Raw genomic sequence first — 57671 nt, forward strand, 5'->3', positions numbered from 1 at the left:
GAAAATAGCGATATGGAATGTAAAAAAAACGTTTCTTAAAAGTTCATTAAATCAATAGTGGAAATGTGCCGAAATTCCTGTTACAAAATGTGACGAATACAAAATTAAATGCTTCACAACATAAATATAAAATATGCAGGATGTAACATGAATCAATCACAACCGTTTTTAGCCCGAGTTGCAAATGGTAGCCTCGTGATACAGATACTCATTGGTATTATCGCTGGTGTCTTCCTTGCAATCTTTTCACCCGCTTCAGCCATCAAAGTCGGCTTCCTTGGCAGTCTTTTTGTTGGCGCACTGAAAGCGGTCGCACCTATCCTCGTCTTTATCTTGGTAGCTTCTTCTATCGCCAACCAGAAAAAAGGCACTCATACCAACATGAAACCCATTATTGTGCTGTATCTGTTTGGTACATTAATGGCATCTTTCACTGCGGTAACAATGAGTTTTCTTTTTCCAACCACTTTAACTCTTGTGACTGGCGCGACCAATGCAACACCACCGGAAGGGATCAGCGAGGTGCTTAACACCTTGCTATTCCAAATCGTGGACAACCCTGTTCATGCATTAATGAACGGTAACTTCATCGGTATTTTGGCATGGGCTATCGCATTGGGTTTTGCGCTACACCAAGCCAGTGATGCAACGAAGCAAGTGTTCCATGACATGTCGAACGGTATCACGCTGATCGTGCGTTTTGTCATTCGTTTAGCGCCTATCGGTATCTTCGGTCTGGTGTCACACACCTTTGCTGAAACCGGTTTTGATGCCCTGCTTGGTTACCTGCACCTTCTAGGGGTACTGTTGGGTTCAATGGCCATTATCGCGTTCATCGTTAACCCGATCATCGTGTATGTGAAGACGAAAGAAAATCCTTACCCATTGGTACTACGCTGTATTCGTGAAAGTGGCATTACAGCTTTCTTCACACGCAGTTCAGCGGCTAACATTCCGGTCAACATGCAGCTATGTAAAGATCTCGACTTGCATGAAGATACTTACTCGGTTTCTATCCCACTGGGCGCAACCATCAACATGGCGGGTGCCGCAATTACCATCACAGTGCTGACACTGGCGGCGGTACACACTATGGGAATCGAAGTCGATATGGCAACCGCCGTTCTGCTAAGTGTGGTTGCCGCAGTCTCTGCATGTGGTGCATCCGGTGTGGCGGGTGGCTCACTGTTGTTGATTCCATTGGCCTCTAGCCTATTCGGGATCCCGAATGAAGTGGCGATGCAGGTTGTTGCTGTTGGCTTTATTATCGGTGTGATTCAGGATTCTGCTGAAACTGCACTGAACAGTTCAACCGATGTTATCTTTACGGCTGCAGCTTGTAAGGCCGCAGAGGCAAAGATGCCAGCGGCAGAGAAAGCCGCTAACACTGACGTCGAGGCACGCACTGCGTAATCCAATACGGTAACGGCACAAAACACCAACCGTACAAAACAAAAATCCAGCACCGAGGTGCTGGATTTTTTTATATCTCTTGTTCACATCAATGAACGGATTGATCACTCATTGCGATCAGTATTGTGTCACTTCAAAGCTAGGCACAAACACTTCTACACGACGGTTTTGCGCGCGGCCTTGATCGGTATCATTCGATGCAACAGGCTCAAGTTCACCACGCCCCTGCGCAACAATACGATCTCTTGAAATACCCACTTGCTCTGCCACATAACCCGCAACAACGGCTGCGCGTTCTTCAGACAACTTCTGGTTATACTCGACCGAACCACGACCATCTGTGTGACCAACGACATACAGTTTCGTGTCAGGATATGCCACTAACTGTTTCGCCACAGGTTGCAACAAGGCAATGTCTTCCTGCGTTAGCTTATCGCTATCAAAACCAAACGGCAGAATCGCCCCAACCGCTTCAATAGTGATGACTTCCACTTGCGGTTCTGGCTCTGGCATTGGTTCTGGCTCAGGTTCTACCACGGCAATCGGTGCCGGAGCGCCCCAGTGATACACCAAGCTCAAACCATAGAAGTGCACATCACTTTCACCTGGCAGCTGTGTGTCGCCGACTTGGTTGTAGTATTGATATTCAACACGGGCAGACAAGTCATCATTAAAGAAGTATTCAGCACCGACACCCGCTGTGGCGGCAAGGCCAGAATCATCATCATTCACGACACTGTTATCTGCGTCGTAGACAAAGCCACCGGCTTTTGCGTAGAGATCAAACGAGTTAGACACCTCGTAAGTAAATTTACCCAGTAAGTCGATACCCTGTACTTCAAAGCCATCATTAAGATAGTCGGCTTGTCCTAGATACGTGTAACCCGCTTCAAGACCAAACCATGGGGTCACGTTATAACCGATGAACAGGCCGCCCCCCCAGTCGTCTTTATCCAGATCTTGACCTTTCAATGCCCCATCGACGTTATCGAATGTGGTTCCCCCGACGCGAGCACCTACGTACCACGGATTTTCAGTTCCAGCCTGTACAGCACCCGAGATTAACAGTGCAAGAGGAAGAATTTTGAAGAGTTTTGTCATATTAGTATGTCCCTACTTTTTATTTACCACTACCCATTCATTTGTAGAACACCTTGGTAATTCCGTGTCTTTTTTTTCAACAACAATGACACAAATCACACATTTTACACATAATACACGACAAAAAAGTGATATCAACCAAAACCAATAGCAACATATTGCATATAATATGCATTAGAAATACATCAGAATAATAATCTGCATAGCGCTAGCTTGCTCACAGAAAAACACCATAAAAAGGCAACATAAAAAAAGCCTGCTGAGTCAGCAGGCTTTTTTATCGGGAGGATTGATTGAAGTGACTGTCTGTCACCTCGCCTTCACATTTAATGACGTATAGCTAGCGCTTCCGCAGAAGCATCTTCAATCGCCAAAAACAAGTAATCAACCTGCCCTCTGGGTGAGGTCATCGGGTTAAGAGTAATATTTTGGTACATGAATGGCGCTTGCTGTGTGATCGGCCTGACATTGCGGCACTTAAACAAGTAAGGGCGTTGACGCCATGTGACAAAGCCACGGCAGCCTAAATCAAACACCGGCTTCACTTTTACGGCAAACCATTCCTGAGGAATTTCAGGGAAGAGTTCAAACAGGTTTTTGCCTATCGCTTCATGAGCTTGTTTACCGCTGTGGTGCGTCATGAACCCATTCCACACGTGCACGGTGTAGTCACGATCAATCACCACTAACCCAAGATCAACGTGTTGCACCATGTCCACCATCCAGTGAAACTGCTCAAATTCTGCAGGTAACGACAACATGCAACTACTCCTCATCCATCAAATATGACAACTTGTTATCCAGCAAAGGGAAAGATTCATCCACAAACATCAGTAACAGCTCACACTTAATATTTGAATTTTCAATACCATAGCTCACTTCAAACGTCATAGTTCGACGCCAGTTACTTTCGGTTTTGTCAATCATGTTATCGATGGACATATGTTGCCCTAGCACCACGGGATAACTCTGGAAAAACTTCACTTCCGCTTGCTGCCCTAGCCCTTTAAGAAAAGAGCCCACCAGAATGTTACTCACGTCCATCAACAGCTCAAGTTCGGTATCCACCCCGTCCACTTCGGGGTAATTCATCAAGCGCATAAGATCTGCCACGCTGGAATCACTAAGCAGAACCAATGCTTCTCCGGCAATTCCTTCACCATTAAAGCCTTGGCAAATGCCGGACATACTGCTGTTACTGGCCAGATGACGCAGGGTCATATGCAGTTCACTAACTTCAAACACATTGACATTGGGCAACGGTAAATTCACGAATACATTGAAGTGTCTCGCCAATGAATCCGCCGCGCGTCCAATAGCAACGTTAGCCACTTCAAGGTAGACATCTCGGCGACGTAACACAGGCGTACTCGGGCGCTTGATTTCCCCATCCAATGAAAACACATCGACCGGGGCGATAAGCATTTTCAACAGCGCTCTTAAGTGATCTTTATCAATCGGCTTTTTGAGAAATTCAATCGCACCGAGCGCTTTTACTCGTGCTTGCGCCTGCGGCTGAATATCACCAGAGACCACAATGGTTTTGACGTTAATGCCTTGCTGGCGCATGGCTTCTAGCGTCTGATAACCATCCATTTCAGGCATGGTCAGATCCAAGAACAACAAATCAAAATGGCCTTGCTGAAGATGGTGCAATGCCTGCACCCCGTTTTCCGCAAACGTCACCTCCGGTGCGATAGATGACGGTAACGCCCTCGCCATCTGTTTTCTGGCTAAGGCAGAATCATCACAAATCAAAATCGAGGTAGACATGGTATTTCCCATTCAAATTTATTCACAGACATCGGTATACCCAAGTCACTTTTTAACGAAGAGAACAAAAGTAGCTTGGGTATACAAAACATTGAAAACGAGTCGTTTTTTGCTAAAACCGTATAGTAGCAGCTACTTGTAGCCCGGTCTTGAAATAATCTCTTTCCACTTGGCTTTATTTAGGTTTGCATTGTGATCTTTGCACAGTAAAATCAGCGTATTCTTTACCATCGTTTTATAACTCACTGACACTTTTTATGAATGATCACAGCTTTCCAGCTCATCCCCCGCAGCATTCACTTCGCGTTGGCATTATAGGCGGTGGTATTGCAGGCTCAACGGTTGCCCTTCAATTGGCCGAGCTGGGCATACAAGTCGAACTGTTTGAAGCCGGTACCAGCCTCGTTAATGGCCCCCCTATCTGCCATTTACATGCAGGTGGCAACCTATATCGCGAGATTTCAGATGAACAATGCATCACGCTATTAAAGCAATCTATTGATACTGTTAAAGTGTTCCCACACACGGTGAATATTCGTCCAACGGTGATTGCCGTTCCACAGCATGACAACAGTGATCCAGCGGCGTTATTGCCCCGCCTGAACACGCTCCAGACCATTTATCAGCAATTGGTAAGCGAAGATCCAAGCCAGTGCGTGTTAGGTCAGCCAGCACATTACTATAAGCTGTATGAACGTGACGACATGGAACACTTGGCGCAACAACCTACACCAACCGTGCCGCAGCAACTGGACGATTGGATGATCCCAGTGGCGAAACAGCTGGATCTCGATCGCTTCAAATTTCCGTTCGTTTTAGTACAAGAATTTGGCTGGAGTGTATTCCGTTTAGCGGCAACGGCGCAGCTTGCTCTGTCGCGCTTGCCTAGCTGTACGGTACACACACAAAGCAAAGTGACACACTTACAGCAGGAAGACGATCTGCGTTGGTCCATTGAATACCAAACGCACTCGACGCCTGACGCTGATCACGCCACACACACAACGGATGTGGATTACCTGATCAACGCCTGTGGTTTCCAAACCGGCACCATCGATGATTTGGCGCAGCTAAGTCGCCCTCGCTTAGTGGAGTTTAAAGCCGCGTACGTGACACATTGGGCTGAATGCCAAGGGGTGTGGCCAGAAGTGATTTTCCATGGTGAACGCGGCACACCAGACGGCATGGCACAGCTTACGCCCTACCCTGAGGGGTATTTCCAGCTACACGGCATGACAGAAGACATCACGCTGTTCAAAAAAGGACTCGTGGCGAGCACGACGCACAGTGCACAACCTCAGTTACAAGGTGCCTTTATTCAGAAGATCACACAGGGGTGGCCAAACGACGAAGCCACACTACGTTCGCAACGCGCGATCAATCACATGGCACGTTTTGTGCCCCACTACGCCTCTGCGACCGTGGGTGGAAAACCGCTGTTTGGTGCACAACAGATCCCTGGTGATGATGCTTCGTTACGCGCCGCTGACATTTCCTTTGCAGGCCAACGTTATGCCCGCACTGAAATTGTAAAGGCCTCCTCGGCGTTATCTGCGGCACACAGCATTGTCGAAAAGTTAGTGGAAGAAGGTCTATTCCAGTATCACAATGAGCAACAGCCTGACGCATTATCGTTGCCAGTCACTCGCTCCATTTCATCTCAAGACGTGGAAGACAAAGCCATCGCCCTAGCAGAAGAGCGTCATTACCCTGTCGCGTTGGCAAAGCCGTTGTCTTATCCGCTGGCGTCCTAATCCGACACCGCATCAGAGCGCCATCTAATAGCAGCGAGGCCTTGGTCTCACTGCTATTGCCTATCTGTATGAATAGCCGTTATCGGTAAAAAACCGCTAACCAGATTGTTTCCGTGTCTGGCGCGGTCCAGGATACCCGATGCCGTTGATGGGCGGGAATATTGATATGATCCCCTACGCCCAGTTCGATCTCTCGATAGCCGTCTTCTCGTTCTTCATCAAAGACGATTCGGCCTTGGCCTTGTAGCACCATCACCCACTCATGCTCATCTTGGTCATACCATTCATCGCTTGGCGTGGTATGCCCCTTCGAAACAATCCGCTCAATGCGCATTTGCTGCCCACTGACGATGTCTTCCATTAGCTCTTGCGGTAACACATCGGGGATCATTGCAAATACATTTGCCACCTTGTCGCTTTCCGTCATGTCCATCCCCCCACTTTATCATTGCCCTCATCATGCTTACCCACAGAGAGGCTCACGAATTAGGTCGCGTACAAAAAAGACGAGGGGGTTAACCTCGTCTTTTGGTGTTTATGTAACATGATATCTTGGCGCCTTATTCTGGACGCGGGATCTCAATATCAATTTTGGTATTCAATTCGGCCAACTCTTCTTGCAGTGCTGCTAACTGAGCTTCTGCATCATCGACCGCTTTTAGCTTAGCATCATATTTGTCACAGTCGGCTTGAGAAACCCAATTCCAACTGGTGCCTGACTTAAATTCATCACACGGCTTTTTAAACTCTTTTGCCACACGTTTGGCTTTTTTTACTTCTGCTTCAGCTTTGCTCACTTGTTTTTGCAATAACAGTTGTTGTTGGTACAACGCTTTCGAGTTATCCAACACCACTTTTTGCTTTTCTGCCGTACTGGTGAGTTTCACCACTTGGGTGTCGAGTTTTTTCTTCGTCACAATCATCGTCTTTTGCTCTGTTTTCATTGACGACAATCGCTTTTCATACTCTGCTTTTTGCGCGGCCAATTGCTCATCCAACGTGATTTGTGCCTGAATGATTTTTTCCTGCAAGCGCGTAATTTCAGCCCCAGCCGCTTCATTCAGCTGTTGAAATTTCGACGTTAAGTTGGCATTTTGTGCCTCCAGCACCTCTGTCTCTTTTGCCAACATAGCCAACGCTTCATCGTTTGACTTTTGGGTGACGAAATACCAGCCCGCAGAGGCAACGCCTGCGCCCAGTAGCAGACCGGCAACTAATGATACTTTCCAAGATGTCATATTATTTTCCATTGCATCCTCGTCAATTAAGGATAGATCCTTCCTTAATCCACTCATGCCCAAAAAGGAACGAAAACAAGCGAAGTCAGTGTTATATCAAATTTGCTGCGTAAACAGTAGAACCCGTTGCCTAACTTGTCACATTACTGACATCCGAAGAACATCGGCTTAATGTAAATTCAGCACGAGATCTCCCGGCTTGATCCAACCGGCTTTACGCATCATTTCGGCAAAGAAAAGTGTCAACAACGCTGGCAGTACAAAATGCATCATCAACATAGCAGTATACATGGACGATGTTGACCAACCCGCCGCATCCAACGCGACAAAGGTTTGAATTTGTCCGACAAGCCCTGACGTCCCCATACCCGCCCCTAGTGGGGTGTTTTCCATCGCAAACACAACCGTTGACACTGGCCCTAAAATGGCCGATGTGATGATTGTCGGTAACCAGATTTTGCGATTTTTAAGGATGTTTGGCATTTGTAGCATGGACGTACCCAGCCCTTGCGCCACCAACCCTGCCCAGCGGTTTTCACGAAAACTCATGACGGCAAAGCCCACCATTTGCACACAACAGCCCACTGTTGCGGCACCGGCAGCCAAACCATTCAGACTGAGCATAATGGCAATCGCCGCACTGCTGATCGGCAAAGTTAACGCCATGCCCATTAATACTGCAACGACCATGCCCATCCAAAATGGATGCAGCTGGGTCGCATACATAATCACACCCCCAAGCGAGGTCATCGCATTGCCGATGTACGGCCCGATGAACGTGCCCACGGCGACACCGATAATCACCGTCACGGCTGGTGTTACCAAGATATCGACCTTGGTTTCATTGGCCACCAGCTTACCGCACTCCGTCGCAATCAATGCTGCCACAAACGCGCCAACCGGCCCTCCTAACGCTGCCCCCGCCGCCCCCACGGTCGTCACCGAAAACATCACCAGTGCGGGGGCTTGTAATGCATACGCCACAGCCACACCAATGGCCGGCCCTGTCATTTGCTTCGCTAACGGCCACAGCGTGTCAGTAAAAAGTGGGATCCCAAACTTCATGCCTAAGGTGTTCAATATGGAACCCATCAGCAATGAGGAAAAAAGCCCCAACGCCATATAACTCATGGCGTGGATAAAATATACCCGAGGCGATAACGTGACATTTTTTCGTTTAACGAACGCGACAAAACGAGATTCTGTCCCTGATAAGTGTTGTGACTGCATTAACTACGCTTTTCATTCAGTGAATAGGCGGGAAGGATTTTATCCTATTCGTCACGTTTTTTTCAAAGTGTGATGACACGATTTTTTCACTTGGGCGTTTATACCTCATAGATATAAACATCGCGTACATTCACACAATCAAACTGTCAGCCAGCACGCCCTTGCAACATACGCGGTGAAATCATCACATTCACACCACCCGCAGCATTATCGTGCGTTTACTCATCGCCTTTTTTTCCCGTAGTGTGGCTCGACTTATCGTGACCGAGGAACCACCATGCATCCCCCTTTATTGTCCGCTTCCCGTCTCTCACTGATCGCCGCGACCATCGGTTGGACGCTCAGCCCTTTTGCCAGCCATGCGGATAACGTGTCATTGCCAACGCCTGTAATGAAAGCCACGTCCGTTAACATGACTGACTGGCAAGCAGACAATCATGCCGACATTGCCCACTATTATGCGAGTGAGAAACTCGACGGGATCCGTGCGATCTGGACCGGTAGCGCCCTGCTCACCCGGCAAGGCAAGTCACTCTATGCACCTGCATGGTTTACCGCCTCCCTCCCAAACGATAAAGCCATTGAAGGAGAACTCTGGATTGGGCGTGGGCAATTTCAGCACCTCAGCCAAATCGTGCTCGATAAACAACCGAATGAGGAACAGTGGCGTAAGGTCAAATTCATGCTGTTTGATGCACCCGCGTCCACCGGATCGTTCACGCAACGCCATGCCACACTGTTACAACTCGCTCAACAGATGGATCCGACCATCGTACAGGTGATTGACCAACGCACCCTGAGCCACAACGCGGCGTTGCATCAATGGTTAGCGACCATTGAACGCAATGGCGGTGAAGGCATCATGCTGCACCACAAAGAGAACCCTTATTACCATGGCCGCAGTGCCGGCGTTCTGAAAATAAAGTCCTATCAAGATGATGAGGCGATGGTCACCGGCTATGAACCCGGTAAAGGAAAATATGCTGGCGTAATGGGATCCGTCTGGGTTGTCACCTCTGACAATGTCCGTTTTAAAATTGGCAGTGGGTTTCGGGATCATGATCGCGAACACCCTCCCGTTATTGGCAGCATGATTCAGTACCGCTTTAATGGTTATACCCAACGAGGGATCCCCCGCTTTGCCCGCTATATTCGCCCACGCGCGAGTCCGGATCAGTAAATTCGCCTCGACGCCACACGGGATCTGTGACCTTGAAACCAAATATGCTTTCTCACCTTTCCCGTGGTGTCATTTCCCACGTAAACTTCATTATTCCATCGGGGTAATCGACCACTCGGTATGGTGCTATTTTATGCACTTAGACAGCATTGTTCCGTTATTCATTTCTCGTTCACATTCGTAGCGTTAGACTTAACAGTATGAAGATAAGAAACGTTTTTATTACCACATTTTTAATGATCTTTTGTTTTCTCCCGCACGCTTTTGCCAATGTGAAACTGGAGATAGAGGAAGATCATGACGACGTTATGCAGGCCGTCCAGCAGGGGCTCATTCAGCCCTACTCCGCCCTCCAAGCAGTTGTCAGCAAACAGCTCCACGGACGGATCATTAAAGTCGAATTGGAAGAAGATGATGATATTTGGATTTACGAGCTCAAACTCATTGATCCTAATAACAATATCGTTCGCGTTGAATATGAAGCTAAAACCCTGACCATTCTCGAAATTAAAGGCCGTGGGCTAGAAAATATCATCAAGGTATCGCAATGAAAGTACTTGTCGTAGAAGACGAAATCGTATTGGGTGAACAAATTGTCGCCGGTCTGGAAAATAATGGATGGGTGGCAGAACTGTCTTGCGATGGCATCGATGCCCTGTATCGTGGCACGTCTGAACCTTGGGATGCGATCATATTGGATCTCGGCCTGCCGAAGCTGGATGGATTGACCGTGTTAAAAGGGATCCGTGATGAAAATGTCACATGCCCTGTCATTATCCTCAGCGCGCGCAGTGAACTGACCCAACGGGTTGAGGGACTGAATGCAGGCGCCGATGATTACCTCACTAAACCGTTTCAAATGGTGGAGTTGATGGCTCGCCTGCGCGCGCAAGTCCGTCGTTCAACCGGCAATACGTCACCGGTGATCCAAGCCAGCGGCCTAAGCTTAGATACTCGCAGCTCTAAGGTTTCCTACCAAGGCGACAACGTGGATCTCACCGCGCTCGAATTTAAAGTGCTGTCGTACATGATGCATAACATCGGCAAAGTGATCTCTCGCACTGAACTGGTTGAACACATCTACAAGCAAGATTTTGACCGAGACTCCAACACCATTGAAGTGTTCATTGGCCGCATTCGCCGCAAAATCGGCAGCGATGTGATTCAAACCGTCCGAGGGTTGGGATACCGCATCAATGGCAATTAACGCACCACAGCGTCCTACCTTGCCCAGCCTTCGCAGCCGCTTGCTTCTTGCCGCGGCTGTTTGGCTTTTAGGCACTACCCTCTCGGCTGGCTACCTCGTGCCGTCTTTCATCAAAAGTTATTTGGTGGAACAAGAACAACAGCAACTCTACCTGTATTTGGATGAGCTGACCGCCCTGACAGAAGTCAACAGCAGTGGCAAATTACTCACACCCAGTGCGTTATCTAACCCGCGTTTTCAGCAGCCCTATAGCGGTCTGTACTGGACAATGACCAACCACGAAACGCAATTGCGCTCGCGTTCATTGTGGGATACCCGTATCACAGGCAACGCCAAAAAAGGGTATCGCGGACCCAACAAGCAATCTTTGCTGGTCGTGGAGCGTCAATTCCGCTTACCCGAAGCCGATGAGCCGATAAAGCTCGTCATTGCCGCGAACCAAGATCGCTTATTGGAAACGCTGCAAAAGCTGACCCACAGCCTGTGGCTGATCCTCGCGTTGCTGGCGGGCGGTACCCTATTGCTGATCTGGATACAGATCACCTGGTCACTGTTGCCGCTAAAAGGCCTGCGAAACAAGTTAAAGCAAGTCCGTGATGGCGAACTGTCAGAGCTAACTGGCACCTATCCGGCCGAAATTCGTCCGGTGGTTGACGATCTGAATGCGTTGTTATTCCATTATCAGGAGCTACTCGAACGGGCCCGTCATCATGCAGGTAATTTATCACACGCTCTGAAAACCCCGATTGCGGTACTCAATAATGAAGTGGCCAATCTGTCAATGGATGACAGACGCAAACTCAGCCCGACGTTGCAGCAATTACAACAACATATTGACTACCATTTAGGCCGCGCGCGTATGGCTGGGGCCGCTAACATACTGGCCGCGAAAACCGCACCATCATCACGTGTGGATGCCATTTCAATGGCCATGGATAAAGTGTATGCCCACCGAGGCGTGGTGCTGGTAAATGAACTCGACAGTGATTTGATGGTGGCGGTAGAAAAACGTGACCTCGATGAACTCATCGGTAACGTGATTGAAAATGGCTATAAATGGGCGCACGGGCTGATCCGCGTGCATCAGCACGATGTGGATGCGCAGACACTGTGTATCACCGTGGAAGATGACGGCCCCGGCATCGCGGATGATGATTATGAAAACGTGCTGAAACGGGGAGTACGCCTCGACGAGACCACACCCGGCACCGGATTAGGGTTGAACATTGTTAACGAGCTGGCGCACAGCTATCGCGGTAAACTGATATTAAGCCGAAGCGCCTTAGGCGGCGTCAAAGCTGAGTTACAGTTACCTAAACCGCGGCAATAACCCTACCACGCCAGTGATCTGAGAGGTTCTTCTCGGTTTCCCGTTTCATGTTTACCTGCCCAGCACCTGCTGGGCAGCAACCTACCGTTATACCGGCCAAACTGTAAAATTCACCACCCGTACAATCACCGCGACCACCACGCAGCTCACGCCGAGTCGATACCATTTGTACTCCGCCACGGTCATATCAATACGGCGATAAAACATTCTGACCACACCACCCCAATCTTGGGTGCGACGGCCATACTGTGCAATCCCCATCATGATCATACTAAGGCCGCCCAATAGAAACAGGTATTCTGCAATATTCATGGTGTTCTGCATCATGACAATTTCCCTCTCGTGTCGACTACACTCAACCCTGTCATTCAAACCGATGTACCGGTTGGCTATGGGTCTAATTTACGGCCTTGAATGGCCGACCGCCATTAGACATTGGTAGGAAATCTGACAACAACCTGCAGGCGTCATACCAAACGGATGGAAAACGCGCCCTGAATTGAATGATTCCAATGAAATAGCGGGATAAACCGCAAAGTTTATATCCTTGAGCAGGCGGTTTAGTGTAGAATCCCGCCCCCGGAATTTCTAACGAAGGTATCGAGGCGAAATGCAATTACTCGAATCAAAATTACATAAAATTGACCGTCACAATTACCGTAGCTACTCCATGTTGCGCGGTGAATACCATTTCGTTGACTTCGATTTTTTCATTGATATCACGCAAACAGACCCTGCTGCGCCGGCTTCACGCGTACGTGCTCGCCGTAAATGGTCGTTGACCGATCTTGAGTGGCTAAAAGATCAATCAGCTGACTACCAACGTGCGGCTCGCGATTTTATCGCCCGTCACTTTGCGGATCTTGCTCAACACATTAACGAACTGCAGATTGATCGTCCGGGTCAAGCTGTGATCGATCGTACCGCTGTTGTCTTTGATGACGATGCGCTAGAGCTACGCTTTCGTGTGAATTTGCCGTCTGATGGCCGCACCATCATCGCAAAGAAAACCTCGAATCTACTCACATTCACCATGCCCAAAATCATCCGTCGTGCCACGATTGCACGTGAATTGCCGATGGAAGAACTAAAGCGTCACTGTGAAACCGTCGAAGATCAGGTTGCACTGCGTCGTCAGTTGGCAGAAAAAGGCCTAATGGCGTTTGTGGCCGATGGTAGCATCCTGCCACGTCTATCAGGTGACAGTGAGTTGCCAATGGCTGATGCCATTCCATTCACCAGCCCTGACAGTTTGGCGATTGAGCTAGACGCCCCTCACCGTGGCACCCTCCGTGGTATGGGTATCCCGAAAGGCATTACCATGATTGTGGGTGGTGGCTTCCACGGTAAATCAACGCTGCTTAATGCCATTGAAAATGCCGTGTATGACCACATTCCGGGTGACGGCCGCGAGTACATCGTGACTGACGAAACGGCATCAAAAATCCGTGCTGAAGACGGCCGTTGCGTACATAACGTTGACCTGTCACCGTACATCAGCAACTTGCCGATGGGCAAAGACACCACCATGTTCTCGACGCAAAATGCGTCAGGCTCAACCTCACAAGCCGCTTGGCTGCAAGAGTCACTTGAAGCCGGTGCGCAATCATTGCTGATTGATGAAGATACCTCTGCATCAAACTTCATGGTGCGTGACGAGCGCATGCAATCTCTGATCGCAAAAGCAGACGAGCCTATCACCCCGTTGGTTGACCGTATCGCCCTGCTGCGTGATCAGCTGGATATTTCTGTCCTATTGGTGATGGGCGGTTCGGGTGACTATCTGGATGTTGCAGATACCGTGATCCAAATGCAAAACTACCAAGCCATTGACGTAACAGAAAAAGCGAAAGAAGTTGTTGCTTCGCATCCAACACGTCGTCAGCCAGAAGGGACAACGGTTATTAGCCGTCCGCGTACCCGTAAACTGAACCGTACTGGCCTGAAAACACAGCTTGAAGAAGGCAAATTCCGCATTCAAGTGCGTGATAAAACTTACATGCGTTTCGCACGTGACTACATCAACCTGCAAGCATTGGAGCAGGTAACGGATGCAAGTCAGCTGCACACCATTGGTTGGTTGTGGTTCCAAGTGGCGCAAGGCAAAGGTTGGGAAAAAGCCCCAACAAAAGTCTTCAACCAGATGCTAAATGAACACTGGTTCCGCTCGATGCCACAATATGGCGATCTGGCTAAACCGCGTGTCATTGAAGTGATGGCAGTACTGAACCGTATGCGCAGCGCCGAATTTGAATAAGCAAAAGCTGAATAAGCGGCATAAATCGTGTCGAGTATGAATAATCCCCTCAGTGGCTCATTCGCAACAATGTGCGCTTAAAACGAAAAGCCCTTTTTAGGGCTTTTTTCCTATTTAGCGTTTGCGGTTTAGACCTACCATCAGCATGGTTATTCCCCTCCCCAAAAAAACGCCCTCCGTTCCCGCTAGCAACACCGCTCCCCCTTATTCGTCCATGTGTTTGAAGAATCAATGACCTATGCTCTACACTCAATACTGGGTTGAGTTGGCATACATATTGAGGGCATCATTCATGATTAAATGGACTTCTTTACTCGCAAGCCTGTTATTGGGCAGTGTTAGCGCTCACGCAAAAACTCCCCCCTCGCAACATGCACCGCAATGGCAGCACAGTTTAGAAGTTTATGCGCTTGCACTGAATATTCGGGGGGACAGTACGATTGGGAACATTTCAACCGACATAGACATCGATCCCGCTTTTATCATGGATCATCTCGACATGGGGGCGATGTTACGCTTAGAAGGCATCTACCAAAATCAATGGGGCTACTACCTCGACTATAGCTTCATGGATCTCAGTGGCGATACGGATGCCGTGTTCGATACCGATTTCAATCTACTCAACGGAGACGTAAAAATCCGACAAGGCGTATTAGAAGCCAAAGGGTTTAAGCGTGACCACTATCACTTTGGTTCTATCGACTATATGGCGGGGATACGTTGGTGGGACAATGACATCGACGCCAAACTGTTTACCAGCGGGGGCGTTATCGACATAAGCAAATCGCTCGATGAAAATTGGGTCGACTATGTGGTTGGCGTTCGTTGGATCAATCAGATCAACAAAAATTGGCGTTTCCATGCCAGTCTCGATATCGGCTTAGGCAAAGACACGGACTTCACCAGTTCATTATTAACAGGATTCAATTACCGAATGAACACTTGGTCCGCATTAAATATCGCGTATAAGTCTACCTGGGTTGATTACGATAACGCAGACAATTTCGCTTATGATACTGCGTCGCAAGGCTTTCTGGCTGGCGTGGTCTTTCATTTTTAGGCAGCATTTAAACCGTCACACGACAGATATAAAACAGCAACAGGACAAACCGAGACAAACGCGGAATCGAAAAAAAGGCTGAACGCGCGATGCATTCAGCCTATTATGTTTTACTTACCCGTAAATAGCAGTGCTGTTATTTCTTCGCGGGTGTAAAGCGGTAGAACACGGTCGATAGTGGCGGTAGATCCAAACTGATCGACTGCTTCAAACCGTGACTGACGACCTTTTCGGTTTTCAGCACAGTCTGTACATCGGCCTGACTGCCCCAGTACTGACTGTCATCGGTATTCAGTACCAACTCATAGTCACCAGCAACCGGTACACCCAACTGATACCCTTGACGCGGCACAGGCGTGAAGTTCGAGACTACCAGCACTTTGTCCCCGTTCAACGCAAAGCGTTCATGCGCCAAAATACTGTTATCGGCATCATTTTGTACACGCCACTCAAAGCCCGCCGGATCGCAATCTTGCTCATACAACGCAGGCTCTGCGGTGTACAAATGGTTCAAGTCTTTCACCAATGCCTGCATACCACTGTGACGCGGGTACTGCAACCAATGCCATTCCAACTCCCCTTCATGCGCCCACTCTGCACTTTGTGCAATTTCGGCGCCCATGAAGTTCAGTTTCTTACCTGGCTGGCCGTACATGTAGCCCATGTAAGCACGCAAGTTCGCGGTTTTCTGCCACTCATCACCCGGCATTTTGTTCAGCATCGACCCTTTGCCGTACACCACTTCATCGTGTGAGAGTGATAAGACATAGTTTTCGCTGAAAGCGTAAACCATCGGGAACGTGATGGTGTCATGGTGATATTTACGGTGGACAGACTCTTCTTTAAAGTACGACAAGCTGTCATGCATCCAGCCCATGTTCCATTTAAAGCCAAAGCCGAGCCCGCCCATGTCGGTCGGTTTCGTCACACCAGGGAACGCGGTGGATTCTTCCGCAATGGTCATTGCATTCGGGTAATGATGATAAATTTCTTCATTCACCCAACGTAACAAACTCACGGCATCAAAGTTAACGTTGCCACCTTCGTGGTTCGGTAGCCATTGATCATGCTCGCGGGAATAATCCAAGTACAACATCGATGCCACGGCATCCACACGCAGGCCATCAATGTGGTAATGCTCAAACCAGAACAGCGCATTCGACACCAAGAAACGGCGCACGTGATCGCGGCCATAATCGTAGATGTAGCTCTTCCAGTCCTGATGCCAACCACGACGAGGGTCAGGATCATTAAACAATGCCGTACCATCGAAGTTCGCCAAGCCGTGATCATCTGATGGGAAATGGGCAGGCACCCAATCCAAAATCACGCCAATATTAGCTTGGTGACACTGGTCAACAAAGTATTTGAAATCATCCGGCGAGCCATAACGACTGCTCGGTGCAAACAACCCTATCGGTTGATAACCCCACGAGCCATAAAACGGATGCTCGGCAATCGGCATCAGTTCAACATGGGTGTAACCCATCTCGCTCAAGTAAGGGATCAAGGCATCGGCCAATTCACGGTAGGTGTACAAGTCACCGTTCGGGTGCGTACGCCATGAGCCAGCATGCAACTCATAAAACGACAAGGCTTGCTGGTGTTTCGGCGTGACCGGACGCGTCTGCCATGCGTTATCTTGCCACTGGTATGTAGCAGGGTTATACACTTTAGAGGCAAAAGACGGGTACTGCTCACTGTGGTAGCCCCACGGATCCGCTTTGTGCGGTAAGCCATTGCCGGCGGCATCTTTCAGTTCGAATTTATACAGGGTGCCTTCTTCAAGCTCAGGCACAAACAGTCCCCATACCCCGTCATCCAAACGCTGCATCGAATGACGACGACCATCCCACGCATTGAAATGCCCCACCACACTCACGGCAGACGCATGCGGTGCAAACACCAAAAAGCGGACGCCAGAGACAGGCTGACCATCGCGGTTTAGTGTGATGAGTTGGGCACCCATCTCATTGTACATTTGTGACGGTGTCACCAATGCATCCGCAGAATGAATAAGATGATGAAACTGGTATGGGTCGTAGAAGGTTTCTTCGCCTTGCGGCCAGCTTACAACAAGTTGATACAGCGACGCGGTTAAGTCCATTTCCCCTTCAAGCACGAAGCCACTGTCGGCTTCTCGGCTTAGCGTAAAGCGCTCACCGGATTCAGTAACTGCGTCAATGCTGTCAGCGCCCGGCATATACACACGCAGTGCAATGCCGTTCGACTGAAATTGAGGCCCTAAAAACGAGAATGGGTCTGAAAATGCAGCCCTTTCGAGCTGCATGTATTCCTTATCACTGCGGGTCACGGTTAGTGTGTCCAACGCATTACTCCTGATTACGATTTTTGTGCTGCTTTCTCTCGCGTTTCGGTTAATCCACGAGTTAAATCAACAATATTTTCGCGGGTGAAGATGTCATCTAAGGTGGTCGACAGCTTACGTCGCCAGTTAGGGTATTCATCCACAGTGCCCGGAATGTTGACCGGCATATCCATTTCTAGCCAGTCTTCAAGTTGCAGGCTGAGTAAGGCACTTGAGCTTGCTGCCATGTGTAATTGCATCGCCTCACTCAACTTTCTGTCCATAGGGACATATGCAGCATCATGCCCTATACCTTCAGGAAGATAACCATGCCATGACAAACTATCAAGGATTTTTTGCTTACTTTCCGCGCGGCTATCAAACAATGACTGCAACTGTTCCTTGTTTGGATACAGGCCAAGTTCTTCACCCAACTTCAAATCATCACAGTGCCAGAAGCCACGTAGCGTTGGCATATCATGCGTACACAATGCCGCCATAGACTGGTCTGCATAGTGCTTCGGCGAATAAAAACCACCGTCTTCGGCGGTTTCGAAGAAGAATACTTTGTAGGAATGGATACCCGCTGTCGACAATTTTTCGACAATCTCATCCGGTACCGTTCCCAAATCTTCCCCGATCACCGTACACTGGTGACGGTGACTTTCCAGCGCCAAAATCGCCATCATGTCTTCGACTGGGTAGTACATGTACGCCCCGTTCTTCGCCGAGTCACCCTTTGGAATCCACCATAGACGTAACAGACCTAACACGTGGTCGATACGCAGTGCGCCACAGCTGCGCATATTGGCACGCAACAACTGGACGTACGGTTCATACGCTCGTTCTTTCAGCACTTCAGGGTTAAGCGGTGGCAAGCCCCAGTTTTGACCCAGAGGCCCCAAAATATCAGGCGGCGCACCCACGCTGACATCTTGGCAAAGCGCGCCATGATCCGCCCATGTTTCAGAGCCAGAATCACACACACCCACAGCAAGGTCACGGTACAGCCCCATTGCCATGCCTTTCTCTTGTGCCAGTTCGTTCACTTCTGCCAACTGCGTATCAGCCAGCCACTGCAAGTACATGTAAAGCTGCACTTGCTGCATGTTGTTCTTAATGTATTCTTGAACCGCAACGTTATCAAAGTGACGGTACTGCTCTGGGAATACCGGCCAACCCCACGTTGCCTCATCGTCTTGTTTCAGCTGTGCATGCAGGGCATCAAATGCCGCTTGATGTAACAAGCTTTCACCGCCCTCTTCGACAAACTGCAAGAACGCTTTTGCACGTTCAGTATTGTTCGCCAAGTGACGCTCAGAGAAGGTTTCAAACAACAGCGGCAATACCGCCATTTTCAAGCAAGACACTTCGCTATAATTCACCCAATTCGCATCACGCGCGTCATTTAAACGCTGCTGGAATTCAGGGCTGCCCACTAACTGCTGCGCGGCATCACACTGTGCAAACTCCGTTACTGAGCTCACATCGATGTACATCAGGTTCAACCAACGACGTGAAGATGGGCTGTATGGACTCGCCCCTTCAGGGTTCGCTGGGAATAAAGAGTGGATCGGGTTTAGCCCGACAAAATCACCACCACGCGCCGCCACATCAGCCACCAGCTGCTTCAGATCACCGAAGTCACCGATGCCCCAGTTATGGTTGGTGCGGATAGAATAAAGCTGAACGCTGGTGCCCCACAGTTTCTTATTTTCAAGCAACGCATCTTGCTTATAACAAGACGGTGGTGTGACAATCAACGTCATTTCAAACGGGGATTTACGACGCTTACGGTACACTTCTAGTTTGTGATAACCCCATGCCAGATCATTTGGCAGAGCAAATACAAGGGTGCCACCGGTTTCGCGAGCATCGGACACAAGCTGTGATTGTAACCAGCCTTCCAGCACCTCACCTTGCTCGGTGATTAGGCGCCAGTTGAAATCACTGACACGTGCGCTCAGGCCAAGATGCATTTCAATGTGCATCGGTTCGTTACTGCGGATCACCTTCACCGGTGCCATCACATCAGGACGTAAACGCTTCTGTGCTGATTCTAGCAACGCTTCATCATTTTTTGTGTCGTAGCCCAAAGCCGTCAAAAGACGACGAATGGTTTCGCTGTCTACGCTGGCTTCATCACCCCAAGCACTGACGTAATGATCAGCAATGCCCACCATCTCAGCCACTTGTTTTAGTACTTGATCATCTTTCATCGTTATCTCCGTGAGCGGCCTTGCGGCCGCTACGATGTTAGGGTTGTGTGGATAGCTTTTTATGGTTAATTACAGCGGCAATTAACGGGTTACTGGATCAAGCTTCCAGATGTTGTTAGCGTAATCGCGAATACTACGGTCTGAGCTGAACTTGCTCATCAAGGCTGTATTTAGAATCGCTTTACGTGCCCATGTTTTCTGATCGCGGTATTCAGCGTCGATCTTCTCATGTGTTTTCACGTAATCGGCAAAGTCAGCCAGAACAAGGTATGGGTCACCGCCATCAAGCAGATTCTCACGAATCGCAGAAAGCTGGCCAGGACGACCCGGTGTGAACTCATCCGTATCCAACAAATCTAGCGCTGCACGCAGTACGCTATCCGCATGGTAATAGCGGTAAGGGTCGTAGCCCTCTTGTTTCAGTTGTTGTACTTCATCAACCAATAGGCCGAAGATAAAGATATTCTCGTCGCCCAACTCTTCACGCATTTCTACGTTCGCGCCGTCCATCGTACCGATGGTCAATGCCCCGTTCATGGCGAACTTCATGTTACCGGTACCGGATGCTTCTTTACCGGCAGTCGAGATTTGCTCAGACACATCCGCAGCAGGGAACAAGATTTCAGCCAGGCTTACACGGTAATCCGGTACGAATACCACTTTCAACTTGCCGCCCAAACGTGGGTCATTGTTCACTTTCTCAGCCACTTTGTTGATGGCGAAGATAATGTCTTTAGCCAGTGCGTAACCCGGCGCCGCTTTCGCACCGAAGAAGAACACACGTGGGTGCATATCAAACGTTGGGTCGTTCAACAAGCGGTGGTACAGCGACAGGATGTGCAGCAGGTTCAAGTGCTGACGCTTGTACTCGTGAAGACGTTTGATTTGAATATCAAAGATCGCATTGGTATCCAGCTCGATACCCATGTTGTCTTGTACCCAATTAGCCAAACGCTGCTTGTTCTCTTTCTTCACGGCCATGTAACGCTGTTGGAAATCAGCATCCGTCGCAAACGGTGCAAGATCTGCAATCTTTTCCAAATGCGCAGGCCAATCATCACCCACTTTCTCGCTAATTAGCGCAGATAGACCCGGGTTACAGTATTTGATCCAACGACGTGGCGTGACACCGTTCGTTACGTTGGTCAAACGGCCTGGGAACAACTCGTTAAATTCAGGGAACAAGTCACGCTGAACCAACTCAGAGTGCAGTGCTGCCACACCGTTCACCGCATACGTGCTCACCACACACAGGTTTGCCATGCGCACCATGCGCTGCGGGCCTTCCTGAATGATAGACAGTTTGCGTTTAATGTTTGAGTTACCCGGCCATTTCGCTTCAACCACTTGCATGAAGCGGTGGTTGATTTCAAAAATGATTTCCATGTGACGTGGCAGCATGGCTTGGATTAGCGACTCACTCCACGTTTCCAATGCTTCTGGCAACAAGGTGTGGTTGGTGTAAGCGAAGGTGTTAGACGCAATCTTCCATGCGGCATCCCAGCCTAGCTTGTATTCATCCAACAAAATGCGCATCAATTCAGGGATGGCGATGGTTGGATGGGTATCGTTCAACTGAATGGTTTCCAGCTGCGCCAATTCTTCAATGGTGTTACCGGCCGCATGGTGACGACGCAGAATATCGGCCACTGAACACGCACAATGGAAGTATTGCTGCATCAAACGCAGCGCTTTACCTTGGTCGTGGTTATCATTCGGGTACAACACTTTGGTCACGTTACCGGCTTCTAGTGCTGAGTACTGTGCACCCACGTAGTCACCGTCATTGAAGCGTGCCAAGTTGAATGGCGCCGTTGAACGACATTCCCAAAGGCGTAGCGGGTAAACACTCTTATTGCCGTAACCCACAATCGGTAGATCCCATGCAATACCTTCTACGGTCATTGCCGGTACCCAACGGCGGCATTCAGTGCCGTTTTCATCGGTGTACGCTTCAACATGACCATACAAGTTAACGTGTTGCGTCAGTTCAGGACGAAGGACTTCCCATGGGTAGCCTTCTACACCGCGCCATGCATCCGGCGCTTCTTCTTGGCGACCGTCAGAGAATGACTGACGGAACAGGCCATATTCATAATGCAGGCCGTAACCCACAGCTGGGTACTCTTGTGCTGCTAGCGAGTCCATGAAACACGCCGCCAAACGGCCAAGGCCACCGTTACCCAATGCAGGATCGCGTTCTTCTTCAAGCAGATCGGTTAAGTTCAGCCCCATTTCTTCCATGGCATGTGCGACATCTTCGTACATGCCCATGCTGATCAAGTTGTTGCCCGTTAGACGGCCAATCAAGAATTCCAATGATAGGTAGTTCACACTGCGTGCTTTTTCTTCCGACAGTGCTTTTTCTGTATCCAGTAGATTGCCCGTGGTGATTTCTGCTAGTGCTCGCCCCATGGCAAGGTACCAGCTACGCGGTGTCGCGGTGGCTAATGTGCTGGCGTACGTGGTTGTGAGGTGTTTTTCTACTGCCGCTTTGAAAGCCGCTTTATCGAATTGTTGTGTCTGACCATTCTTAGTCATGGTTCAATCTCGCTCTAGAATTATTTCCAACTGCTGACAATGTTGCCTGTCTTTCGCCGCTGAAACATCCTCCTGACCACAGGAGGATGAGGGATGAGTGAGAGGGGCGTAGTTCCTTCCGCCCCGCCCAATATGTGACCCGCTGCAAATAAATCGGGTGGAGAATCAATCCCCTGCTCGATTCAATGCAACTGAACTCACATAAGAAACATATAGACCCATGTGCAACCAAGAGAATAATTTCGTCAAATAAATCGAAGATATGTGACTGCAGTCATAAATTGAAGGCTGAGAGAGTAAGATTTGCTGCGTCAGAATTTTTCAACGGTAAAGTTATAGGGCAAATGCAATACCGTGTGGTCCATCTCATTGAGGATGTATGACAACACGGCATAACATGCTCTTCACGGCACGTCTCACGCGCCGATGATTATCGAGAGAGCATCAATGGATATGAAACCTTCTTAGAAGATGCAAGACTATGTGGATACCCTCTAAATTAACTCGTCCAGCGCGCCTGCATAATGCGATTCTGCGCCCTAGACTGCTAGAAACACTTGAGCCTGCTCCGTTTTACCGTCTTGTCTTATTCCGCTCTCCAGCGGGTTACGGTAAAACCACCATGGCAGCACAATGGCTCAGTGAGCATTCGCATACCGGTTGGTTCAACATTGACGAGAATGACAACGACACATTCCGTTTTGCCAATTACTTGTTGCAATCTATCAACAAAGCCACACATAACGCCTGCCTGAAAACACAGGCCATGGCGGAGCGACGCCAGTTTGCGTGTTTGTCGACCCTGTTCAGTGAGCTTTTCGGTGAACTGAGCGATTACCACGAACAAACCTATTTGGTTCTGGACGATTACCACCTCATCAACAACGATGATATTCACGATGGGTTGCGTTTTTTCCTGAAAAACATGCCTGACAACCTAACCTTGGTGGTCACCAGCCGTACTCTGCCACCGTTAGGCACCGCGAATTTACGCATCCGTGATTTGCTGATTGAAGTCGACAACGGCCTGCTTGCGTTTGACGAAGAAGAAACGGAACGTTTTTTCCATAAGCGCATTGCCGACCAAGTGGAAGTCAGTGTCTTAAAAACCCTGCATTCCCAAGTGGAAGGGTGGCCTTCAGCCCTACAATTGATCGCCCTGCACGCCCAACAAAAACCGGATACCTTGGTCGCCTCTGCCGAATCCATGGCCAGCTTTAACCGTGGACACTTGTGGGACTATCTGGCGGAAGAAGTGTTTGATTTGCTCGACAGCGATACCCGCCATTTCTTGTTGCAGTGCTCAGTACTGGATATTTTCAACGCTCAGTTGGTGACGGATCTCACCGGCCGCAGCGATGCCTTGGCGATGTTGGAATCACTGAACCGTTTTGGCCTGTTCCTGAACACGTTGGAAGGCGATAACAACTGGTACCGCTTCCATAATCTGTTTGCTGAATTCTTACGCCACCAGCGTTATTCGCAAATGCCCCAGCACCGTACAGAGCTGCACACGCTGGCGGCCAAAGCCTGGCTGAAACAGCAATCCCCTCAGCAAGCGCTGTTACATGCACAAAAGTGTGACAATGAACCGCTGGTGATTGATATTCTGTCCGACTACGGTTGGGACATGTATCACCATGGTGAAATCACCCTGCTGCAAACTGCCATTGCCAATATCGACAACGAACGTTTGTATGCCCATCCACGCCTGAGCCTGTTGCGCATGTGGTTGGCACAGAGTCAGCACCGTTACAACGATGTCGGTGACATGATCACCGAAACCGAAGCCGCGCTGGCCAAGCACAACATTGTGCTGAACGATGCGCTGCAAGGGGAATTTAACGCGCTGCGCGCGCAAGTGGCGATTAACCAGAACAACCCGGAAGATGCACTGATCCTCTCAGAGCAAGCCCTTGGTCAACTGCCCTCAACCACCTACCGTAGCCGGATTGTCGCCACCTCTGTGGTCGGTGAAGTGCACCACTGTTTGGGGAACCTAAGCCGTGCCCTGCCTATGATGCAGCAAACCGAAAAAATGGCGCGCCAGTACCACGTGTACCACCAAGCGTTATGGGCGCTGCTGCAACAAAGTGAAATTTTACTCGCGCAAGGTTACGTACAAAATGCGTATGAATTGCTCGAACAAGCGTTCAAACTGGTTAAAGAACAGCACTTACAACAAGTGCCATTACACGAGTTCTTGTTGCGTTTACGCGCACAGATTTTGTGGTGCTGGAACCGCTTAGATGAAGCCGAAGAAGCCGCCCAGAAAAGTTTGGATGTGCTTGCCCCATATGATGAAACCAAACTGCTGCATGCCTACTCTATGCTGGCGCGCATCGCTATCACCCGCGGTGAGCAAGACAAAGCCGCCCGTTATCTCGACAAATGTAATGGGATGATGGAACGCTCGGTATACCACATCGATTGGCGTGCCAATACCGACCTTGCCAACCTGCTGTACTGGCAACAAAGCGGGGATAACGACCGTATTCAGCACTGGCTCGATCACGCCGAACAACCGGAAGCGGCCTGTAACCACTTCCAGCAATTGCAGTGGCGTAATATTGCCCGCGCCTGCATTCAGGTCGGTGATCTGACGCGTGCCGACGACATTTTTGCCATGCTGGATGAAAGCTGTGACAAGCACCAACTGATCACCGATAAGAACCGCAACCTTGTTCTGCAAGCGGTGCTCAGCAAACAGCAAGACAATCGTCCACAAGCACTGCATCAGATCAAAACTGCGTTGGAACTCACAAACAGCACCGGCATGGTGGGGTTATTCTTGTGTGACGGCGCGGTGATCTGTGATTTACTGCAAGAGTTAGTCGACATTAAAGCGTTAAATGAGTTAGAACTGCACCGCGCCCGTCATTTGCTGCGTGAAATGACCAGCAAGGAACGTAATCGCTCTGTGCATTTTGATGAAAACTTTGTCGAAAAACTGCTTAACCTGCCGGACATTCCGGAGTTGATCCGCACCAGTCCCCTGACCCAGCGTGAATGGCAAGTACTGGGACTGATTTACACCGGATACAGTAACGAGCAGATTGCTGCCGAGTTGGATGTGGCCTCTACCACCATCAAGACGCACATCCGTAACTTGTACCAAAAGCTCAACATCGCAAACCGTCAGCAAGCGATAGAAACAGCAGAAAATCTTCTAAAATTAATGGGCTTCTGATCACCAGAAGCGCCTTCTTAGGTTAAGGATGACCGATGATAGAATGGAGCAAAGATAGGCTGTGGTACGTGGACATGCCGTTCAAATTGAACGGCATTCCTGTCGGTGCCAGAATGACCATTATCCGTCTGGATAACGACCAGTTACTTATCCACTCTCCCATTCAGCTCACTACCCAATTGCAACTGGCATTAAGCCAATTAGGCGCAATACAAGCCATTGTCACCCCCAACATGGGTCACCATCTGTTCTTGTCTGAATGGTGGTTAGCCTACCCGCAAGCCTATTTTTTCGCGCCGCCCGGTTTAGAACAAAAACGCACCGATCTGATCTTCGACGACGCCCTGAGCGCCACCACGCCCGCCTTGTGGCAGTACCAACTTTATCAAACATTACTGCGTGGCAGTGACTGTATGGAAGAAGTGATCTTCTGTGATCCGCACGCCAACACCTTGATCGTCGGTGATACACTTTCTTGGCTACGCCCCACACCGAACTTGCTCACGCTTGGGTTAGGAATCGCCAACGGTTGCTACTTTTCCCCCGCGCTGCCTTATTACTGGCGACGTACCTTTCATGACAAAACCCGCCTGCGCCAATCCCTGCAAGAGATCCTCACTTGGCCATTTGACCGTATCATTCTTTCTCACGGTCAGAACATCACACACAATGGCAAAGAAGTCTTTTACGATGCCTTTAAATGGGCCTTTGAGTAACACGTCAACACGCGCACACACGTCACGTTGGTTATTTTTTGCCCTAAATCAAGATTTGGCTAATTTGCTGATTCACAATCATCAAGTGTGATAAGTATCACTACCAGACCTCACAGTCGGCGTATATTTAATCATCGCAATCACCGATTGCGAGGTATACCCAAGCTCACTTTGCGGCCAATGTATCTCAGCGCTATCGTCTCAACAGCCAAGGCTGTGATAGCGACCCAGATGAACGGTATTGGGGTTGCTTGGGTATAAAGCTACTTTTTTTGAGGTTATGGATATGACTGCATCAAAATGTTATTTGAGAGACGTACTAGGACTGGGGTTAATTATTTCATCCGTTATGGTCATGCTCGGGATCATCTTCAGCGTACTCGCGGTATTAAATTATCTCGCAGGTCAAGATGTTGCCGCCAATACGTTCTTACAAGAAGCGTTGCCGCTGTTCTTCTTCATGGTACCTTCCGTGCTGCTGGCCCGATTCATCAGTCGCCCGCAGTGGATCCACGATATCGAAGACTTCCAACTCGCCGCGGCCAAAAAGTTTAGCCAAACGCATTAATCTTGTGTCAGCCCCTCGCTGAGGCACACATGCTTCACGCTTCGCAGCCACCCTTTCCTTTAGAAGAAAGCGGTGGCTTTTTTGTCTGGTGCGCTTTTATCTCTAACGTTTTTATCTGAGGCTTTTATCTAACGTTTTAATCTGAGCCTTTCTGAACGGAAAATGAATTATTTCCTCAGTAAAAATTCAATGATTGTCATGCAGACTGTTCTCTATTGACTCTTTCCCCATAGCGAACAGATTTGGAGCCTACCATGACCCCCATCAGCATTGTGATCATTACCCTGAATGAAGAAAAACGCATTGGCCGATTACTTGATGACCTCAGCAAACAAAGCCACCGCAACTTTGAAGTCATCGTGGTGGACTCAAACAGTGACGACAATACCTGTTTAGTCGCCCAAGGGTTTGAACATGCCCTGCCCGCACTGACCGTCCATAACATGCAACAACGCGGCGCCAGCTTAGGCCGCAATACCGGCGCTCGTTTAGCCCAGCATGAACGCCTGCTGTTTTTAGATGCCGACGTACGCTTAGCCCCAACATTCCTCACTAATGCCTTATATGAACTCGACCAACGTAAACTCGATGTTGCCGGGGCGTACATGGGGGCAGAAAACCTATCAATGGGTTATCGCTTAGGCTATGCCGCCTTCAACACCGGCCTATTCCTGACTGCCTTCTTCTTCCCAACCGCCGTCGGGGCTTGTCTGTTTTCAACCCGCCGCGTCCATGAAGACATCGGCGGTTTTGATGAAAGTATCGTCTTGTGTGAAGACTGCGACTACGCCAAACGCGCCGCGAAAACGTGGCGTTGGCGTATGATCCCGGTCAGCTTCTGGTTTGATCCTCGTCGCCTAGAACAAGAAGGCTTTATGAAAATGGGCATGACCTATCTGAAAGCCAACGTACGCCGTTTCTTCAAAGGGGAAATGCGCAACAACGAAATGGAATACAAGTTTGGCCATTACAAGGATGTAAACTAACCCATGCACGATCTAGACTGGTGGTGGTTCTTTGGCGGGAGCTTTCTTGATGCCTTAATTGGACCCAATATATTTGTGCCCGGCGAGCCATTCTTGATCGGCGCAGGCTACCTGCTCAGCAGTGGGCTTATTTACGGTGTCGTGGCGGTATTACTCGGGGGCTTACTGGGTGATCAACTGAGCTTTTGGATTGGCCGCCGCTTTGGCGCACAAGGCCGACGTTGGCTAGGCCGTCATATTCACAAAACCCGCCGCCCTATCGCCAAGACACGACTGTTATTGAAGAAACGCGGGCCTCTGGTAGTTGCTGCCGCCAGACTGCTCGGGCCTATCGCGTGGATTATGCCCTTTTTGGCCGGCAGCTATGCCATGGCATGGCGCACGTTCACCCTGTATTCACTCGTTGGCCTGTTGCTCGGTGTCGGACAATTTGTCTTGCTGGGTTACGGCCTTGCACAAAGCATTGCACAAAGCATTGCATTACTGCCAAGTTGGGACAGTGTCATCATTGCCCTACAAGAGCATAGCCTGTTGCTGGTTGCCATCCTCGTTGCGACGGGATCTTGCTATGCGTTGTATCGTCGCTACCAATGGAAAAAGTGGGGCACCATGGTGCTGTGTTGGTTAATCGCCTTAACCGGTGCGAACTACTACCACTTTTTTCACAGCCAAGCGTATGACATGACATGGATTTCATCAGCTCAAGCGCGCATGGCACCGTCTGCGCAACATGATGATTCACCCCTCACATTAGAGAGTTTGAACTACAAGGTCTTTCCCGGCTTAGCCCCGGTCTATCAGGCTCAGCCCATCAATGTGGTTTATATCGGTTCACATCCGGATGCGCTCATGAAAAAACTGGGCTGGATTGAGAATAAAACGTTTTCCAATGACCAACTCACACTACGCCAATACATTGGCTTGATCACGCAAACCACCCCACCGGTGTCTGACTTATATTGGAATCAACAACCTCAGTGGCTGGCTTATCAGGTTAAAGGGGATTTACTCAAACGCCGTCACATCCGTTGGTGGTACGCCGGTCAAGAAGCCGGTACACAACAAGCTATTTGGTTAGCCGCAATCAGCTATGATGACAACGTGAAACTGGCGCATTACAAAGGATTAATCACGCTTCTGCATGCCATTGACCCCGACACCGATGTAGAACGCGATACCCTGATGTACAACGCGCAGCAACAGGGTTGGCACACCGAGTATGCCCCGTTAGGCGACATTGAAGCCTTTTCGAAATCTCGCCACTATTTCACCGATGGCCGAGTGGCGATCATTACTCATCCCCAATAATCATCCACCGTAATGAAAACCCGCACAGTCCACACACGAAAAAAGGCGGCCTTAACTGGGCCGCCTCTGTTTTTTATCTGTTCAATCTTGCTGTTTGCGAATATTGAGCAGGCATCATGCCCATCTATTCGTCACGCGCTCTAGCCGCGTGGTCGTGCAAACACTTGTGTCCAATATTGATCATATTGGGTATCCACGTTTTCCACCATGGCCGCCCCCATCTGAGTGACATTGGCATTCATGATATTGGTGCAGTGACCTGGACTTGCCATCCATGCCGCCATCACGGCTGAAATGCTCTTCTGCCCTGCGGCCACGTTCTCTGCCCATGCATTGGCTGAATAACCGGTATCCGCAATACGCTGATCAGGGCTTGAATTGTCCGACCCTGTGTGGCTCATGAAACCGCCGTTCGCCATATCACTGGAATGACGGTACGCCGCTTCCTGCAAATCGTAATCCCACGTCAACGCAGGCACGGCTGGCATCATCTGACCACCGCAATTTTGTTGCTTAGCACGCGCTTGGTTAACCGCATTCAGCATTTGCTCTGCAAAATCCGTTTCATCGGTAGGACCGACAGGGGCTGGTGTTACTGACCCGCCGGTGTTGCCTGTATCCGTACTGCCACCCGGTGTCGTCCCGGTATTATTGTTAGAGCCTGAACCTGTATTGACATTGCTACCGGTGTTCGTCGAAGCGCCGTCTGAACCGCCTGAGCCACCACAGCCAGAAAGTAATGCGGCAGACAATAATACTAATGGGAAAACTTTCATAATATACCTAGCAGTCGCGTTATTAATAAATGTATCAGTTCCGATTTCACGGGGCACACTATACTGACTCAGTGCTTAACGATTCAATACGAAATGGTTAAAAACCGCGCTATTTTACATAATACTGACAAGGCATCGTTCAGCTCAACTGACAGACTTGATTATAATTCATTGATTTAAAATAATAAGAATGGTGAGCCAATATAAAAAGCTACCGCCTTGATAACTGGTTATTGGGGTTTAATTACTAAGGCAATTTGGCGTGTGATTTTATTTCACTTTGTAGATCGTCCCAGCGGCAATTTCATGCAATATTAATAACCCGCCGCGTTTTATGCTTGTCATAAAATATAAACGACAATGTTGACCACAAAAAAATACCGCATGATGCGGTATTTTCCTGTTTGTTTTTATTTTTTGTGTTTTGGCTTTTTACCTTGCTGCCAAATCATCTTGAGTCACACTGACCCCTTTAATCTGTGCAAACACGGCATCACCGATCTGTAAATTCAATTCTTCTGCCGCCCACAGCGTAATGTTGGCCCACAGTTGGGTTTCCCCGACCCGCAATCGCACTTCTACCCTCTCCTTCTGATCAACCGGATGAATTTTATCGATTTTCGCAGCCAGCACGTTACGGATACTGGTTTGTGCGGGACGTACTTTGGTGATCGACACATCATTAGAGTAAATACGCACGCGTACCCACTCCCCGCGTGGCCGTTGCAGCTGATTCACCCACAAATAAGAATCGTGATTCAGCATAACCTGCGTTAACGCATACCGCGGATGACGCAAATTCACACGAGCACTCAATAATGAGCTTTGCTCTTTCACAGGCAGCCACGGGCGCATTTCCGGCGATCCCCACACACTGTTAATGTGGCCTGACACCACGACCCGCCCCTGATTCAGCATGACCATGTGATCCGCCAAACGTAAAATCTCATCCAAGCTGTGGGTGACATAGATGATCGGAATATTGACTTCTTTTGCCAGCTTTTCAAGGTAAGGCATCAGCTCTTGCTTGCGCGGCAAGTCCAATGAGGCTAAGGGTTCATCCATGAGCAACATTTCAGGGTTCGACAACAACGCACGACCAATCGCCACCCGCTGCTTTTCACCGCCTGATAACGACGCGGGATACCGTTTCAGCAACGGTGCAATGCCCAGTAAAGCTGTGACCGACGCAAAGTGCGCAGGATCAGGGTGGCGACAGCCATAACGCAGGTTTCCCTCTACCGTGTAGTGAGGAAAAAGCCGCGCATCTTGGAACACGTAACCAATCTTGCGCTTTTCCGGCGGTTGATTGACCCCGTTAGCCTGATCAAAGAGCACATGATCACCCAGTGCGATATGCCCTTCATCCGGCTTAGACAACCCGCTGATGACATTGATCAGCGAGGTTTTCCCTGCACCAGAACGCCCGAAAATCGCCGTGATCCCCTGCATCGGCAAAGACAGATCAACGTCCATCTTCAGCTCACCGAGTGTCTGTTTAACGTGAATACGGATCATTGGATCTCCAACCGGCGACGTGCAATGCGGGTTAACCACTCAGATACAATCAACGATGCCAATGCGATCACAATGGCAATCACACACAATCGAGCCGCTTGATCTTCCGCTCCCGGCGTTTCAATAAAGGAATACATCGCCAGCGGAATGGTCTGGGTTTCACCGGGAATGTTCGACACAAACGTGATGGTCGCACCAAACTCGCCTAACGCACGGGCAAACGCCAAAATCGCCCCCGTTAATACCCCTGGCAGGGTCAACGGTAAGGTAATGGTCAAAAACACCCGCAATGGACTGGCGCCCAATGTGCGAGCAGCTTGTTCGAGCTTGCGATCCACGCCTTCCAGCGCCAAGCGGATAGAACGCACCATTAACGGAAAAGAAACGACCGCCACGGCCACAACGGCACCGCGCCAACTGAAACTGAACGTTAAACCGAACCAGTCATACAAGAAACGCCCCACCACACCCTGTCGACCCAGTACCACCAGTAACAAATAGCCGATCACCACGGGCGGGAGCACCAAGGGCAAGTGAATCAAACCATCTAATACCGCTTTACCGACAAACTGACGGCGGGCTAACACCCACGCACAGGCAATACCAAAGGGCAAGCTGACCAATACCGCCACGCTAGCGATTTTTAAGCTCAGCAGTAACGCTTGAATTTCATACTCCGTCAGCACTACTTGCGCTCTCCGAAGCCGTATTGGGCAAAAATGGTCGCAGCTTCATCAGACAATAAATAGTCATAAAATCCCTGTACGGAGGCATTGGCTTTGCCTTTCACTATGGCCACCGGATACGCGATCGGACTGTGGCTACTATCGGGGATGTCACTAACCACTTTCACTTTTTTAGAAATCATCGCATCGGTTTTGTACACCACGCCCAACAAGGCTTCTTGGCGCTCAACAAGGAGCAGTGCCCCACGCACATTGTTCGCGCGTGCCAGCAACGGCGATGCTTGCGGCCACAACCCTAATGATGTGAAAGCTTCTTTGGTGTAAATGCCGGCAGGTACATGTTGCGGATCCCCCGTTGCTAAACGGGTGCCTTGCAAGGCGCTTTTGATGTCCCATGTCGCTGACAACGTGATGTGATCAACGGGATAAGACGTCGGTGCCACCAGCACCAACGCATTTTCGAGCAAGGTTTTACGGCTATCGCTGTCAATCACACCTTGCTGTGCGAGGTAATCCATCCACTTTTCATTGGCAGACAGATAAATATCTGCGGGTGCACCTTGCGCAATTTGACGCGCTAAGGCCGCCGATGAGGCATAAGAGAGTGTCGGCTTCTGCCCCGTTTTCGTTTGGTAGGCTTGTGCGATGTCATTCATCGCATTCGTCAGTGAGGAAGCGGCAAACACCGTTACCTTATCCATTGCCCAACTGGCATTGGCCATGACGGCTAACCCCAGCGCCATGCACCCAAGACCTAAACGCTTCATTTTTATACTACCTACCAGGGAAAAACAGCGACATATACTAAGGGATATATCGCACCAGAGGAATACCTCTTACTTATACCTGTCCAGCATGCACGCATATCGCACTTCTTGCGCGAGGGTGTTCGCTCACTTTCACGCCACACTGATCAAAACCTAACTTTGACAACAAAGGATCACAAGAGATCGGATTTTTATGTCGTCTCTGGTTAGGGTAGCACGTTCACCCCGCTCCTCGTTAACCGACACGAGCTGCTCGATGCACGGAGACTACCAATGAGACGTTCAAGGATGAAGACATTAACGCGTTCACTGCTCGCCCTGACGACCGCCCTGTCCTTTCACGCAAGCGCTAACGACGCGCTGCCACCGGACACCTATATTCTCAGCACCACGCTGGATTACATTCATTATTATGATAAACAGGGGCAACTGCTTGCCAGCATGCAACATCGCCTACCACACAGCACAGAATCTCTACGTGATCTAGTGAATACCCCGAACGGTATTGCTGTCTACTCAGGTACCTTCGATGCATCACTGGCGATGATACACCCCACCCACATCGAGCATTTACAGCACGAGGGATTAAGCAGCGTAAATAATGGTACGGCGGGCGGGATCGTGGTACTCGGCCGTTATGCTTACCTGACTGATATGGCAACAGCCAATGCCGCCAGTAAAGGTATTGTTCGGTTTGATTTACAGAACGAGACCTCTCAAGCGTATTTCACTGAACATGACTACATGGATATCACACTCGGCAATAACGGTTTACTTTATGCCCTGCGTAATGTGTACGGTGAACTGGATATTATTGAACCCGTGACGATGAAACGGCTTAAACAGCACAATTTAGGCCATACCTCCTCATCCCGTGCGGTGACCGCGACAGAATCCGGAGAGATATTCATGGTCAGCTGGGACGGTTACCTCCATCACTATAGCCAAGAGGGCGAGTTATTCAGCCGTCAGTCATTAGACAACTCAGGCTTTGCGGATATTGATATTAATGCGCAAGGGGAACTGCTTGTCACCGCACGAGACGGCATGATGTACCTGTTTGATGAAGCAGGCACGCAGCAAAATACCCTTTTTCAAGGCTACACCTACCAAGCGTTTGCCGCATTTGCGGCGCTACAACGTAATTTCCCTGCGGTGTTGAAAAAGAATGCCTTGCCCAGTGCCATCGAACAACAACAACCCCTTACACTCGATCTGACCGGCAGCTATGATCCCGAAGGCGCTCCCGTAATCGCTTCCGTCGAGGCGACAACAGGACTCAACGTTGAACACACCCACGATCCATTAGTGTGGACATTAACCGCCACACAGCCCGGTGAACAGCAGATCACGATCACACTGAATGATGGCATGCAATCAACAACAAACACCGTCACTGTGAGCGTGGCGGGCATGGATTGCGAGACAGATCCCAATGCAGTTCAATTTCCCGTATGGCAGCCCAACACCCTTTACACCCACGAAACGGTCAGTTATGACGGATTAGTCTGGCAAGCCAAGTGGTGGAATCAGAATAGCGCTCCCAGTTTTTCAGGGCCATGGAAATTAATCAGTGAGATCGCTTTACCTTGGCACGCAAATCGCCAATATTTGAAGGGCAACATCGTCACTTATCAAGGCCAACAATACCGAGCAAATTGGTGGACAAGCAATGCCCGTCCTGTCGACCATCCCGCTTGGACGCCTTTAGGCCCCGTAAGTGGTTGCTAACAAGCCCTTTCAGCGGGTATCACGTTTGTGATACCCGCTGTTTTCTTTCCCCGCCCAAGGCACTCTCTTTTCTCCAGCATCATCCCCGTACCATCAACCCGGCACTATACGTTTCACATTTACATTCGTTTCTCGTTTCTCGTTTCTCGTTTCTCGTTTCTCGTTTCTCGTTTCTCGTTTCTCAGTACGATATTCACCACATAAATATCAGATAGGCATTTCATCATAATGATTTAATACCACGATTTTCATTATCATCCTCGGCCTAGACATTCCACTGCGAATCACCGAGGTATCATTGATGAAACTCACCCTGCTTCCCCTCTCTCTGGCGATCATGAGTCAATTCGCTATGGCGGACACCACGCCAATCACGCCCGATGTAAAGCCCGCGAGCCGCTTTACCATTCAAAAGAACCACACGGTGGCGACAACACTCGACTTTGCCAATACCGATGATTTCACCGATGCAACACGTGGGTTTATTGCCACATGGCCCGACAAAACCATCAAAGATGCCAACGGCAACGTGGTGTGGGATTTTGCCAAGTTCGACTTCGTTAACACCGATAAAACGATCGATACGATCAACCCATCTTTACAGCGCATGGCAAAGCTGAATAACCAGCACGGTCTGTTCAAAGTGAAAGACGGCATTTACCAAGTCCGCGGGTTTGACTTGTCTGTCATGACCTTTGTTCGCGGTGAACACGGTTGGATTGTGATTGATCCCCTCCTATCAGAAGACACAGCCCGTGCCGGTTTAGACCTGCTGTTCAAGCATGTCGAAAAAGCCCCCGTCAGCACCGTCGTCTTTACCCACTCTCATATTGACCACTTTGGTGGCATTTGGGGAGTCACCAATAAAGCGGACATTGAAAGCGGAAAAGTGGCCGTTATCGCCCCTAAAGACTTTTTCGAGCATTCCATTTCAGAGAATGTGCTGGCGGGCAACACCATGAGCCGCCGCGCTGGCTACATGTACGGCAACATGATTGAAGCAGGCCCGAACGGCAAAGTGGACGGCGGCTTGGGGAAAACCACCTCGACCGGTAAACCGGGCATTGTGGAACAAACCATGGAAGTGCTGGAAACTGGCGAGATTCACGACATTGATGGCGTAAAAGTAGAATTTCAGATGGCGAACGGCTCAGAAGCGCCGTCAGAGTTTATCTTCTATTTCCCTGAACACCGCGTGCTCATGGCGTCAGAGGTGATGACCCACACCATCCACAACATCTCTACCCTGCGTGGCGCACGCAGTCGTGATGCCAATGCATGGGCAAGTTACGTGGATGAGTCGCTGGATTTATTCGCGGCAAAATCAGACATTATGATCGGTTCACACCACTGGCCGACATGGGGCAGTGACAAGATCACCGAGCAGTTAGAGAAAACCCGTGACATGTACAAATTTGTGCATGACCAAACGCTGCGTCTTGCCAACCAAGGCTATACGCCCAATGAAATCTCCGCCAGCATTCAATTGCCGGATAGCCTAGACAAAGCCTGGTATAACCGAGGCTACTACGGCACGGTATCGCACAACGCACGCGCAACTTACGACTTTTATTTCGGTGCATGGTGGGACGGTAACCCAGCGAACCTTAACCCATTGACGCCCGCACAAGAAGGCGAAAAGTACGTGGCCGCCATGGGTGGGGAAGAAAAAGTGATCACCATTGCGAAGAAAGCAATTCAAGATGGTGATTATCGCTGGGCAGTGACGCTATTAAATAACGTCACGTTCTCTAACCCGAAAAACATGACCGCCCGTTATTTAGAAGCCGATGCGATGGAGCAATTAGGTTACCAAGCCGAATCAGGCCCGTGGCGTAACTATTACTTAATTGGTGCGAAAGAACTCCGTCATGGTTACACCCCGGCACCGTCACCAGACACTACCGCCATCGCCAGCAACATGCCGGTGTACTCGGTATTGGAATCACTGGCCGTGCGCATTAAGCCGGAAGCGGTAGACAACATGCATACCCTGATCAACATTCAGGTCGCCAATGATGACAACGTAGCCAGTGGCGAGTACGCACTGGAACTGTCAAACTCCGTACTGAAAACCTACAAAGACAAACAATTTAAACAACCTGATGTCACTATTGCGTTGTCTAAACAAACCTTTGTGGACCTTATCACTGGCTCACTGTCTATAGAGCAAGCGATGAAAAGCGGAGCCTTCACCGTTGAAGGGCTAACCGCATTCAATGCCTTCATGGGCACCCTTGATCGTTTTGATCCTGCCTTCGGCATTGTAACGCCGTAACCAAAACCAGATGGCACAAACCCTATTGTGCCATCTGGACTTCAATACACATCCTCAACCACACATGCGGCTGACTTTTGTTGAATTTGGCCTGCCACACCATATGTGACTGAAAGGAACCACTGTCGAAAGGAAACGGCAAAATACGCAGCTGAAACACATCTTGATACTGCTTGGCAAACGACACGGGCACCGCTGCCACGGCATCACTGTAAGACACCGCTGCAAGCATCCCTATCAAAGACGCATGCTGACTATACACCTGACGAGCAGGCAATGACTCTCCCACCAGCCAATCAATAAACGGTAACTGATGACGACGCATTTTAAACAACACATGTTGTTCATCGACGTATTGTTGAGGCGTCAAGCCAGCGTCAGACACATTGGGATCTGACAAGCGCGGATGATCCTGACGCACCACACAACACAAGTGATCTTCGGTAAGCACGGTTGACGCAAACACACGGCTGGTTGGCGCATCCACATCAATGATGAGATCGACTTTTTCCAACATCAAATCATCATACAGTTGTTCATTACTGGACGGCGGTTCCATCAACACCACATCCACCGATAAATTCGCCAGCGCGCGGTCAAGAGACTGCCTCAACGAATGAATCATCGCTTCATGGCAATACACCACAAACCGTTTCTGGGCGACCTCAGGGTCAAACGCCTCCATCCCTATCAACAATGATTCAATGTCTAATAACGGAGAGTGAATATGCTGATACAACTCATCAGCAAACCGTGTCGGCGTGATCCCCCGTCCGGTGCGGTTAAACAACGCCGCACCCACATGCGTTTTCAATCGGGCTAGCGCATTACTCACTGCTGATTGGGTTAAATCCAGCTGCTCTGCCGCTTGGGTGACAGATTGTGTTTGATAGGCAGAAACAAAGACGCGAAGTAAGTTGAGATCGATTTTTCGCTGCACGTTCATTCAACATTCAAGTGATTTTACTGAAGTATATCGAAAAACAAGTGAAGTAAGGAAACACAAGCCCATCCGATCATCTCTAGCCCCTCGTACAAGCAGAAATCATGCAGATCACGACCGTAATACGTCATTTTTGCGCCCAACCCATAACTAATACCTTCTGACAATGTCGTTAGTTACATTCAAACAACAACATGCTTTCAAGAGTTACGCCTGATTCTGAGTTTCTTATCAATCATCCCCCTCAGGCTGCTACACTCGCTCAAACAACGACCACATTAAGAAGGATTTTATTGTGACAAAACCTGCTTTTCCTGTGCGTAAAACCGCACTGGCCATGGCGATGCTCGCCCTGACGCATACCGCTACCGCCGATGATTTTACCCCTCAACCCAACGTAAGCCCATCGGCACTGCCGCCGATCCCGGTACAATCCAGCCCAATGTTTATTAGCCTAGGCTTTGATGACAACGTAGAAGCCGACGGCCTGAAATGGGTCATGGATCTGCTTGCCAGCCACAACAACCCAGCCGGTGAAGATGACTTTGCGGGTGAGCCGCTCGGCGCCAGCTTCTTTATGCACTGTGAGCCCGCGATGGACAATGACACCATCAAGAGCCTGTGGCGTGAACTGGCAGAGCGTGATTACGACATCGGTAACCACACCTATTCACACCCCGATGACAAAGTGAACTACAACCCACTGCAGCCATGGATGACCGCTGAGCAATGGCAAGAGGAAGTGAAAAAATGCGGTGACTTCCTCACCCGTGATGAAGATAAAGGCGGCATTGGTGTCGATGAAGTAACCGGTTTCCGCGCCCCATTCATGACCTACAACGACAACACCTTAAACGCTATTGTGGATAACGGCATTCAATACGATGTTAGCTTCCCGGCTGGGATTGTCCCCGAGCAAGATGGCACCAATAACTACTGGCCATTTACGTTAGATAACGGCAGCCCTTCGCATGACTTAGCTGTTGCGGGCTGGTGGAAACCGGCCATCGATAACTACCCGGGGCTGTGGGAAATCCCGCTACACACATTGATTGTGCCGCCGGACAGTGAAATGGAAAAATTCGGCATCGACTATTCACTGCGCGACAAAATTGCCAGCCGCATCGGCTACTTCGATCCTGTCTCTGGCAAGGGTGATAACTTTGACTGGAACCTCTACACTACGCCCAATTGGGGTGCCGCTGGCCTAAATGAAGACGATGTGGTGGCGATTTACAGCTACAATCTTGACTTGCGCTTAGCCGGTAACCGCGCACCGTTGGTACTGGGCTTACATTCCGCGTTCTACGGTCTGCTTAACGGCGGCGAACACTTTGGTATGCCAGAAACGACCGTGGCCTCACGCCAGAATGTATTAAAGCGTTTTATCACCTACGCCCTAAGCAAGCCCCAAGTGCGCTTTGTCAGCCATCAGGACTTGGTTGAGTGGATGCAAGATCCTGAGCCGCTCACCTTGTGCCCGACCACCGAATGGCAAACGCATACCGTGTACAGCGAAGGTGACACCGTCACGTATCAAGGCAAACAATGGCAAGCCAAATGGTGGACCATGTTGCAAATGCCCGGGCTGACCGCTTACTCACCTTGGGAAGAAATCGAAACCTGTACGCCCGCGTCTTAACAACTTCAGCGTGTCTTAACAGCTACAGCGCATATTAAGAACGACACCGCGTTCTAAGCCGCTAAAACAGGATGTACTGACTGTGCACTCACGCTTATCGCCCATTATTAATCAGGGTGATAAGCGTTTTTTCATCCTTTTTTCCGCGTCATCGCCCCTGTTTAACCTCGACATAACGCACTCACAGTCTGTATACTACGCCGCCTAATCATTTACCCCCTATTTCGCACAGCATATTTTTCCGTTCTGGATAAATAATTATCTTGCTAGTAACCACCAAGGAATACCTCTTGATTTCAACCGCAAACATTACAATGCAATTTGGCGCAGAGCCTCTCTTTGAAAATATTTCAGCAAAATTTGGCAACGGCAACCGTTACGGGTTGATTGGCGCAAATGGCTGCGGTAAGTCAACGTTCATGAAAATCTTGAGTGGTGCACTGACACCAAGCTCTGGCAACGTCTCTATCACACCAGGATACAAACTGGGCGTATTGAGTCAGGATCAGTTCGCGTTTGAACAATACAACGTGATTGACGTTGTGATCATGGGCGACAAAAAGCTATGGGAAATTAAGCAAGAGCGTGACCGCATTTATTCACAGCCAGAAATGAGTGAAGATGAAGGCATGCGCGTGGCAGAGCTGGAAAGTGAATTTGCCGAGCTTGATGGCTACAGCGCCGAAAGCCGCGCCGGTGACATTCTGCTTCAAGCGGGTATCGAAGAAGAATTCCATTACGGCTTGATGCAACAAGTCGCGCCAGGCTGGAAACTGCGTGTGCTATTGGCACAGGCCCTGTTTGCAAACCCAGAAGTGCTACTGCTGGATGAACCAACCAACAACTTGGACATCCACACCATCAGCTGGCTGGAAGAAGAACTGAAGCAACGTAAGTGCACCATGATCATCATCTCGCACGACCGTCACTTCCTGAACTCTGTGTGTACGCACATGGCAGACATCGACTACGGCGAACTGCGCATTTACCCAGGTAACTACGATTACTTCCTGGAAGCATCGGGCTTGATCCGTGAGCAGCTGTTGGCTAGCAATGCCAAGAAAACCGCTGAAATTAACGAACTGCAAGATTTCGTTAACCGCTTTGGTGCTAACGCATCAAAAGCGAAGCAAGCCAGTTCTCGCGCTAAGAAGATGGATAAAATCAAGTTGGATGAAGTGAAATCATCCAGCCGTATCAGCCCGTCAATTCGTTTTGGCGAAGGCAAGAAACTGCACCGTCAAGCGCTAGAGTTTGAAAACTTGGGTCACGCGTTTGAAGATGAAACCCTGTTCAGTGGCGGTAACCTGCTATTGGAAGCCGGCACGAAACTGGCGGTTATCGGTGAGAACGGCGTGGGTAAAACCACCCTACTGCGTTGCTTGGTGAACGAGCTCGCAAACACCGAAGGTACCATTAAGTGGTCTGAAAATGCCTCTGTCGGCTATTGCCCGCAGGACTGTACAGCAGATTTCGATAACGACATGACCATCTTTGATTGGATCTCACAATGGCGTACTGCGAAGCACGATGATCTGATGGTGCGTGGTATTCTTGGCCGCCTATTGTTCACCGCAGACGATGCGAACAAGAAAGCCAAAAACTGTTCAGGTGGTGAGAAAAACCGCCTGCTGTTTGGCAAGCTTATGATGCAAGACATCAACGTGTTGATTATGGATGAACCGACCAACCACATGGATGTTGAAGCCATTGAAGCCTTGAACAATGCATTGAAAGTGTATGAAGGTACGTTGATCTTTGTCAGCCATGACCGTGAGTTCGTGACCTCGCTTGCGACACACATCATCGACATTAAAGACAAGAAGCTGGTTAACTTCCGTGGTACGTACGAAGAGTACCTGGATCACCAAGCTAAAATGCAGCTTGTCGCTTAATCACGACGTAAAGTACAGCATCGGCTGATCAGTACCCTTTGATCAGCCCAGTCTGCATTACGCCAAGCCATTCAATCTGAATCGCTTGGCGTTTTTTCTATCTGTTTATTCTGCTTATCCGCTTATCCGCTTATCCGCTTATCCGCTTATCCGCTTATCCGGGCAGTCTCAAGCATCGCCTCCACAATGTCAGTCAGCGTCATGCCTAATTGACGATCAAGGTGAAACCCGGTGATCCCTAATGCTTCTGCCGCTTCAACGTTTTCGATGCGATCATCAATGAATACGCATTCTTGCGGCGTTTTACCGATGCGTGCCAGCGTGGTGAGATAAATCTCCGGCGCCGGCTTTTCACACCGTTCATAGGCTGAAATCACCACCTGATCAAAGTACGGCCGAATACCCAATAGATCCAACGACCAATCCAATGACGCCGTCGCATTCGATAACACATTTAACGAAAAATGGGGCGCTAAACGTTGTAAGCTGCTGACCGCATCATCGAACAATTGGTATTGCGCACTGTCGAACGACAACATAAAGAGTTGATCGGCCAGCGTCATCACTTGCGTTTCTGAAGCCTGAAGGGCCACTTCCGCGGCCACAAACTGACATCGCGCTTGCAACCATTGCTTTTCATCTTGCCAATCAACGAGTGAATGCTGCTGAAAATAATCACGATCAAACAACGCCACCCGCGACAAAGCATCATCCACCCTGTCACTGTCATAACCCCGTGATAGCAACACCCGTTGCATCACCGATTTACGGTACTCCTGAATATAAATTAGCACCCCACCGGCATCAAAAATGATCGTGGTGATTTTGCGTGACGGCTCATTGTCGCTTTTTCCGCTAAGGCATCGCACATCACTGCCTTGTTGCTCGCGTGTCACACTGCGTTCCTGCACTGCCATTGTTCGTCCTTGTTATTACTGGTTATTGCTTACTCTCGTTATTCCGGATCGCGATATTTCGTCAGTGCCTTGCCCCATCCCGTTATGCATAAAGGTCATACCTTTACTGCCACTAAGGCGTGCTTTCTACACCAATGCGTACCATCCTGCCAAACCGCCAGTGACTAAACAGACTGGCCATGCATACCCCTCAAGGCGCGTCTCACCGGCAATGACGATAACATAGCCTAACCGACAAACGCCCAAACACTCAACCAACCACTGTATAGGAAACAAGACACTTCCGTACCAATAGGTAAATTCCACTTGGGTATTTTCAGTCAGCAGGCCTGAAGCGACCCATTCTGGTTCAAAACCCAGCGCCGCCACCATTAACACGATATGATTCACCGCAAGCCCCCATAACATCGGGGTCACTGCGTCGGCTTGGCGTCGTTCACTTCTGTTCGTGTCATCTATACGCATTCTGTCCCATCCCCCTTATTCGTCTTTACTCGCCCGTCAGGTTGCTTTGTTCACGTCACTGTTTGTCATTGCCGCAAAACGATCATCTTGGTGAAAAGAAACTGTCATTTTCATTGCTTAGGCTGCTCTACCCATAACGCAATGATCCCCCATTACTCATCATAGGAATGCAGTTTGACCAACACAAATTCGGTATCCAACGTTTCCCCTTATCTGGCCGTGTTTGATCTTGATGAAACACTGATTGCGGCAGACTCCGCCAGTCTGTGGAATGCGTACTTAGTCGAGCAAGGGTTCGCCCCCGAAAGCCTTTTGCTGGAAGAAAAGAATAGAATGCAGGCCTACCAAAAAGGCTGCATGGATATGCATGCGTATATGGCGACCACACTGGTGCCCCTGATTGGCATGCACGTGGATGAAATCAGCCACATCGTCGCCGATTTTATTGAAAAGCGAATTAAGCCGGCCATTTATGCCGATGCCCTCGCCCGCATTCAATGGCACAAACAACGTGGCGACACCGTGCTGGTCATTTCTGCCACAGGAGAGCACCTCGTGAAACCCATCGCCCAATTATTAGGAGCCGATGACGCCCTCGCCATTAATCTTCAACTCGATAACGGCAAAATCACAGGCAACACCACACATACATTGAGCTATCAGCAAGGAAAGGTGATCCGAATGAAAGCGTGGTTAAAGGAACACAGTGGCCATTTTCAAGGCAGCTACGGCTACAGCGACTCCATTAACGATCTGCCTTTGCTAGAAGCGGTAGACCGGCCTTTTGCCGTGAATCCCGACCCGACGCTCGCCCTGCATGCGCAGGTAAATGAGTGGACCATCATGGATTGGCGACACGACAACAACATTCTTCGCTGATCTCGCGGACACGACGATCTCGCAACCGATTATCGACTTGCTCAAATAATTTGAATAAGTCGTTCTATTCAATCTCCTTATGTTTTGCTGTGTAACCACTAGAATGAAAATCATTCACACATTAACACGGCAAAACAATGAACAAGGACAGCAGCACCCAAGACAGGGCCACGTATGACGGCCTCTCTATCTTCATTCACTGGCTGAGTGCCATTGTCGTGATTGGCTTGTTTGCCGTTGGGTTATGGATGGTGGATCTCAACTACTATTCACAATGGTACAAGCCCGTGCCGCACTGGCATAAATCCATCGGCATCCTCTTGGCCCTCGTCACCCTGTTTCGGTTGGTGTGGAAACACATCAAAACACCCCCCACGATTGAAGGCGCACGCTGGGAAGTGATCGCCGCGAAAATTGCGCACACCGTGATCTATCTGTTGCTGTTTGGGTTATTCATCTCGGGTTACCTCATTTCTACCGCCGATGGACGTCCTATCGAGGTGTTCAACTGGTTTTCCGTTCCCGCCCTTGGCGCCTTATTTGATCAACAAGCGGATATTGCCGGAGAAGTCCACTTCTACCTCGCCGTCACCTTAATCGGCCTTGTTAGCGTACATGCCCTTGCCGCGCTCAAGCACCACTTCATCAATAAAGACACTACGTTAAAAAAAATGTTGGGAGTAAAGTAATATGAAAAAGCACCTTGTTGCCCTTAGCCTTTTGGCTGCCGTCGCCCTGCCTGTCACCACCCATGCTGCTGACTACGTGATTGACACCGAAGGCGCGCATGCCTCTATCAACATGAAAGTGCCGCATCTGGGCTACAGCTTCATTAAAGGCCGCTTCAATACCTTTGAAGGCACCTTCAGTTACGACCCCAACAATGTCGCCGCGTCGACCGTTAACGTCAGCGTCGACACCACCAGTTTTGATTCCAACCACGCAGAGCGTGATAAACACATTCGCAGTAACGACTTTTTGGATGTCAAAAAATACAGCACCGCTACCTTCACTTCCACCAAGATCGACCCAAAAAGCAACGGGGAATTTTTGATAGAAGGCAACTTAACCCTGCACGGCCAAACAAAACCGTTAACCATTGATGCCCTATTCGTCGGCGAAGGGAAAGACCCATGGGGCGGTTACCGTGCTGGTTTTACAGGCACAACACGTATTGAATTGGCTGACTTCGGGGTGCCGGTAATGGGTGACTCCAGCTATGTTGAACTGGAATTGCATGTAGAAGGCATTCGCCAATAAGCGATTTTTGCGAAATGTTCCTCATACCACCCTGTATAAAAACCCGGCAACCGTCGGGTTTTTCATCATTATTGTGCAAAATATCAGCAAACGATCCACTTACTTACTGATATTTACAGATTGACATAGGAACCCTGCGCTAGGATGAGAGTCATAACAACAAGGACACGGTAACGTGCTAGACCAATAAGAAGGTAAACCATGACTCCGCAAGAAAAAGAACTCATTCAGAATGTCGCCAATAAACTGAAGCAAAGCCCTAACAAGGCGAAAGATGCTGACGCAGAACAACTGATCAACACAGAGATCGGCGCGCAAAACGATGCGGTCTACAAACTGACACAAGCAGTGTTAGTGCAAGAGATGGCACTGAAAGAGCTGAAGCAGAAGAACGAATACCTTGAGCAATGTGTGGAATTCCAAAAGTCGGAAGCGAACCGCAGCACATTGAGCAAAATGATGGGTGGTAGCCGCCCTGCACCGCAGCCGCCTATGCCAAGCAACCAGCCAAGCGCATTCGGTAGCTTCATGCAAACAGCAGCGAGCGTTGCTGTGGGTATGGTTGCAGGTAACATGATCAGCAACATGCTGTTCGACCATGATGAGCCAGCAGCAGACGCGACAGCGGCAACAGACACAGCCGCTGACGCAGCCCCTGCGGCAGATGCTGCTACAGACACTGCAGCAACAGACACGGCACCGGCTGATGACAGCGCAACAGCCGCAGCTGACACCGGTGATACAGGCGGTGGTTTCTTGGACGATTCATCAAACAGCTTCGCGTCAGATTACACTGACGGTTCATCAGGCTTTGGCGATGCAGGTTTCGGTGACGGCGGCTTCGGCGGCGGTTTCGGTGACAGTGGCTTCGGCAGCGGTGATGACAGCTTCGCGAACAACGGTTTCGGTGATGGTGGTTTCGGAAGCGATGACGGCGGCTTCGGCGGCGGTGATGACAGCTTCTTCGGCGGTGGCGATGACTTCGGCGACGAAGACGTTTAATCCCCCATCGAACACCATGAAGGCATCCCTCGGGATGCCTTTTTAATGGGTAGCTTTTTTATCAGCCCCGCTCATTCTTGGCGGTTTCCATCACGACCATGGTGGTAATGGCATCCACCTTGGGGATCTCCCCCAAAATATCGGTATGAAAGCGTTTATACGCGATGAGATCCTGCGCTTCGACCCGCAGCAGATACTCACTGGTGCCGGTAATATTGTGGCATTCCACCACTTCATCGGCCTCAACAATGTGGGCTTCAAAATTGCGTTGCGATTGCTTACTGTGGTTCGACAACCCCACCGTCACATACGCGACAAAACCAATCCCCATTTTCGGGGCGTTCAACACCGCTCGATAACCTTCAATCACCCCACTACGCTCCAACTCTTGCACACGGCGCAAGGTTGCTGACGGCGATAAGCCAACCTGCTGAGCTAATTCGACATTCGGCAGTCGACCGTGGCTTTTCAGCGCTTGCAATATTCTTTCGTCAAACCTATCCATCACACCACATCATTGCTAATTTCGTCTTTATTACACAAATATAGCGCGAAAATTGACGCTATAAATCACTAATATACTTAGAGGCGCGCAACAAACTGTCGTTATTCGGCATCACACTTAAACAACGTCACAGGCAAGTATCACTATGGAACACCAACAGCTCATTGCACTGTTCACCTTTGCGTTTGTCACCATCATCACCCCTGGCCCCAACAACATTATGTTGATGACCTCTGGGGCAAACGTCGGCTTTATGAAAACCCTGCCCCATATGCTGGGCGTGACTGTCGGCTTCAGTGCCATGGTAACGTTAATTGGCATCGGTTTGGTGGGCATATTTCATACCTACCCATGGCTACACAATGTGTTGCAAGCTGTGAGCATTATGTACTTACTGTATCTTTCTTATGCCATTGCCACCAGTCGCGCCCCCACAGAACGCGGCGACGATCAATATCGGCCACTCACCTTCTGGATGGCCGCCAGTTTTCAGTGGGTCAACCCGAAAGGTTGGAGCATGGCACTGAGTACCGTCACTTTATACAACCCGGAAGGCAGCTGGCACGGCATTGCGATCATCGCCTTGGTGTTTGCGTTGGTGAATCTGCCTTCTACCGGCATCTGGACGTTGGCTGGCCAAAAACTGCAACAGGTACTCACGCACCCAACACGCCTTCGCATGTTCAACTATGCCATGGCAGGCTTGTTGTTGGTGTCGATTGTGCCGGTATTCGTGCTGTAAACCATCAGCCTGTCTCATTAATGAGCAAACGACAGCATTGGGGAAGGTTGAGGGTTTACAGCCCCTCCTGAAGCACGTATTATTCGCGGCATGGAGAGATGGCTGAGTGGTTTAAAGCACCGGTCTTGAAAACCGGCGTGGGTTTATAGCCCACCTAGGGTTCAAATCCCTATCTCTCCGCCACATTCAAAAAATCCGACTTCATTGTCGGCTTTTTTACATCTGAATTTTGTGATTTAGAGATAGGGTGCAGAACCCTAGACAAGGGGTCACCTGAGCGAAGCGAAAGCACATTGCCCGTGCCGAAGGCGCGAAAAGGCAATAGCCCGAAGGGCGCGAGCTTGCGAGCAGTAAATCCCTATCTCTCCGCCACCTTCTAAAGGCCAGCAGAAATGCTGGCCTTTTTCGTATGCGTTGAATTCAGTGTTTGTTAGACGGGATTTTGTAAATCCCTCGTCGTGTGCGACCCCAGCACTCCACCACATTAAAGCCCCCTACGCTTCACCACCACACGCGAATATCGCACTCTCTTTCACGTCGATTACATCAAACTGTGATATAGAAATGATGATGAAAATGTAGAATGTGATATATGGAATGATTCTACTTTTGTTTTTCCCACCTCTAGCGATACCTTTCAATATCAATGAGTTAACTTCGATGCTATTATGCACCCAAGACAATATGTGGAATTGTAAGGTAGATGGGTTCTATGTATTAAGTTGTTATGTGAGTATCCGATTAATCAGCTATCGGTGTCTTATTACTAAAAAGGATCAATTGTGGCAACAATTAGAAGTTTATCCAAAAAGATCGCAAGCCTAATTCTAGATACTGATTTAGCGACAATTGGAAAGAAGATTTTAAAGTGGCTAGTTTTACCTGTTGTTGCATTTTTGCTACTAGGTATTGGTTATGAAGCTTATCAAAACAACAAAAGGCTAACATACTGTAGTGATCGTGGCGTATCTGAATCTCAATGTGATTACTTTATAGAGTATGGTGATTAAGTATGAACAAATTTTTACCTTTGTTATTTTTGTTTTCTGTCCCTGTATGTGCTGAAGATGTTTTCTTTACTTCAGATAGAGCTTCTAGCGAATTTGAGTTTAACACTAGATGTTGGGCGTATGCGCAAATTGCTGGAGAACCAGAGTCGGTTGTTGACTATTATAAAAACAAAGCCCAAAAAGAGAAATTTACTGAATTTCAAGAAGGGCTAAACGTTGGTTATGCTTCAGGCTTCATAATGTCGGGTTCTATGCTCCTAGAAATATCTAAAACTGAAGCAGCTCAGTTAGTATTCAATTCAACCTGTAAGTAATAAATTTAAGAAATTAACATGACACAATCATTAATTAAAATTACATGCACTCATTGTTCGGATAATTTTTCAGGTGTTTTAAACGACTTTTTTGATGTTTCTAAAACATATGCGGCTCAATGCCCAGAGTGTAGTGAACAAACATTTTTTGCTGGTGAAAGTGCCTTTGTTGATGTTGATATTCCTGAAAATGCAGTGACAATAAAATATGTTGCGGCACTCTAAAAACTCACATAACAAGCAACTGCAAGCGACACATTTTACTACGCCGTTTTTGTGCATGTGTCGCAAGATCCAATTATTGCACAAAAACGCTACATAAAATGTGCGCCTGAGTTGGGCGTTATGTTTGATCTTGGATTAATTAAATGTGTCATCCAGAATTTACAATTAATATTAAAGTGAAAAATGGAATTCCTTCTGTTATTGAACTGAAGATGATCAAGAAATTTAATATAGAAACTGCTGACATCCCTGTTATAGCTCTTAAAAAAACAATCAAAAATAATGGTTTTCATAAAATTAATGGTCTTATTAAACCAGATATAAATAATATTATTACTGAGTTGGATGCTAATGACATTGTTTATACCATTGAGTAAATATCACAAGCGTATGTGCAACGGAGGGTTTACACAGGCACGATGAAGAGTTTAACTATTTTTATATTGAGTTCTTTTATGAGTTTTTGGAGTCCTAGTTGATTCATTGATCATGTGCCCACATGGAAGAGTGAAGTCAGGTGATACTTATTATTTTGTTAAATCAAAATGTGGCTCATTCTATGGTTTATCTTCAGGGACTCAGAGCTTGGATGGGGTAAATTTAAAATATCGTACGATGAAAGTAAAATTCAAGGATGGTACAAAATCTGCGCGGTTTTATAGTGTTAACTCGCTGCGCTCAAATAATAACACAAACCCCGCTTCGAATTTGGGGCAGCTGAAGCAGGGCGTTAGCTTACAGGCAGAAGTTGGGAGTACATCGAGGCAAGTAAGCTACTGGAGCAGTAGCTTACGAATGTTATGGTTCTTTCTTTTTAGATGACTTGCTAGGTTTTAGTCCAGGAGTATTTCCGGGAGTGTTTTTATTATCACGTCTACGTTGGTCTGGTTCACCCGTTGATTTAGCAATTGGTTTTGGACCTGGTTTCAAAGCCATAATGATAATCCTCACTTGTATGAGAGCAAATCGCTCGTATGTAAATATATCCACCACTGTTCATTGAAATAGTGACCTGTGGCCTATTTCCATATTTTTGTTATGGTTATTGTTGGTCCATAACCATACTGCCACGGTAACATGTGCGTACGTCTTGGATTTGTAAGCTAACAGTGCTACATGGACTCCCCCGATTGTCAACAACAGCGTCGGGTAATATAAGGTTTAGGACTGCCGCTCTACATTCGGTCTGTTTATTGACTTATTTGCCATGACCCTGATGACACTACGCGGTTGCGGTTCCTCATTCGTTAGTTGCATGATATGAGCATGGATATGGATATAATTGAGACGTTTAATTTAAAGGAAGTAACTCTCCTTAGTGATGAACATATTTCCAGTAATTGTAATCCTATATTTGATAACCCAGGCATACCGCAAGATGAATTAATCCCTCAATATATGCTTTGGGTTGTTAAAAATGGCGATGAGGATGGTAACCTCATTTGTGATGGCTTGTTATCTCATTTAGCATTCTTAGGAAGAACTAAAAATTCGCAACTAGCTCCGTTTAAATACAACCTTACTAGCCATCAAATATCAGTCGTTATAGAGTTTATCGAATGGTGCAAGAATAATTTGGTTTTACCTGATGAAGTTGTTCTCAAAAGGATTCAAAAGTATTGGTGACAGCAAACTAACAAACATGGATTAGGGTGTAGAACAAACCCGACGCCTCTTTATATAGAGTAATTTGTGCTATGTGGTGTAAAGGAAGCATCGCTCAGTCTCTTTTCTCAATACGAGCGATGCCATAGATTAAATGTGACATGCTGGCCTCCGAGAGTTTATCGAACTTGACTCATCAAGTGACGGAACCGGATAAGGGGTACTCCATGTCATTCGTTATGACATAATGAAGACAAGGATGGTCTGTTGAACATAATATTTGATTTGGATGATACATTGCATGATAAAAGTGCATCACTTAGAGGCTATGCTGACGCGCTTTTAAACACTACGTTGAATAGCCTTTACGTACCGGAGCGACAATTTGTCAGCGAGTTTGTTGCTCAAAACAATATCATCCAACCAAAACCACGCGTTTTTAGCGTTTTATCTAAACGCTTTAACTTTTCGCCACACCTTGAACGAGAGTTATTGGCTGCTTTTGATCGTTCTTTCCACGAGTTTTCGGTTCCTTTCCATGGTGCAAGAGAGACACTCTCAATGCTGAAAAATTGTGATATCTCCATTGGTTGCATAACGAATGGCAGGGATTTCTTTCAAAGGCGTAAAATTGCAGCTCTGGGGTTTGATGAGTATTTTGATTTCATTCTTACATCAGATGGTGTTGGTGTTAAAAAGCCCGATATTAGGATCTTTGAATTGGGCTTAAGCAACTTTAGCAATAGTGGGAAAAAGGTGTGCTTTTGCGGTGACAGTTTGTCTTCTGATATGGCCCCCGCGAAAAACTTGGGACTTATAACTGTGTGGAAAACTGAAGATATGCACAAACCAGACTATGTTGACCATCGTTTTTCGACTTTTCAAGAGTTTGATAAGCTATGGCGAACAACGTTAGTTTACCCATAACAAGCGCTGCCAGTCTGACCGTTTTATTGCAATTTTTTATTCTGAAGTTTGGCGGATTTGGTAAGCATGCAGTGGCAAAAATTATGACAGCGTTATACACAGGGAGTATGCTTTGAATCTACTATTTGTTTGTAGTGAAAATCGGCTCAGAAGCCCGACAGGAGAAGCTGTCTTTTCTGACTACGAAGGCATCCAATCCATAGGAGCAGGGACTAACAATGATGCTTTCACTGTTGTCAGTGGCGATCTGGTTGAATGGGCTGATATTGTCTTTGTTATGGAGAAATCTCATAAAAACAAAGTGGCACGCAAATTCAAGTCACTTCTAAAAGATAAAAAGCTTGTCTGTCTTGGTATCCCAGATAATTTTGAATATATGGATCCTGCTCTGGTTCGAATTCTCGAAGACAAGGTATCTAGGCACGTCCGATTGAAGCGATCATCCAAACACTAACAGAGATACCTTGGCGAATAATCTGGCATAACATGGTTATCAACGAACACCTTACCACTCTCGAAGATCTTAAAAAGTGTTGCGCAGCCAACACTCAATGCGAGTGTTGAACAAGCCAGGCACTTCTTTATCGCGTAAATTGTACGATCACGAGTGAACGGGCATCGCTCTGTCTCTTTTCTCAAGACGAGCGATGCCAACGCAGGCCATGTAATGTTGGAAACACTGACTGGTACGGCTGGCTCTAGTCTTGGTTATCTATATGAGCGATGGAATATTTGCAAACGTTACAAGGACTTTAGAACGCCCCCTGAGTTTTACGTTATCAAGGCTATTTTACGAGTCAACACCTTGCCTGTCGCACCTTCGCTATAGATACTGAATCTCATTCTCTTTGAATAGCAGAAGATCAAGACCATAGAGTGAAAGTGACAGGCTGACCTCCGAACATATCTCGTGTTTGACTCTTCAAGTGTGGCAGAGTATGGATGAGAGGGAATCCATCTCGTTCGTTTGGCAAATAAGGAAATCATGAAGTTTAGAGTTAGGAAGGCATTACCAAGTGATGTCGATCAAATTGCACATATACACGTCAATTCTTGGGCATATGCCTATAAAGCTCTGATGCCTCAGAGCTTTATAGAAAGCTATACATTAGAAAAGCGCCAGAAATTATGGTCGAACATCATTGAGCGCAATTTGGCGGAAGTCCTCATCGCAGATTGTGATGACGGATTAGCCGGTTTTCTGTGCTTTGGGCAGCCGAAAACGTTGAAAGGCACTGAAGTATATGAACTGAGCTCGATTTACATTGCCCCTGATAAAATGGGGACTGGTATTGGTCAAGAGCTTTATAATGAATGCGAGAGAATGCTCTACATATTGAAGGCTCAAAAGGTTTCGGTGTGGGCACTTGATAGCAATGAACGTGCATTGAATTTTTATATAAAGCAGGGCTTTATTCCGACAGGCGAGATCAGTAAAGAGCGCGCAAATGACGTTGTTCTGAATGATATCGAGTTAGCTAAGGCGTTATCTGCCTAACAAGGCCACATGGACTCCGCCGCATTATCATGTTTTCCGCACATGTCTCGCTTGTACATTTGAAGCTACACTGCCCTCTTGCCGTCTTCCCCCCGAGATAACAAGCGGTAGGTTTGCACGTGTTGCAAGGACTTTAGATCGCCCCCTGAGTTTTACACTGTAACGGCCGTTTTATGAATCAATGCCTTGCCTGCCATATCTTCACTATGGATACTGAATCTCACTCTCTTTGAATGGCGCAAGATCAATGCCATAGATAGAGAGTTCATCATTCATTATATGACTTTGGAATGCAGATGAATTTTGACGAAGAAGACGCCATTTTTAGCAATGTGAAGTCAGCGCATAAAGATTATTACCTCATTGCAGATACATCGTGGCGAGTATTCCTTAAAGTTACTAACGGTAAGCTCTACAAGTGTCATAGCGTAAAGAAAGCTTGGTGCCATGAGGTACCAGGTGAAATAAAAGAACCGTTTCAGTTCGTTGACGTTGTCTCAGTTTTAAGTGACCGCGTTATCCTGAAAATGGGGAATAAAACGAGAGAAATCGAAGTTCTAGACTCAGACGCTAGTCACTTTTATGGACGTTAACGTCATCACTTTATTGTAAGTCATGCAGGTGTCCATCAAGAACCAAACAAGCACATACGTATTTTTATAGGCCAACAACATGAAAAAATATCTATTTTTAACAGCATGTCTTCCTTTTATGGTTTTCCATGCCCCCGCTGTTGGAACTCTCATCAGTGAACAACTTGCAAATCAAATGGAAGCATTACACAAAGCCATTGTAAACACGCCTTACTCTGCAATCGTAAAACATACGGATGTTACCGTACACGAACTGTCCGAAGATAAATATATAAGCATTCATCTTTACGAAGCCGATGTAATAGATACGATTCGCGGTGAAGTACGTGACAACATTCTGTATACCGTGGTTGTTGGACGTGGTGAGGAGGCAACTATCGACGACTCTCCGGTCATTGTTACCCTTTGCCCGCATGATGACAAATTCTATTGGCCAGGAGTAGGATCACAATTTGATGCCAATTATGATTTAATTGAAGTCGCAAAAAGTACCGCCGCAAACGTCGATAAGGATCAATCACAATTTTCTCATTGTGACTAAACCTCCCGATATAACGAGCGGTATATTTTCACGTGTTGCAAGGCCTTTTGAACACCCCTCCTGAATTTCACATTGTAACGGCCCTTTTATGCGTCAATGCCTTGCCTGCCACAGCTCCACCATGGATACTGAACGAGTGTTCGGCAAGATCAATGCCATAGGTTGAAAAACACCGCATGATGGCTTCCGAAATTTTATCGAACCCGACTCATCAAGTGTGGCAGAGCCGGATGAAGGTAGCCATGTTGTTCGTTAGACATCTGAGAGGTACTCTGTATGGAATACTGTATCGAAAAAATAGAAGGAGCTCTTGTTGATTATTTTGACAATAATTACAAGAAGCTTAAAAAACATAAAATTAAGCTCTTAGATATTGGCATTTTCCCTTGGCATAAAAAGTTTGAAATATCGTTTTTCACGGAAAAAGACAAGGCATCAGTTAATGATATTGCGTCGTGGGAACTGTATGATTTTTCCAATATCTTTGAAAAAAAATGGCAAGCAGGTCTTGAGTTAGGCGAGGATTTGGAGCGTGAGTGGAATCTAGACAATGACATATTGCCTTTCATCTTCGATTTTAACAGTGCTGTAACGTCAGATAAAGTTAGAAGAGCCCTTGCTAAATATGATTTAACCAAGGATTTCTCGGTTCAAATACTAGACCCTGACGCATCAGATTCAGAAAATTACTGCGAGTGGTAAAATACCTAATAAATAGGGATTAAAGTATTACGCAGCCAACAGGCTCCCGAGTGTGGCAGAGCCAGATAAGGGAGGAGTCCATGCCATTCGTCAGCTTTAACATTAAATTAAGAAGGAATTTCACAATGAGAATGGTATTGCTAGCAATGCTTACTATATTGCCTAGTTTTTGTTTTGCAGAAACCATATCAGATGGTGATTTTGCAAAAATTAAAGCATCAACGGACAAGATCATAGCGGCGACAATCAGCTTGGATTTCAAGACAGTTGTAGATCATATGCCGCAAAACTTGATTGATATGGCGGGAGGCAAGGATAAACTTATTCAAATGTCAGCGGAGTCTTTTCTTAAATTAGAGTCTAACGGGCTGAAAATTAGTGAGTTTACTTACAATATGCCTAAAGAAAAAACGGTAACATCACTCAATACTATTGTTCTGATTCCAACTAAAATGGTAATAACGTCTGATGCCGTAACTATGAAATCAAATAGTTATTTAATTGCTTTTCAAGCCAAGGGGCATGATGAATGGAAATTTGTTGACGCGTCAGGCATTAAAAACAGAAAAAGCATGGAGTTTCTGTTTCCAGCATATCCCAAAGACAAGCAAATACCTCAAGCAACGCATCAAGTCGTCGAACTATAACGTTAACAGATAAGGCAACATGCCATTCATCGACTAAATAAGGAAAACTCGTGGATATATTGAAAATATTTACCAGTATTTTTGAGCAGGTTTGGTATGTTGTACCGTTATTACTCATTCTTAGTATTTTTACCAGTCGTTGGTTTAAAGGTGTATTCGGTGAATTTCTGGTTAATCGTCTTCTGTCTAAGCTACCAGCATCGGATTACACCCTCTTCACAAACGTTACCCTGCCGACCGAAGAAGGTACGACGCAAATAGATCATATCGTTGTTTCGAAATTTGGTATCTTTGTCGTTGAAACAAAAAACATGAAAGGTTGGATTTTTGGCTCCGCTCGTCAAAAACAATGGACACAAAAAATTTACCGCCACTCATCTACGTTTCAAAATCCACTGCATCAAAATTTTAAACACGTAAAAACGCTGGAATCTCTGCTGAGTTGTAATGTTGAGCACCTCCATTCAGTGATTGTTTTTATAGGTGATAGTACTTTCAAAACAGAAATGCCGCCAAACGTCACTTATGCACAAGGCTGTATTCGTTACATCCAACAGTTTAGTGAGGTGGTCTTCTCCGGTGCCGAGTATTCCCTACTCATTGAATCGCTCGATAACATAACGTTAAAACAAGGGGTCCTCACAGATATAAAACATCGCCAGCATGTTAAAAAAACAGTGGCCGAAAAAGAACGTTCAGCTTGAACTCACGAAACAACGCCAGTCCTGTGGTGCGAGTACATCATTGGCTTCCACCTCAATATCATCAGGTCGCTTGTTTGCACGTGTTGCAAGGGCTTTAGACCGCACCCTGAGTTTTACGTTATCAAGGCCATTTTATGCGTCAACATCTTGCCTGTCGTATCTTCGCTATGGATACTGAATTTCACTCTCTTTGAATGGCGTAAGATCAATGTCATTCAAAGGGCATGACGCTATCTCAAAGCATCGAATTTAGGATGTCACTCAGCATGGGATGTTTACAATATAAAAGGAGATATCTTATTAAAAATCTTGGTAACATTAATTCGATCGTAATAGTGACAGATATTTTTGGTTTATGTCAGTCGACAGACTCTCTCGTCTCCTTTTTATCCCCTCGTACAGAATCTGTAATCATTATTGAACCCTATCGCGGGGTAAGACATTCTTTCAAAAATGAAAAAGAGGCTTACAGTGCTTTTGTCGAAAAGTGTGGTCATGATAACTACTTCGACTTAGTTAAGAGTGTTGTCTCTGATACCACCCCAGATCTACTCATTGGGTTCAGCGCAGGGGCTAGTGTGCTATGGCGGTTAGCCGCGGAAAAAAGTCTTTGTTGTCGACCTACAATCCTTGGTTTTTACCCTTCACGAATAAGGGAGCATTTAGACGTAATCCCAAGGCATAGAATAGAGATAATATTTCCGATAAAAGAAGAGAGCTTCGATGTAGTAAGTGTTCGTGAACATATTGAAAAACATGAAAATGTAACTACTGAAATAACACCATATGATCACGGTTTTATGAATGCATCCTCACTGGCATATGACGAAGGTGGGGAGTCTTTCGGATTGGCACGCATAAATAGATACCTGGATTTGATGCCATGATCATCTTTCATCAGCCCCCCTGAATTACGCCTTAATATTCTAGGCTATGCGTTGACCATTGCAGCACTTATTTTACTGCTGCACCGCCAACACTGAATCCCTACCGCAGGACAAGTACGGGTTATTACTCTGTGCCATACTTGCTTGGATAAGTCATACCTGCTGCCTGCAATCATTATATGTAAATGCAGATGTAGTTTGCGCTGTTCAGCCTTTTATTGACATAAGTAATCTTAACCAGTCACAGGGAATTTAATGATGAAGTCAATTGTTTTTGAAGCACAAAGCCCCCTTAAAGACAGCTATGTTAAAGAGCCTGACTTGGCAATCGTCACCGACCACGCCAAAACGTCAGGTGAAAATGCCGCAGATCCATACCACTCTATCGTTGAACCTATGGATGGATGCGGTGTGTCGATACCCGTTGGGGTTCATGCCGCAGTCGGCGGAAAGCACGATGCTCCAACCCCTGGAGATATACTGTGTGCAGCGTTGGCAGCCTGCCAAGACTCATCCATTCGTATGGTCGCGAACTTAATGGGTATTGAACTCCTCGAATTAGAGGTTAACGTAACGGCTACAGCAGATGTTCGCGGTGCACTGATGATGGATAAACACGTTCCCGTAGGGTTT

The 57671-nt window shown here is 47.9% G+C and carries 56 protein-coding genes and 1 tRNA gene (1 of these 57 cut by a window edge); 38 read left to right on the top strand and 19 right to left on the bottom strand.

Annotated elements, in window-relative coordinates:
* The first annotated feature begins 147 nt into the window (after window positions 1-147).
* The gene (gene sstT / locus ACSF8W_RS00805) at window positions 148-1413 is read left to right on the top strand and encodes a serine/threonine transporter SstT (RefSeq protein ID WP_500844237.1); all 1266 of its coding nucleotides are present in this window, start codon (window positions 148-150) and stop codon (window positions 1411-1413) included.
* Window positions 1414-1530: 117 nt separating this feature from the next.
* Here sstT and ACSF8W_RS00810 read toward each other — a convergent pair whose 3' ends face one another.
* The 3 genes from ACSF8W_RS00810 to ACSF8W_RS00820 form a co-directional block, all read right to left on the bottom strand.
* A complete protein-coding gene (locus ACSF8W_RS00810; protein WP_500844239.1) occupies window positions 1531-2514 on the bottom strand; it encodes an outer membrane beta-barrel protein in 984 nt (327 codons plus the stop codon).
* A 326-nt stretch (window positions 2515-2840) separates the two neighbouring features.
* Complete coding sequence (locus ACSF8W_RS00815; protein WP_500844241.1) at window positions 2841-3275, bottom strand: PAS domain-containing protein; 435 nt, start codon at window positions 3273-3275, stop codon at window positions 2841-2843.
* 4 nt (window positions 3276-3279) lie between these two features.
* Window positions 3280-4287 carry a response regulator gene (locus ACSF8W_RS00820; RefSeq protein WP_500844243.1) on the bottom strand — a complete coding sequence of 336 codons (1008 nt, stop codon included), beginning with the start codon at window positions 4285-4287 and terminating at the stop codon, window positions 3280-3282.
* Window positions 4288-4544: 257 nt separating this feature from the next.
* On the opposite strand from ACSF8W_RS00820, the gene ACSF8W_RS00825 reads away from it, so the two are divergent.
* Window positions 4545-6041, top strand: coding sequence for an FAD-dependent oxidoreductase (locus tag ACSF8W_RS00825; protein WP_500844245.1), 1497 nt, complete (start codon window positions 4545-4547; stop codon window positions 6039-6041).
* Window positions 6042-6120: 79 nt separating this feature from the next.
* Here the strand turns inward: ACSF8W_RS00825 and ACSF8W_RS00830 are convergent, their stop codons facing one another.
* The 3 genes from ACSF8W_RS00830 to ACSF8W_RS00840 form a co-directional block, all read right to left on the bottom strand.
* On the bottom strand, window positions 6121-6474 hold the full coding sequence (locus tag ACSF8W_RS00830) for a cupin domain-containing protein (protein ID WP_500844246.1): 354 nt from the start codon (window positions 6472-6474) through the stop codon (window positions 6121-6123).
* A gap of 127 nt (window positions 6475-6601) precedes the next feature.
* The gene (locus tag ACSF8W_RS00835) at window positions 6602-7279 is read right to left on the bottom strand and encodes a chromosome segregation ATPase (RefSeq protein WP_428478795.1); all 678 of its coding nucleotides are present in this window, start codon (window positions 7277-7279) and stop codon (window positions 6602-6604) included.
* Window positions 7280-7447: 168 nt separating this feature from the next.
* Entirely contained in the window at window positions 7448-8509 is a 1062-nt protein-coding gene (locus ACSF8W_RS00840; RefSeq protein ID WP_500844249.1) for a PTS sugar transporter subunit IIC, read from the bottom strand.
* A gap of 277 nt (window positions 8510-8786) precedes the next feature.
* On the opposite strand from ACSF8W_RS00840, the gene ACSF8W_RS00845 reads away from it, so the two are divergent.
* The 4 genes from ACSF8W_RS00845 to ACSF8W_RS00860 all read left to right on the top strand — a co-directional run bounded on the left by ACSF8W_RS00845 (window position 8787) and on the right by ACSF8W_RS00860 (window position 12226).
* Complete coding sequence (locus ACSF8W_RS00845) at window positions 8787-9689, top strand: DNA ligase (RefSeq protein ID WP_500844250.1); 903 nt, start codon at window positions 8787-8789, stop codon at window positions 9687-9689.
* Between the two features lie 200 nt (window positions 9690-9889).
* Window positions 9890-10240, top strand: a complete 351-nt coding sequence (locus ACSF8W_RS00850) for a PepSY domain-containing protein (protein ID WP_500844252.1) — start codon at window positions 9890-9892, stop codon at window positions 10238-10240.
* Window positions 10237-10896 carry a response regulator transcription factor gene (locus ACSF8W_RS00855; protein ID WP_428478799.1) on the top strand — a complete coding sequence of 220 codons (660 nt, stop codon included), beginning with the start codon at window positions 10237-10239 and terminating at the stop codon, window positions 10894-10896. Before ACSF8W_RS00850 ends, ACSF8W_RS00855 begins: the two co-directional genes overlap by 4 nt.
* On the top strand, window positions 10886-12226 hold the full coding sequence (locus ACSF8W_RS00860) for an ATP-binding protein (protein WP_500844253.1): 1341 nt from the start codon (window positions 10886-10888) through the stop codon (window positions 12224-12226). Before ACSF8W_RS00855 ends, ACSF8W_RS00860 begins: the two co-directional genes overlap by 11 nt.
* Window positions 12227-12313: 87 nt before the next feature.
* Here the strand turns inward: ACSF8W_RS00860 and ACSF8W_RS00865 are convergent, their stop codons facing one another.
* Window positions 12314-12550: a hypothetical protein gene (locus ACSF8W_RS00865; protein WP_500844967.1), complete on the bottom strand. Its 237-nt coding sequence runs from the start codon at window positions 12548-12550 to the stop codon at window positions 12314-12316.
* A 286-nt stretch (window positions 12551-12836) separates the two neighbouring features.
* Here ACSF8W_RS00865 and ACSF8W_RS00870 point away from each other — a divergent pair, with 286 nt between their 5' ends.
* Together ACSF8W_RS00870 and ACSF8W_RS00875 are read left to right on the top strand one after the other, a co-directional pair.
* A complete protein-coding gene (locus ACSF8W_RS00870; RefSeq protein WP_500844254.1) occupies window positions 12837-14483 on the top strand; it encodes a P-loop domain-containing protein in 1647 nt (548 codons plus the stop codon).
* Window positions 14484-14775: 292 nt separating this feature from the next.
* Window positions 14776-15543, top strand: a complete 768-nt coding sequence (locus ACSF8W_RS00875; protein ID WP_500844255.1) for a hypothetical protein — start codon at window positions 14776-14778, stop codon at window positions 15541-15543.
* Window positions 15544-15679: 136 nt separating this feature from the next.
* Here the strand turns inward: ACSF8W_RS00875 and glgB are convergent, their stop codons facing one another.
* The 3 genes from glgB to ACSF8W_RS00890 form a co-directional block, all read right to left on the bottom strand.
* A complete protein-coding gene (glgB, locus tag ACSF8W_RS00880; RefSeq protein WP_500844969.1) occupies window positions 15680-17833 on the bottom strand; it encodes a 1,4-alpha-glucan branching protein GlgB in 2154 nt (717 codons plus the stop codon).
* Between the two features lie 53 nt (window positions 17834-17886).
* Window positions 17887-20070: a 4-alpha-glucanotransferase gene (gene malQ / locus ACSF8W_RS00885; protein ID WP_500844256.1), complete on the bottom strand. Its 2184-nt coding sequence runs from the start codon at window positions 20068-20070 to the stop codon at window positions 17887-17889.
* 81 nt (window positions 20071-20151) lie between these two features.
* On the bottom strand, window positions 20152-22611 hold the full coding sequence (locus ACSF8W_RS00890) for a glycogen/starch/alpha-glucan phosphorylase (RefSeq protein WP_500844258.1): 2460 nt from the start codon (window positions 22609-22611) through the stop codon (window positions 20152-20154).
* A gap of 481 nt (window positions 22612-23092) precedes the next feature.
* On the opposite strand from ACSF8W_RS00890, the gene malT reads away from it, so the two are divergent.
* The 5 genes from malT to ACSF8W_RS00915 all read left to right on the top strand — a co-directional run bounded on the left by malT (window position 23093) and on the right by ACSF8W_RS00915 (window position 29379).
* Window positions 23093-25801, top strand: coding sequence for an HTH-type transcriptional regulator MalT (gene malT, locus ACSF8W_RS00895; protein WP_500844259.1), 2709 nt, complete (start codon window positions 23093-23095; stop codon window positions 25799-25801).
* 35 nt (window positions 25802-25836) lie between these two features.
* On the top strand, window positions 25837-26517 hold the full coding sequence (locus ACSF8W_RS00900) for a DUF4336 domain-containing protein (protein ID WP_500844260.1): 681 nt from the start codon (window positions 25837-25839) through the stop codon (window positions 26515-26517).
* Window positions 26518-26803: 286 nt separating this feature from the next.
* Window positions 26804-27085: a D-fructose-6-phosphate amidotransferase gene (locus ACSF8W_RS00905; protein WP_428478807.1), complete on the top strand. Its 282-nt coding sequence runs from the start codon at window positions 26804-26806 to the stop codon at window positions 27083-27085.
* Window positions 27086-27339: 254 nt separating this feature from the next.
* A complete protein-coding gene (locus tag ACSF8W_RS00910; protein WP_428478808.1) occupies window positions 27340-28071 on the top strand; it encodes a glycosyltransferase in 732 nt (243 codons plus the stop codon).
* A gap of 3 nt (window positions 28072-28074) precedes the next feature.
* Window positions 28075-29379 carry an LssY C-terminal domain-containing protein gene (locus ACSF8W_RS00915; protein WP_500844262.1) on the top strand — a complete coding sequence of 435 codons (1305 nt, stop codon included), beginning with the start codon at window positions 28075-28077 and terminating at the stop codon, window positions 29377-29379.
* 140 nt (window positions 29380-29519) lie between these two features.
* Here ACSF8W_RS00915 and ACSF8W_RS00920 read toward each other — a convergent pair whose 3' ends face one another.
* The 4 genes from ACSF8W_RS00920 to modA all read right to left on the bottom strand — a co-directional run bounded on the left by ACSF8W_RS00920 (window position 29520) and on the right by modA (window position 33126).
* Entirely contained in the window at window positions 29520-30155 is a 636-nt protein-coding gene (locus tag ACSF8W_RS00920) for a CAP domain-containing protein (RefSeq protein WP_500844264.1), read from the bottom strand.
* A 432-nt stretch (window positions 30156-30587) separates the two neighbouring features.
* Window positions 30588-31673: a molybdenum ABC transporter ATP-binding protein ModC gene (modC, locus tag ACSF8W_RS00925; RefSeq protein WP_500844265.1), complete on the bottom strand. Its 1086-nt coding sequence runs from the start codon at window positions 31671-31673 to the stop codon at window positions 30588-30590.
* A complete protein-coding gene (gene modB, locus ACSF8W_RS00930) occupies window positions 31670-32359 on the bottom strand; it encodes a molybdate ABC transporter permease subunit (RefSeq protein ID WP_500844266.1) in 690 nt (229 codons plus the stop codon). Before modB ends, modC begins: the two co-directional genes overlap by 4 nt.
* Window positions 32359-33126, bottom strand: coding sequence for a molybdate ABC transporter substrate-binding protein (modA, locus tag ACSF8W_RS00935; protein ID WP_500844267.1), 768 nt, complete (start codon window positions 33124-33126; stop codon window positions 32359-32361). Before modA ends, modB begins: the two co-directional genes overlap by 1 nt.
* A gap of 288 nt (window positions 33127-33414) precedes the next feature.
* Between modA and ACSF8W_RS00940 the strand changes: the two genes are divergently transcribed.
* Together ACSF8W_RS00940 and ACSF8W_RS00945 are read left to right on the top strand one after the other, a co-directional pair.
* Complete coding sequence (locus tag ACSF8W_RS00940) at window positions 33415-34857, top strand: carbohydrate-binding protein (protein ID WP_500844268.1); 1443 nt, start codon at window positions 33415-33417, stop codon at window positions 34855-34857.
* 301 nt (window positions 34858-35158) lie between these two features.
* On the top strand, window positions 35159-37135 hold the full coding sequence (locus ACSF8W_RS00945; RefSeq protein ID WP_500844270.1) for an alkyl/aryl-sulfatase: 1977 nt from the start codon (window positions 35159-35161) through the stop codon (window positions 37133-37135).
* Window positions 37136-37157: 22 nt separating this feature from the next.
* On the opposite strand, the gene ACSF8W_RS00950 is transcribed toward ACSF8W_RS00945, so the two are convergent.
* Complete coding sequence (locus ACSF8W_RS00950; protein ID WP_500844272.1) at window positions 37158-38081, bottom strand: LysR family transcriptional regulator; 924 nt, start codon at window positions 38079-38081, stop codon at window positions 37158-37160.
* 340 nt (window positions 38082-38421) lie between these two features.
* Here ACSF8W_RS00950 and ACSF8W_RS00955 point away from each other — a divergent pair, with 340 nt between their 5' ends.
* Window positions 38422-39720, top strand: coding sequence for a carbohydrate-binding protein (locus tag ACSF8W_RS00955; protein ID WP_500844971.1), 1299 nt, complete (start codon window positions 38422-38424; stop codon window positions 39718-39720).
* A 290-nt stretch (window positions 39721-40010) separates the two neighbouring features.
* Window positions 40011-41615 carry an ABC-F family ATPase gene (locus ACSF8W_RS00960; protein ID WP_500844274.1) on the top strand — a complete coding sequence of 535 codons (1605 nt, stop codon included), beginning with the start codon at window positions 40011-40013 and terminating at the stop codon, window positions 41613-41615.
* 146 nt (window positions 41616-41761) lie between these two features.
* Here ACSF8W_RS00960 and ACSF8W_RS00965 read toward each other — a convergent pair whose 3' ends face one another.
* Together ACSF8W_RS00965 and ACSF8W_RS00970 are read right to left on the bottom strand one after the other, a co-directional pair.
* Window positions 41762-42532: an HAD family hydrolase gene (locus ACSF8W_RS00965; RefSeq protein ID WP_500844275.1), complete on the bottom strand. Its 771-nt coding sequence runs from the start codon at window positions 42530-42532 to the stop codon at window positions 41762-41764.
* A gap of 126 nt (window positions 42533-42658) precedes the next feature.
* Window positions 42659-42997 carry a hypothetical protein gene (locus tag ACSF8W_RS00970; protein ID WP_500844277.1) on the bottom strand — a complete coding sequence of 113 codons (339 nt, stop codon included), beginning with the start codon at window positions 42995-42997 and terminating at the stop codon, window positions 42659-42661.
* A 174-nt stretch (window positions 42998-43171) separates the two neighbouring features.
* Here ACSF8W_RS00970 and ACSF8W_RS00975 point away from each other — a divergent pair, with 174 nt between their 5' ends.
* From ACSF8W_RS00975 to ACSF8W_RS00990, 4 genes are all read left to right on the top strand, one after another.
* Window positions 43172-43876: an HAD family hydrolase gene (locus tag ACSF8W_RS00975; RefSeq protein ID WP_500844278.1), complete on the top strand. Its 705-nt coding sequence runs from the start codon at window positions 43172-43174 to the stop codon at window positions 43874-43876.
* A 137-nt stretch (window positions 43877-44013) separates the two neighbouring features.
* Window positions 44014-44565, top strand: a complete 552-nt coding sequence (locus ACSF8W_RS00980) for a cytochrome b (protein WP_500844280.1) — start codon at window positions 44014-44016, stop codon at window positions 44563-44565.
* A 1-nt stretch (window position 44566) separates the two neighbouring features.
* Window positions 44567-45136 (top strand): YceI family protein, encoded by a 570-nt coding sequence (locus ACSF8W_RS00985; protein WP_500844281.1) that lies wholly within the window; start codon window positions 44567-44569, stop codon window positions 45134-45136.
* Window positions 45137-45337: 201 nt separating this feature from the next.
* On the top strand, window positions 45338-46138 hold the full coding sequence (locus tag ACSF8W_RS00990; RefSeq protein ID WP_500844283.1) for a DUF2076 domain-containing protein: 801 nt from the start codon (window positions 45338-45340) through the stop codon (window positions 46136-46138).
* Between the two features lie 61 nt (window positions 46139-46199).
* On the opposite strand, the gene ACSF8W_RS00995 is transcribed toward ACSF8W_RS00990, so the two are convergent.
* A complete protein-coding gene (locus tag ACSF8W_RS00995; protein WP_500844284.1) occupies window positions 46200-46643 on the bottom strand; it encodes an Lrp/AsnC family transcriptional regulator in 444 nt (147 codons plus the stop codon).
* A gap of 145 nt (window positions 46644-46788) precedes the next feature.
* On the opposite strand from ACSF8W_RS00995, the gene ACSF8W_RS01000 reads away from it, so the two are divergent.
* The 6 genes from ACSF8W_RS01000 (at window position 46789) to ACSF8W_RS01025 (ending at window position 49311) form a co-directional block, all read left to right on the top strand.
* A complete protein-coding gene (locus ACSF8W_RS01000; protein WP_500844286.1) occupies window positions 46789-47385 on the top strand; it encodes a LysE family translocator in 597 nt (198 codons plus the stop codon).
* A gap of 92 nt (window positions 47386-47477) precedes the next feature.
* A tRNA-Ser gene (locus ACSF8W_RS01005) sits at window positions 47478-47568 on the top strand.
* Between the two features lie 599 nt (window positions 47569-48167).
* The gene (locus ACSF8W_RS01010; RefSeq protein ID WP_500844288.1) at window positions 48168-48395 is read left to right on the top strand and encodes a hypothetical protein; all 228 of its coding nucleotides are present in this window, start codon (window positions 48168-48170) and stop codon (window positions 48393-48395) included.
* Window positions 48396-48397: 2 nt separating this feature from the next.
* Window positions 48398-48709: a hypothetical protein gene (locus tag ACSF8W_RS01015; protein ID WP_500844289.1), complete on the top strand. Its 312-nt coding sequence runs from the start codon at window positions 48398-48400 to the stop codon at window positions 48707-48709.
* Window positions 48710-48727: 18 nt separating this feature from the next.
* On the top strand, window positions 48728-48934 hold the full coding sequence (locus tag ACSF8W_RS01020) for a hypothetical protein (protein WP_500844291.1): 207 nt from the start codon (window positions 48728-48730) through the stop codon (window positions 48932-48934).
* Window positions 48935-49077: 143 nt separating this feature from the next.
* Complete coding sequence (locus ACSF8W_RS01025; protein ID WP_500844293.1) at window positions 49078-49311, top strand: hypothetical protein; 234 nt, start codon at window positions 49078-49080, stop codon at window positions 49309-49311.
* 421 nt (window positions 49312-49732) lie between these two features.
* Here the strand turns inward: ACSF8W_RS01025 and ACSF8W_RS01030 are convergent, their stop codons facing one another.
* Window positions 49733-49870, bottom strand: a complete 138-nt coding sequence (locus tag ACSF8W_RS01030) for a hypothetical protein (protein ID WP_500844295.1) — start codon at window positions 49868-49870, stop codon at window positions 49733-49735.
* 336 nt (window positions 49871-50206) lie between these two features.
* Between ACSF8W_RS01030 and ACSF8W_RS01035 the strand changes: the two genes are divergently transcribed.
* From ACSF8W_RS01035 to ACSF8W_RS01085, 11 genes are all read left to right on the top strand, one after another.
* Window positions 50207-50560, top strand: a complete 354-nt coding sequence (locus tag ACSF8W_RS01035; protein ID WP_500844296.1) for a hypothetical protein — start codon at window positions 50207-50209, stop codon at window positions 50558-50560.
* Between the two features lie 246 nt (window positions 50561-50806).
* Complete coding sequence (locus tag ACSF8W_RS01040; RefSeq protein WP_500844298.1) at window positions 50807-51466, top strand: HAD family hydrolase; 660 nt, start codon at window positions 50807-50809, stop codon at window positions 51464-51466.
* Window positions 51467-51578: 112 nt separating this feature from the next.
* Window positions 51579-51920 carry a low molecular weight protein tyrosine phosphatase family protein gene (locus ACSF8W_RS01045; protein ID WP_500844299.1) on the top strand — a complete coding sequence of 114 codons (342 nt, stop codon included), beginning with the start codon at window positions 51579-51581 and terminating at the stop codon, window positions 51918-51920.
* A 531-nt stretch (window positions 51921-52451) separates the two neighbouring features.
* Complete coding sequence (locus ACSF8W_RS01050; protein ID WP_500844301.1) at window positions 52452-52964, top strand: GNAT family N-acetyltransferase; 513 nt, start codon at window positions 52452-52454, stop codon at window positions 52962-52964.
* Between the two features lie 296 nt (window positions 52965-53260).
* Window positions 53261-53557 (top strand): hypothetical protein, encoded by a 297-nt coding sequence (locus tag ACSF8W_RS01055; protein ID WP_500844303.1) that lies wholly within the window; start codon window positions 53261-53263, stop codon window positions 53555-53557.
* Window positions 53558-53636: 79 nt separating this feature from the next.
* Window positions 53637-54098, top strand: coding sequence for a hypothetical protein (locus ACSF8W_RS01060; protein WP_500844305.1), 462 nt, complete (start codon window positions 53637-53639; stop codon window positions 54096-54098).
* A gap of 276 nt (window positions 54099-54374) precedes the next feature.
* A complete protein-coding gene (locus ACSF8W_RS01065) occupies window positions 54375-54800 on the top strand; it encodes a hypothetical protein (protein WP_500844306.1) in 426 nt (141 codons plus the stop codon).
* A gap of 125 nt (window positions 54801-54925) precedes the next feature.
* Window positions 54926-55447: a hypothetical protein gene (locus ACSF8W_RS01070; RefSeq protein WP_500844308.1), complete on the top strand. Its 522-nt coding sequence runs from the start codon at window positions 54926-54928 to the stop codon at window positions 55445-55447.
* 50 nt (window positions 55448-55497) lie between these two features.
* Window positions 55498-56151 (top strand): nuclease-related domain-containing protein, encoded by a 654-nt coding sequence (locus ACSF8W_RS01075; RefSeq protein WP_500844309.1) that lies wholly within the window; start codon window positions 55498-55500, stop codon window positions 56149-56151.
* Between the two features lie 254 nt (window positions 56152-56405).
* Complete coding sequence (locus ACSF8W_RS01080) at window positions 56406-57038, top strand: dienelactone hydrolase family protein (RefSeq protein ID WP_500844311.1); 633 nt, start codon at window positions 56406-56408, stop codon at window positions 57036-57038.
* Between the two features lie 255 nt (window positions 57039-57293).
* Window positions 57294-57671, top strand: partial view of an OsmC family protein gene (locus ACSF8W_RS01085; protein ID WP_500844312.1) — the 5' portion only. Its footprint extends 150 nt past the window's final position; 378 of the gene's 528 nt are visible here — the first part of the coding sequence; the start codon lies at window positions 57294-57296; the stop codon falls past the right edge of the window.

This window comes from Photobacterium sp. 270122K (assembly GCF_059941365.1).

Excerpts from the sequence above, each read along its gene's own strand:
- ACSF8W_RS01055 (WP_500844303.1), top strand. The coding sequence starts at position 53,261 with ATGAATTTTGACGAAGAAGACGCCATTTTTAGCAATGTGAAGTCAGCG.
- modA (WP_500844267.1), bottom strand. The coding sequence starts at position 33,126 with ATGAAGCGTTTAGGTCTTGGGTGCATGGCGCTGGGGTTAGCCGTCATG.
- ACSF8W_RS00970 (WP_500844277.1), bottom strand. The coding sequence starts at position 42,997 with ATGCGTATAGATGACACGAACAGAAGTGAACGACGCCAAGCCGACGCA.
- ACSF8W_RS01020 (WP_500844291.1), top strand. The coding sequence starts at position 48,728 with ATGACACAATCATTAATTAAAATTACATGCACTCATTGTTCGGATAAT.
- sstT (WP_500844237.1), top strand. The coding sequence starts at position 148 with ATGAATCAATCACAACCGTTTTTAGCCCGAGTTGCAAATGGTAGCCTC.
- ACSF8W_RS01065 (WP_500844306.1), top strand. The coding sequence starts at position 54,375 with ATGGAATACTGTATCGAAAAAATAGAAGGAGCTCTTGTTGATTATTTT.
- ACSF8W_RS00830 (WP_500844246.1), bottom strand. The coding sequence starts at position 6,474 with ATGGACATGACGGAAAGCGACAAGGTGGCAAATGTATTTGCAATGATC.
- ACSF8W_RS01080 (WP_500844311.1), top strand. The coding sequence starts at position 56,406 with ATGTCACTCAGCATGGGATGTTTACAATATAAAAGGAGATATCTTATT.
- ACSF8W_RS00955 (WP_500844971.1), top strand. The coding sequence starts at position 38,422 with ATGCTCGCCCTGACGCATACCGCTACCGCCGATGATTTTACCCCTCAA.
- ACSF8W_RS00915 (WP_500844262.1), top strand. The coding sequence starts at position 28,075 with ATGCACGATCTAGACTGGTGGTGGTTCTTTGGCGGGAGCTTTCTTGAT.
- ACSF8W_RS00980 (WP_500844280.1), top strand. The coding sequence starts at position 44,014 with ATGAACAAGGACAGCAGCACCCAAGACAGGGCCACGTATGACGGCCTC.
- glgB (WP_500844969.1), bottom strand. The coding sequence starts at position 17,833 with ATGCAGCTCGAAAGGGCTGCATTTTCAGACCCATTCTCGTTTTTAGGG.
- ACSF8W_RS00985 (WP_500844281.1), top strand. The coding sequence starts at position 44,567 with ATGAAAAAGCACCTTGTTGCCCTTAGCCTTTTGGCTGCCGTCGCCCTG.
- ACSF8W_RS01060 (WP_500844305.1), top strand. The coding sequence starts at position 53,637 with ATGAAAAAATATCTATTTTTAACAGCATGTCTTCCTTTTATGGTTTTC.
- ACSF8W_RS00855 (WP_428478799.1), top strand. The coding sequence starts at position 10,237 with ATGAAAGTACTTGTCGTAGAAGACGAAATCGTATTGGGTGAACAAATT.
- ACSF8W_RS01035 (WP_500844296.1), top strand. The coding sequence starts at position 50,207 with ATGGATATAATTGAGACGTTTAATTTAAAGGAAGTAACTCTCCTTAGT.
- ACSF8W_RS01030 (WP_500844295.1), bottom strand. The coding sequence starts at position 49,870 with ATGGCTTTGAAACCAGGTCCAAAACCAATTGCTAAATCAACGGGTGAA.
- modC (WP_500844265.1), bottom strand. The coding sequence starts at position 31,673 with ATGATCCGTATTCACGTTAAACAGACACTCGGTGAGCTGAAGATGGAC.
- ACSF8W_RS00820 (WP_500844243.1), bottom strand. The coding sequence starts at position 4,287 with ATGTCTACCTCGATTTTGATTTGTGATGATTCTGCCTTAGCCAGAAAA.
- malT (WP_500844259.1), top strand. The coding sequence starts at position 23,093 with ATGTGGATACCCTCTAAATTAACTCGTCCAGCGCGCCTGCATAATGCG.
- ACSF8W_RS00845 (WP_500844250.1), top strand. The coding sequence starts at position 8,787 with ATGCATCCCCCTTTATTGTCCGCTTCCCGTCTCTCACTGATCGCCGCG.
- ACSF8W_RS00910 (WP_428478808.1), top strand. The coding sequence starts at position 27,340 with ATGACCCCCATCAGCATTGTGATCATTACCCTGAATGAAGAAAAACGC.
- ACSF8W_RS00920 (WP_500844264.1), bottom strand. The coding sequence starts at position 30,155 with ATGAAAGTTTTCCCATTAGTATTATTGTCTGCCGCATTACTTTCTGGC.
- ACSF8W_RS00875 (WP_500844255.1), top strand. The coding sequence starts at position 14,776 with ATGATTAAATGGACTTCTTTACTCGCAAGCCTGTTATTGGGCAGTGTT.
- ACSF8W_RS00905 (WP_428478807.1), top strand. The coding sequence starts at position 26,804 with ATGACTGCATCAAAATGTTATTTGAGAGACGTACTAGGACTGGGGTTA.
- ACSF8W_RS00900 (WP_500844260.1), top strand. The coding sequence starts at position 25,837 with ATGATAGAATGGAGCAAAGATAGGCTGTGGTACGTGGACATGCCGTTC.
- ACSF8W_RS00860 (WP_500844253.1), top strand. The coding sequence starts at position 10,886 with ATGGCAATTAACGCACCACAGCGTCCTACCTTGCCCAGCCTTCGCAGC.
- ACSF8W_RS01025 (WP_500844293.1), top strand. The coding sequence starts at position 49,078 with ATGTGTCATCCAGAATTTACAATTAATATTAAAGTGAAAAATGGAATT.
- ACSF8W_RS00815 (WP_500844241.1), bottom strand. The coding sequence starts at position 3,275 with ATGTTGTCGTTACCTGCAGAATTTGAGCAGTTTCACTGGATGGTGGAC.
- ACSF8W_RS01050 (WP_500844301.1), top strand. The coding sequence starts at position 52,452 with ATGAAGTTTAGAGTTAGGAAGGCATTACCAAGTGATGTCGATCAAATT.
- ACSF8W_RS00965 (WP_500844275.1), bottom strand. The coding sequence starts at position 42,532 with ATGGCAGTGCAGGAACGCAGTGTGACACGCGAGCAACAAGGCAGTGAT.
- ACSF8W_RS00865 (WP_500844967.1), bottom strand. The coding sequence starts at position 12,550 with ATGCAGAACACCATGAATATTGCAGAATACCTGTTTCTATTGGGCGGC.
- ACSF8W_RS00810 (WP_500844239.1), bottom strand. The coding sequence starts at position 2,514 with ATGACAAAACTCTTCAAAATTCTTCCTCTTGCACTGTTAATCTCGGGT.
- ACSF8W_RS00940 (WP_500844268.1), top strand. The coding sequence starts at position 33,415 with ATGAAGACATTAACGCGTTCACTGCTCGCCCTGACGACCGCCCTGTCC.
- malQ (WP_500844256.1), bottom strand. The coding sequence starts at position 20,070 with ATGAAAGATGATCAAGTACTAAAACAAGTGGCTGAGATGGTGGGCATT.
- ACSF8W_RS00835 (WP_428478795.1), bottom strand. The coding sequence starts at position 7,279 with ATGACATCTTGGAAAGTATCATTAGTTGCCGGTCTGCTACTGGGCGCA.
- ACSF8W_RS00840 (WP_500844249.1), bottom strand. The coding sequence starts at position 8,509 with ATGCAGTCACAACACTTATCAGGGACAGAATCTCGTTTTGTCGCGTTC.
- ACSF8W_RS00890 (WP_500844258.1), bottom strand. The coding sequence starts at position 22,611 with ATGACTAAGAATGGTCAGACACAACAATTCGATAAAGCGGCTTTCAAA.
- ACSF8W_RS00995 (WP_500844284.1), bottom strand. The coding sequence starts at position 46,643 with ATGGATAGGTTTGACGAAAGAATATTGCAAGCGCTGAAAAGCCACGGT.
- ACSF8W_RS01000 (WP_500844286.1), top strand. The coding sequence starts at position 46,789 with ATGGAACACCAACAGCTCATTGCACTGTTCACCTTTGCGTTTGTCACC.
- ACSF8W_RS01015 (WP_500844289.1), top strand. The coding sequence starts at position 48,398 with ATGAACAAATTTTTACCTTTGTTATTTTTGTTTTCTGTCCCTGTATGT.
- ACSF8W_RS00945 (WP_500844270.1), top strand. The coding sequence starts at position 35,159 with ATGAAACTCACCCTGCTTCCCCTCTCTCTGGCGATCATGAGTCAATTC.
- ACSF8W_RS00950 (WP_500844272.1), bottom strand. The coding sequence starts at position 38,081 with ATGAACGTGCAGCGAAAAATCGATCTCAACTTACTTCGCGTCTTTGTT.
- ACSF8W_RS01070 (WP_500844308.1), top strand. The coding sequence starts at position 54,926 with ATGAGAATGGTATTGCTAGCAATGCTTACTATATTGCCTAGTTTTTGT.
- ACSF8W_RS00850 (WP_500844252.1), top strand. The coding sequence starts at position 9,890 with ATGAAGATAAGAAACGTTTTTATTACCACATTTTTAATGATCTTTTGT.
- ACSF8W_RS00870 (WP_500844254.1), top strand. The coding sequence starts at position 12,837 with ATGCAATTACTCGAATCAAAATTACATAAAATTGACCGTCACAATTAC.
- ACSF8W_RS00990 (WP_500844283.1), top strand. The coding sequence starts at position 45,338 with ATGACTCCGCAAGAAAAAGAACTCATTCAGAATGTCGCCAATAAACTG.
- ACSF8W_RS00825 (WP_500844245.1), top strand. The coding sequence starts at position 4,545 with ATGAATGATCACAGCTTTCCAGCTCATCCCCCGCAGCATTCACTTCGC.